Origin of the sequence: Bacteroides sp. MSK.20.82, from assembly GCF_019052485.1 — a bacterium.
Classification (GTDB): Bacteria; Bacteroidota; Bacteroidia; order Bacteroidales; family Bacteroidaceae; genus Bacteroides; species Bacteroides thetaiotaomicron.
The window spans coordinates 115,343-172,806 of sequence record NZ_JAHQUN010000010.1 but is presented as its reverse complement, the minus strand read 5'-3'; the positions used below and the strand labels follow the sequence as shown (position 1 = coordinate 172,806).

The following is a 57,464-nucleotide window of genomic DNA, read 5'->3' as shown; positions in this document are numbered from 1 at the left end:
ACTGATGCTTCAGAATGACATTCAGGAACTGCAGAACAATCCGGACTACTCGATAGACAACTCGAACAGTGTCTACATCATCTTTATGCTGATCGGGATTATCGGATACTTCACCGTGCCTACGGTAGCAGGCTGGATAGTGCAGGCAGGCGGTGCCGGAAACTTCAGCCGTAACCTGAACCGTACGGCCACCAAGACAGGCGGCCTTGCAGCCGGAGCAGGCGGTGCCGTATTGGGGAATATCGGAGGCAGGCTGAGGGGCAAATAAACCCTGCGGAGCCTCCTTCCCATGAGTCGGGCAACCCAAGATGGCGGGTCCGGTGACCTGTCGGAACGGGATGTCCCGTCATACCGGAAATATTTATTCATTCAAACCAGACATCAAAAAAAATGGAATTCAAGTCATTGACAAACATTGAGAGCAGCTTCAAGCGCATCCGCCTGATGCTGGCGGTCTTTGCCTGCTGCTGTGCGCTCGTTACCGGATATGCGCTGTGGAGCTCATACCGCTTTGCCGAGAAGCAACGCGAGAAAATCTATGTGCTTGACGGGGGCAAATCGCTGATGATGGCCCTTTCGCAGGACCTCTCACAGAACAGGCCTGCCGAGGCGCGGGAACATGTAAGGCGCTTTCACGAACTGTTTTTCTCGCTCTCACCCCAGAAGGATGCCATCGAGCACAATATCAACCGTGCCCTGCAACTGGCAGACAAGAGTGCCTATCACTACTATGTGGATTTTGCCGAAAGAGGGTATTACAACCGCCTGATTTCAGGCAACATCAACCAGGTGGTGCATGTGGACAGCGTGGTGTGCGACTTTGCCGCCTACCCTTACAAGGTGCGGACATACGCCCGGCAGCTGATTATCCGTGAAAGCAACGTGACCGAGCGCAGCCTCGTAACTTCCTGCTCGCTTCAAAACACAGGGCGTTCGGATGACAATCCCAACGGATTCATTATCGAGCAGTTTACCGTGCTGGAGAATAAGGACATAAGAAGTGCGGAACGATGAGGGGAAAACGCGGATTCTTCGGCCATGCGGACAGCCGGGTACGGCTGTTCTGCCGGCGGCTGACAGGAAAGCAGCGCATCCTTCTGGCAGGCACGGCCTCGTTCCTGCTTGTTGTCTCCTGCCTGTACTCGATTCTCTCCTGTGTATCCCGTTTCGGGGAGCCGGGCCAAAGACCGGCAATGGGACATATCCGTTCCGTCGTGTTCCGGCCGGAAAGAACAAGAAACATTCATTCAAACATCCATAAACATGAAAATGGACTTTCAGAAAATCAGGGAACGGCTCGGAGTGTCAAATGACAAGCAGCTGACTCCCGAAGAGAAGCGCCGGCGCGCAAAGTATATTGTCTATCCGTTTTTCTGCCTGCTGTGCATGGGGTTCCTCCTGCTGGTATTCAGCCCGTCGGAAAAGGAGAAGGCGGAAATGGAAAAAGGCAGGGGGTTCAACGTGGAGATGCCTTCACCGGAAGATTCGGAAATGGAGGGCAACAAGGTAAGCGCCTACGAGCAGGAAGCACTGGCAAAAAAGGAAAAATGGCGCAGGGGAACCTTCCAGGAGATGTCCGAACTGCTCAACAAGGACGGTCAGGATACTGCCGGTCTTACCGCAGGAAAAGCAAACATGGAACTTCCGCCGGAACCGGAAAAGGGGAAAGCCCCCGGCTCCATCCGTTCCTCTACAGAAGCTTACCGGAATATGAACCGTTCGCTGGGCACTGTATATACCCGGAATGAAAATCAGCCAGATGCCGATCTGCTCCGCCGTATTGAGGATCTGGAAAAAGAAAGGAAGCCGGCGGAAGAACAGGCGGAAGGCCAGACCCTGGAAGAAAAGATGGCTCTGCTGGAAAAGTCCTACGAGCTGGCTGCCCGCTACAACGGGAAAGAGCCGGATGCTTCCTCTACAACAAATGCCCCAAACAGCCGGAAAGAACGGACGGCTGTCCGGCCTGTAAAACGGGTACAGAACCGGATGGTGTCATCACTGGCCCAGCCTGCAGGCAATGAAGACATTGCTTCCGGATATGCAGGCGAGAGAAATACCGGCTTCCACACCCCGGTAGGCAAAATGCCATCTTCCGGCAGGAACACCATCGCCGCCTGTGTGCATGGCACGCAGACCGTATCTGACGGACAGGCACTTCGTATCCGCCTGCTTGAGCCGATGGCAGTGGACGATCTCCTTATCCCAAAAGGTACGGTACTGGTCGGCGGCACACGTGTCGAGGGGGAACGGATGGGAATCCTGATCGAGACGGTGGAGTACAGGGGCACGCTGTTCCCGGTGGAACTCGAAGTGTATGACGCTGACGGGCAGCAGGGAATCCTTGTACCGAACTCGATGGAGTATGATGCCGCACGTGAGATTGCTGCCGGCATGGGCACCTCTATAGGAAGCAGCATCAATATCTCAACGGATGCCGGAGCGCAGATTGCCTCGGATGTGGGCAAGGGGGTGATACAGGGTATGTCACAATATGTGGGCAAGAAGATGCGCACGGTGAAAATCACTCTGAAGGCCGGGCACCGGCTGTTGCTGCATTCTCCTGAAAAATGAAGGAGGAAAGGAAATCAACCATTTATTCACCAATCAACCAAGAAACACACATGAAGAAGATTCTGATGATGCTTGCCCTGATTGCGGGCACAGTGGCTGCATACGCGCAGCAGAGCAGCGGGGATTATTATGAAGGACTGAGCCGCAAGATCGGATTCAGCCGGATGATTCCTCCGCACGGTCTGGAAATTACATATGACAAGACCGTACATATTATTTTTCCCTCTCCCGTGAGATATGTGGACCTGGGTTCGCCCAATCTGATAGCGGGCAAGGCGGACGGTGCGGAAAATGTGATCCGTGTGAAGGCAACCCGGAAACATTTCCGGAGCGAGACAAACATGAGCGTAATTACCGAAGACGGCAACTTCTATACATTCAATGTCAAGTATGCCGACGAGCCTTTGCTGCTGAATGTGGAAATGTGCGACTTCATCCATGACGGAGAGGCCGTGAACCGTCCGAACAATGCGATGGAAATCTACTTGCAGGAACTCTCCGGGGAGTCTCCCCGTCTGGTACGGCTGATCATGAAATCCGTGTATGAACAGAACAAACGCAAGGTCAAGCACATCGGCTGCAAACGGTTCGGAGTGCAATATCTGCTTAAAGGACTTTATGCGCACGGCGAACTGATCTATTTCCATACCGAAGTGAAGAACGCCACGAACGTGCCTTTCGACGTGGACTTCGTGACCTTCAAGATCGTGGACAAGAAAATCATGAAACGTACCGCCATGCAGGAACAGGTCATCTATCCGCTTCGTGCCTTCAACTATGTGACCCGTGTGGACGGGAAGAAGAACGAGCGGACGGTGTTTGCCCTGCCCAAGTTCACCATTCCCGACGACAAGAAGCTGATAGTGGAAATGTATGAGAAGCAAGGCGGCCGGCATCAGTCCTTTGATGTGGAGAATGAGGATCTGGTACGCGCAGAAACCGTCAATGAACTGAAAGTCAGATGAACGCCATGAAAAGAAACTTCCTCTTTATTATCCTCCTGCTTGCCCTCTTTACGGGGCAGGCAGAAGCCCAACGCCGCCTGCCGGGAATGAAAGCCGTCCGCTTCACCACTGAAATGGCCGACGGATTTTACAGCCGGGCAAACCGTCACGATGCAGGCTATGCCTTCTCGCTGGCTGTATCCACCTGTACTGGGAACGGAAACCAGTGGATGTTTGGCGGTGAGATGCTGAAACGTAACATCCCTTACCGGAGTACGCATATACCCTTGTCGCAATATACGGGGGAAGGCGGTTATTACCATACGTTCTTTTCCACCCCCGGCAAGTCCTTCTTCCTGAACCTCGGCGCTTCCGCCCTGTTGGGCTATGAGACCGTGAACGAAGGAGACCGGCTGCTGGATGACGGAGCCGTTTTGCAGCAATGCGAGTCTTTCATTTATGGCGGCGCGGTAACGCTGGAAGCGGAAGGATACCTGTCCGACAGGGTTGTTCTGCTGGTACGTCTGCGTGAGCGTTTCGTGTGGGGCAGTGCCTCGGGAATCTGCCACTTCCAGTATGGAATCGGAGTAAAATACATTTTCTAACCTTAAAAGAATACATACCCATGAAAAGAAAAATCCTTGATTTTATGCTGACAGCCTGCTGTATGGCATTCTCCTTTCTTGGTCTTGTTGCTTGTGACAATGAGCTGGATATCAGACAGGAATACCCGTTTACGGTAGAAACCATGCCGGTAGCGGATGAGATTACCGATGGGGAGACTGTGGAAATCCGGCTGGAAATCAAGCCGGAAGGGAACTTTGCCGGAACTGTCTATACGCTAAGGTATTTCCAGCCGGACGGCAAGGGCAGTCTGAAGATGGAGGACGGAACGGTACTGAAGCCCAATGACCGTTATCTGCTGAACGAATGGAAATTCCGTCTTTACTATACTTCGCAAAGCGGCAAGGAATCCCAGACCATAGACCTCTATCTTGAAGATAATTGGGGGAATCTGCAACAATTGACATATGATTTTAATGGAAAGGATACGGATGAAGAAAATAACAAGGAGGCTGCATGAAAAGAATACCGGCTGTTATGATCTTTCTGTTACTTGTCTTGTACGGCAAGGCGGAAAATCCCCCGTCTGACAAAGATAAGGCGGTAGCCTGCATCAAGCGGTGGGAAGGCTGGCACCGGGGGAAAATGCCTTACATCGGTTACGGACACCGCCTGCTTCCCCACGAGACGCTGACCGAGAACCTGAGTGAGGCACAGGCAGACTCACTTTTGAGATGCGACCTTGAACGGTGTTTGAAGGTATTCCGAAAATATGGGAAAGACTCGCTTCTTTTAAGTCTGTTAGGCTTTAATGTAGGCTGTTACCGTCTGATCGGAAACGGCAAGATACCTAAAAGCAAACTGATTCAGAAACTGGACAGCGGCAACCGGGATATTTACAAGGAATATGTATCGTTCCGTTGTTATCGGGGGAAAGTCATTCCAAGCATAGAGAGAAGAAGAAAAGAGGAGTTTGAACTGTTCTATATTCCGTAGATTGCTTGCTGATAAAGGTTTGGTTGTTACGAGACGACCGAACCTTTTTTATTTGTCCGGCATGAACATATCCCTAACAGGTGTTGTATTTTAATGTAACCGAAAGACATAAAATGTGTTATTGAGCATATGGTGCATAAAAAATGCTCCTTAAACATTGTCTTTCTTGATTTTTTGCTAAGTTTGAGATGTAATGTCAAATGCATAAAACAAGTCGTCATGAATTCAGAAATAATATTGGAAATAAATGGCTACAAATGCAATCTACTAAAGTATAAATACTGTTTTTCCCGTAATATAGACCGTAAAGGAAGACCTGTAACAGGAATGTTAGGAGGAAACATATATATAGAAATGGAATCTAATGGCAGCAATTGTATTTTGGATATGATGCTTGTTGATACGGACCGGCAGCGTCCCGCTTTCTTTTCTCATGCAGAACCTTTTCCGGTTTGGGGGAAGATACTGCATAGCATAGACGATATGATGTTTCGTGAACTTGCTTTTGATGAAGCGTATCTTTATTGTTATGATGAAATTATGAATGCGACAGAAAGTAGTCCTATGCTTACCCGTTTTCTTATATCTCCAACAAGACTGGATATCAATAGAACCATTAGACTGGATAGAAGGATGGATACGACAGACGGATTCTGGTGGGAGGAATATAAGGAGGAAGAGAGTTTTCAATCTGTTGTAAAAATTAATTATGATAATCAAACTATTTATATAATAGATGCATATTGGATTGATGAAAATGGTATGAAACAGCGTTGTTTGAATGTAGAAAAGCCTGTAACTCTTTATATAAAAGTGGATAATCCTGTTGTAGGAAAACTTGTTGAACTTTCTTTTGAAGATAAAGATTCCGAATTATCTACAGTTCGGTATTCAGGTAAAATAAATAAAGAAGGAATAATTATCATTGATAAATTCAAAATGAATTAAATATGGGTAATATTGTTATTACATCCAGAACTGAAGGAGTCAAAGGAAGTGCTAATTTACAAAAGAAACCGAAAGTGAAAACAATAATGATTTCTGACTTAGATGAAGGTTCTACAAATGATGGCACTTTTAATCTAACCCAAAAAGGATTAGTTTATAACAAAACATATTCTTTAGAAGTTCTTGATTTTATATATGGCATTCCTAAAAGTAATGATGTTAGATGGGAATGTCATTATACTGATAATGGTGGAAATATTACAGTTTTATCTACATGGAAGCCAAGAGGGAAAAAGGTGGACTTTAAAGTAGATGATTTTAATATATTAGGATGCTTCGTGACTTTTTACGCTTACATACAGGAGCAATGTAATGAAGGAGTATTAAAAGTTTGGATACATTACCGGTTTAGATATTTAGATAAAAAAGAAGTTGAAAGAAATATAAATAAACGAATATCATTTCCTTATCTTATAAATCAGCAAAGTACTTCTTTATGTGGAATAGCCTCAATTGCTTATATCTTTGCAAAAAGCAATAGTACTGGATATAATAACTTTATAACCAATATGCATAAGAAAGGAATTGCCCTTATTGACCAAACGGGATATAAAGTTGAAATTGATAAAGATGAACATTTAGTAGAACTTAAACCTCAAAATAAAAAAGTAGGTTCTTTAGAATTTGCAGATTATCTGTTTTTGGCAACAATCAGGGATTTTAAAAATATATTATGGGACTACGATACTCGAAAAGATGATAGCAAAATAGAAGAAACACTGGAAGGCTGTACTGGAATTTCTTTCCCTCATATCATTTCAGGTTTGATGAAAGATGTTTTGAATTTTAACAGTATAATTGATACAACGGCCTTATTTCAAGTACTAAAAAATGGTAATGCCAAAGATATTATATCAGATTTGCAAAATAAATTAGATGAAGGATACTCTGTTTGTGTGCTTATTCACGCAGAAACAGTGATATTTGATGAAGATATAACCTCTATATGTCCTAATCACTGGGTTTGTGTTGAGGAAATTCAACAAAAAGAGAATCATGTTATCATTAAAATGTTTACTTGGGGTAAAGTAATGGAATGTACCATTGATATTGATAATTTTGAAGCGGGATACTATGGATATGTTGCCGGTAAATAGAATACGGGATATTATAAATAAAATAATACCAGTCTTAAGTATTACTCAAAAGGTAATAGGAATACTCTTGATGGTTATAAGTTTTTGTTTGTTGTTTCCTATGCTGCAAGAGAAATACTCTTACAATGATATGACAATGTCAATTATTTGTATATTCTTTTTCATTGCTTTATTAATATATTCTACAATTACAATATTCAAAGTTGTCGTACTTTTTACTCTTAAAATAAATTCACTAAAACCTGTTTTTTTAATACCTTATTGTATATTGATTTTATTATTTGTATTTTTCTGTTACACAATTAACAGTCCATATAATCACCCTTCATCTGTTGATTCATATAAGATTAGAACTGTTATTTCTACTATAGGGTTTGAAGAGTATGAAATAAACGATATACATTTATATGAATTTAAAAAAGACACAGACTTTTCATCTCTTGTACATGAAATTCCTTTAACGGAATTTAGAGTAAGGGAACGATTCTATGGATATGAAAGTTCCGACTCTTTATCTGTTATGTTTGATTGGTTAATAACGGTTAATGATACTATCGTATATAGAATAACCGAGCAAAAAACAGAAAAAAGACTTGTAGGGAAAATGTGGGAGAATTATATTACATCATACGTTCTTAATGGAGAACAATATTCTAATTGCGGAATATATATTGAAAAAAATAAAGGAAAGATTAAAAACAGGGATATGTTTAATATGTATTAGAGTTTGTTGTTAAAATGTTAGTGTAGAGAGAATATGGACTAAATACAAAACGTAGAATTTAACGATATAGTAAAAAAATACACCATAATTTTAATTATATCCATCTATGAGCCAATACAATAATATTTTTATAAGCAGAGAAGATTTTCTGGATTATAAAACAAAAGGAATTCCGTATACTGGATTTGTAATAGGAGAAGGGTATGCTTTTGTGCAATATCAGGATTATTACGAGGATACAGATGGAACAGTCATAGATATGAATGACAATATATTGCCATTCCAAATATGCATACCTAACATTGTTCAAATCCAATGCATTGATACCTCAAAGGAAATGATAAAAAAAAGCCTCAGAGGGCTATTTAGCAAAAATGGATGCGCAAGATATGTAGTGTGTGAAGGAGATACCTTAGCATATATTGCAGAAATGTTTGATGTTACCGTTGAAGAATTAAAAAGATGGAATGACCTGTCAAGTGAGTATTCTATATCCGCAGGACAAAGATTATTAATAATTGACATAACGGAAAGAAGGATTATAGATATACCACACACAGTAGATAATGGAGAAATTAAAAAAGCTGGAGCCTTGACTTCTCTTGAATTTTGGTTGGATTCACCATCCAACACTTTTCTTGAAGGCATAGGTAAAATTCTTGTCAATACAGCTTATAGTAAAATAAACTCACCATTAGTTTTTTTTACGGGGCGTACTTTAGCAGGAGCAAGTCAATTATCGGAAGAACGGTTTGGGGCTTTTTTGGATATAATATCGCTTCCTCTTTTTGGAGGGGTTAAAGCCATTGGCTTTTGTGGCAAAGTAGGAAAAGGGTTGATAAATGGATATAATCCATTTTTAAAAACGAAACAATATAAGATGTATAAACCTTCAGGCAAAGGTTGGCAAAAAGAAGCAAGCAAAAAATTCAAGCAGGCAAGAGAACATTACATAATGCATGTCGAAAGTAAAAAACTTTGGAACGATATGGGCTATGGAGTCAGTATATGGAATGAATATTCAAAAGACAATAATAATGATTGATATTGTAGGACTGGAAAGTATAGGCAAATATATTATTTGGCTATGGAGTAAATATGTAAAACGAAAACATATACCTTATATGGACCTTGAGTTTCATTATCCCAACTATCTCTTTATAGTACTGGGAAGTATTGTATGTGCCATTATATTGGGCATAGCAATTGCCTATTTTTCAATTAAATAAGGAAATGACCCCAATTGCCATATTAGATGCAGATTCCCCAAGCGAGCAGAATCAAGAACCGGGAAGTGTCTAAAACGGAAACGCCACAGGTATGATGTGATATACATCACCTTGTGACGTTTCTGTTTTAAGATGTATTTGTCTGCTGTTCTTACTTTTGAAGCAAGTATTCCCCTATTGAATGATACCGGTCTTTGATTGCGGCATTTTCATTGAATCCATTCAAACAATGGAGCAAGGCTTTCTCCAAAGTGGTGTATCTGCGGTTAAAACATTGCGGATTGTCCAGGCAATAGGCATTCAAGGCATATCTGTATGGGGCATATTCAGGATTATCCTCTTTTATGATTTTCACATGCCAAGGAAAGTGTATCCGCAGAGTGAATGACCGTGTTTCCCCTTTTGTAATCCGTTCCTCTTCCTCCAGCATTTTTTTCACGAGGGACCTGTCCAGCAACGGATATCCATATTCCCTGTAATGTTTGATATGGCAGCAATACTCCGTTGCGTATTGCTTCAATTCTTCCGGTCTTATACCATAGTGCTCCCCATAGAAAAGCAGCACTTCCCTGCCTGTTACGATAACGGGCTTTCCGTCCGCTTCATGTTTAAATACCTGCCGTTCCATCTTTTCCCTGTCTGTCAGCAAGGCAAAACCGAAACATTCCGTAAGGGTGAAACTTTCCCTGCCGGGAACGGACAGCCCAATAAGCCTTTCCAATGTGTGGCAGTAAAAGAAAATACCGTCATCGGCCATACCGGTGTCCGGTGAAAGCATAATTCTTACATCCTTGACCTGACCGCTGTCCCTTTGGACAATCCGGCAATTCGCGTAATGTGGCTCACAAGCATTCTCTTTCTTGAACCTGTGGTATTTCTCCAAAATTTCGTTCCGGATTTCCTCCTTGTCGGTCAGGGCACCTCCCAATCCGCAGTTTTCGCACCACCCGTAATAAAAAGCTTCGTCCGTGAAGTGGTCGAACCCTTTTGTGTTGGGGTTTACCATTGCCTCACACCTGACATTGGCCGATCCGCATCTGCTGCACACTATATTATTTCCCATTGTTCTTCTGCTTTACGGGCGACTCACGGCCGCCCTTGTCATACAATTCGGTTGTTATTCTCTTAATTTATCTTTACCCGGTTCATCAGCTGTCCCGAAATTTCATGCAGTTCCCGGCAGCGTTCCGGCTGCTGTTCCCTTGCAAAGGCGGTGATTCCCTGTGTCAGTTTCCATAGCGTGGCCCCGCCTGTAACTCCGTCGTCAGGATTGTTGTTCATCAGCAGTTTCTCGACCTCACGTCCCTCGTTTTTCAACAAGGCTCCTTTCTGCACCAGATTCTTCAGTTCCTTGTCGAAATCCACGTCTATCTCCGATGCTCCTTGAATTTCGATGGCCTTCTGCATGATGGTGTCTTTGCTGTACAGTCCTTTGGTCAGGTCGGAAACAGCCGATACGGTGGTCTGCGTGTCCAGTTCGTAGGTCTTTTGGGAGAGGGACAGGGATTCCGGCAGTCGGCCTCCAAGGTGTATCTGCCGCATGACGGACTCCCTGACCATCCCGTTCAGGCACGCCCCGTTGAGCAGGAACGACCGCATATCGACCGATCCGTTGCCATAGTCGGATGTGGAGAAGCGTGCTCCTGCGAAGATGATGACCGTTCCGTTCTTACGGGTGGGTATCTCTATCGGAGTGGGCAGGATTGTCTCACACCATACTTTCGTGTCGTTCATATAGGCATCGGACACGACCGCTCCCTGTCCTCCCGCCTCACGGATGAAAGCGGTCAGGATATCCACCGAGTTCAGCCGACGGTAGGAGTCCGACAATACGCCCCGGACTTCCATTCCTACCGCCCGTATCAGTACCCGTGTACGCTCGGTCCATCCCGAATGCTCGTTCAGGATGGTGGCGCACAACTGTTTCTGCCAAACATCCCCGGCAGAAAGCTCGCGCAGGTATTTGGCGGGAATGCCCATCTTCTCCGAAATCTGGCTTATGGCGTTGCCGTGCAGGTTGAAGTTCCCTTCGGGCATTGCCATCTGTACCCTTCCTTCCGCTTTGAAAGAGATAACGGGGCGTTCCTTGCTACGTTGGCTTACCCCGATGGGAGCGATGAAATCCTGCGCGATCCGTCCCTCACTGAGCAGACGGTTGATGGTGTCCATGACACCACCTTGCCTGCCTTCTATCATCCGCTGTACCTTGTTAATGACTACCTGGTTGAGGCCCTGCTGTTTCTGTACCGATACAGCTGCCGGCATTACTGTTGTTTCCATAATACTATGTTTTTAATGTTGATGAATCAGAATTTATTCTTAGAGCTTGTCTTGGTTGTTTTAGTATGTCCCATGTATTTTTCTTCTGACAAACGGATATAATCCTCTTCGCTATATCCGGTCAGCCCGAACAGTTCATAATATCCGGGGAAAGTTTTTTTTCCCGCTTCCGGTATATGCATGCTGGTTCCCTTGTGGCAGCAGATGATATGCCGGACAAAGCGGTAACACTTGCAAAGATCAGCCACGACGGTATATTCGTTGTCCGTATGAGGTTCGTAATATCCACAGGAAAGATTGATACAGGATACTTCCAGACCGTTTCTTTTCAAAGCCGCCACATCTGTATTCAGTCCCTGTGCCGGCTTGTAGCCGTACTTCCGGACATCTATAGCTGAAATGAACTCGTTGGAGCAGAGCTTCATCCCATTGATTTGTGTTACCATATCCCCGTTCCCTTTCCGGTCACACTGAATCACGAAACGGCAATCGGAAAAGAAGGACATATCGGCATGGCTGCTGCCTATGCATCCCACCTCCTCCTGTACGAAGAAGGCACATTTCACCGTCTTGCAATCCTCCAGGCATTTCAGGCAGATCCAGATGCCGTTCTTGTCATCCGCACCGATTCCGGTCATCCGTTTACGCTTGTGATCATAGCCGACAATCATCGAGTCCGCCACAAGATGGGCTGCATAAGAGCCTGTCTTGCGCCAGTGTACCTCATCCATGTGCGCCACGACACAGGGGTAGCTTTCCCGGTTGCCTTTGACCGCATAGATGTTTCCGTACCTGTCTTGCCGGAAAGGAATCTCCATCTTTTTGAGTTCCTCTATGATGAATTTAGCCATCTTCCCCTCTCTGCCAGAGGGGGAAGAAATGCCGTAAAGAGCCATTAGTTTTTCCATGATAATGATATTTTAGGAAATGAACAATTTTTCGATTTGCAGGTATCGTCTGAATTCCGGTACGGGACGCCCTTTACGAAAGAGAAAAGACGGATATTTCTTTCCTTTATATTCCACCGATAATCCTTTCAGGACTTTCCCAAATACGGTAGATACATAGTACATATCCTGACAGTTCTTGCAGAATGCCGCATCCGGGAAGATATGTATCTTCCCGCATTTGGGACATACATATTTTTTCCTGTTTGCACACCCTTCCGTGCTCCGGCAGGTGGCTATGCTCGTGTCGCCCTCCGTATTTCTCAGTTCCAGGTTACCGTCCGTCAGATGGAGGCTGTAGAACGTGTCGAGGTAAGGCACCCCTTTCTTGTGCCACCTGCAGGCGGGCACTTTCACCGTCAAAGAAACCTGTATATTATCTCCGGCCGCCCATTCCTGCCCCTCAATGGGATTCAGTACGGTGAAATCCGTTGTATGTGTATAATCGTTGTATCTGCGTCGCAACAGGATACCTGCCTCCTGCGCCTGCTTGCGGATCAGTTCGACGACGAATGCGTGTGAGGAATAGATACGATCCAGCAGGGAGGCGGCAATCGGTGTGTTTATTGATTTCCACAATGTTATCTCGTTCCATACAATGGCCCGTCCGACCACATTGCTGCTGTCATCCCTTGCCACGAGTATTTTGGCTCCTGCGAAATTGGCATAGAAATCCGCTGCATTACGGGCCTTGTCTTCATATCTCATACAGGAGTTGTGCAGGCTGGATTCGCTACCGTCAGATATGGGACTGTAGTTGCTTTCCAGATAAGCCTCCATAAAATCGTTCATACTGTCATGCAGTCTGATTGTGACCTTGCTGTCCAGTGAGATGGCGCTGCAGAAATAGTTGATTTCATCGGGCTGGTACGGTCCCAGATTTTTGAACAGCTCGATAAACGTGGACGGTTCCAGATCTGTCCGGTTCTCCGGAAACCAGGGTGCCTGCGGATTGTTCCGGTCTGGGAAATTGGGATGGCCCAAGTCTTTGTTGCATGCCGTGAACACGATCCGGATTTTCTTGAACGTGCCGGCTTCCGTCCGTTTGCGTTTGGTGGAGAAAAAATTGTAGGACCCCCGTATGACTTCTTCCACCGGTACGTTCTTTTTTACTTCCGAAAGGATATCTTTGGCTATCACACTTCCGTTTTCCGCCGCATGGGTCAGGCGGGATTTCAATTCGTTGCTAACATTCAGTTTCATAATCATTCGGTTTATTGTTTATAAATTCTGTTGTTTATATGGCAATTGTTTCTTGCCAGGCTGCATTTGGCGCAATTTCTCTTTCCGCTTTCTGAGCAGGTCAACGGACATGTTTCTGCTTGTCCGATATTCCTCCTCACTCATCCGGTGAATGGAGGGAATGCCCGTCTGGGTCAGCGTATGGTTTACCATCCAGCCGTCCATGAAGTTTTCGGGGCAGAGGCTGTCATGGTGGATGACCTCACCTATGCAGCCATGTACGAGCATGTTGCAAACGGTCATCAGGCAACAGGTACGGCTGACATCCTCTGCAACCAGATAATTACCCAGGTGGCGTACATGATATGCCAGCAGCAGCCTTCCGCTTCCGCATGTCGGGTCACAGATACGTTTTCCTGTCGCTGTCTCCCCCGAATCGGTACATAAGACCATCAGGTCGCAGATATCCGGCGGAGTGAAGAACTGTCCGTTCACCTGCCGACCGCTTTTGGAGGATATTGCCATGAAGAGGTCACCGAACGCATCAAACCATCCGCCGGATTGCAATTCCCGCTGCATGAGCCGTATCCATCCGGTAAGCATTTCCATAAAATGCCTGTTCTGCTGCCGTTTGTATTTCCAGTCCATAAGGGGCGGTGCGCCGGGAGAGAACCCGTGAATGACATAACGCAGAAAATCGTTGAAAACGGATATCGGATCGTAGCCGTTCGAATAGGCGAAATCACAGACCATTTTCTCAAGCGGACGTATCGTCTGCGGTGTGTTGTATGGTACCATATTACTCTGATTTTTTATAGATTGTTACTATATGTCTTTTATGGTCAGTCTGTATCCTGACGGGAGAAATGCCAAGGAAAGAGAGATGGGTGTCCGCTTTCAGCATGTTCCATTCCCATGCGGGAAGTTCCTTCCATTCCATACGGTATGCCCAGAGTATGAACAGACCGGGACGGAATCCGTTGAAAAGCTTTCCGTGCAGAATCCCGACCAGCCGTTCCAATTCTTCCCGCGAGTAAAGGGTGAATGCCTCATTCCGATAGACAAAGGCATCAGCCGGTTCAATATCCGGCTGACACTCGATAAGGTATCTCGTCCATTCTTTTGTGGTGTACTTTCCGTACAGAGGATCGGGTTTCGTGTATTTCCATGCCCTGACGAATGTGTGGAAGAGGACGGCACCGTTCCTGTGCCTTCCGGTATGCCCCCACATCCGGAACTGTTTGCTGCGTATGCCATCGGGAATCAGCAATTCCGGACCGGTTGTAACCCAAGGGCCTCCTTCGGTATTGTAACCGGTACACTTTTCATTTTCATGGCAAAAAGGTGTCTGTGGGAGAAGGCAGATATGAACTTCCCGGTCATCGCCCCTTTCAATGTGTGCCTGCGGATAATAGTCACCGCCACGGGTGATATAAGTGACAACGTCTCCTGCAGTCGGTAAACCGACTCTTTCCCTGTCCTCCCGCATCCTTGAAATCAGCCGGTTCACCTTCTCCACATCACATTCCTTTATGGAGCAGGCACACCCTTCATGCCTGTTGAGCAGAGTCAGACTTTCCAGGTCATAAAAATTACCGTACTTCATATTGAGATCGTTTTTGTTGATACAATTTGACCTGAAGGGCAACCATGTCGCAGAACTTCTGTCCGTTCTCCTTCTCGCTTCTGAAATAGGCAATCATGTCCCAGAGATTCCGATTGAAGTAGCCGGTCCATTTTTCGTAATAGTGACTTCCATAGACCTTTCCGAACGTTTCCTCGAAAAGTGCAGGAGTCAACCCTTCATCCCCGTGGTGGTTGTATTGCCACAGGGAGACAAGCAGCAGCTGGTTATAATCCAGTGTTTCCATATCTGTTCTTTTTTAAGTAAAACATCGGCCTACATGGGTAGGCATTTTTATTTCTTGATGTCTTTCCAGTCTGTTTTCCGGGGATTGCGGCAAGGCTTGGCGAAAGAAAATACCGCAGCGAAGCGAGGATGATTTTCTTTCAGCCAACCCAGCCCCTGAAAGGGGCCGCCTTGCACAATCAGCCCGGAAAACGGCTATCTTTACAGCAAGAAATGAAAAAGCAGACCTCGGATTCTCTGTTCTGAAGTCTGCTTTTCGGTCATTGTCAAGTTTCATGTTTTTCAGGTATGTATCTGCCATCCGTGGAACGGCTGCAATGTTACGGCAAACGACCTGTCAGGTATTCCATGATAGAGCAGACCTCCTACGATACCTATTCTTCCATCAGCATAATGCTGGGTAAAGCCGAACGAGTATGGGGCATGGTCATAGTAGAGTGAAATCTCACTGGGATAGTCAGGATTCCCTTCCCAACTCTTCAACCGTTCCAAGCACTTTTGAAGTGAGGTGTCACCAATGGATTCGGCATAGCGCTTTACGTTCTCGAAATGTTCTTCATTCAGGATTTTCATAACTTTGGTGTTTTATCTGTTAAACAATGAAAAAGCGAACTCCGGCTTTTCAGCACTGGAGTTCGCTTTTCGGTCATACTTGAATTCCATGTTGTCAAATAAAGGGTAAGTCGGTATCTTCCAGCATGGGCGCGAGCATCCGGCACATTTCGTAAGACGCTTGATTTCGGCTGTCAATCCGGCACGACTCACGTTTTGCCATGGCGATGATACATGCCTTTATTGTTTTGAAAAATGTCTGTTCCAAGGTCTTATGGAAAAACGGGAGTGTCTCTGCAAAACGTTCGGGACTGAATCCCGTATCATTCAGTGCTTGTTCCAGTGCCTTTGCCGCCTTATACTCCCGGCTTTGTTCCAACCGTTCCGGTAAACCTCCGGACTGCGCTATATGGAGCTGGCGTTCCAGTTCGGTAACGGCTGCCGAGAGCAACAGCTTGATGGCATCCGGATTTCCGATGCCGAATTTCCGGTTGTCGGTTGTGTGAAATTCGATCAGGTTTACAGAGCCGTTCTCCTGAAGATTTCTGTAGTGCGTCAGGTTCTCACCCAGCATCTTTGTTCTTTGATTATCCATAGTTTTATTCATTTTCAAGATGTGTAAAAGACTCGTCTGTTTTCAGTCAATCCAAAACGTGCCGCAATGCGGACATTTGGTACCGCATGGGAAGCTGTTTATATAATAGGTATCTCTGTGACGTTTATGGTTCATGTCTCCAAAAGTACATCCGCCTTCCCGAAACCTTTTTTCATAAAGAGCTTCCTGCTTCTGATATTCATTTATGTGACTCTTCTGCAAAGTGACTTCCAGAGGCATCATTCCGGTTTCCCAACGGGTGGAATCACACCAGCTGTTCAACAACCCGCAAATTTCATTCGCATAGGAATAATGTACCTGAGAATCCACAAAAAGATTGTCTCTGTAGAACGGAAGGGTGATGTCAGTCTGAAGACTTACATGATACCCCGCACCATTCCGGCTGTCTACAATAGCAACAATGACACCTCCATAGAATCGGATGCGCTTGAAATCATGTGAAGTATCTCCCGTAATCAGTCTGGAGAATATGGCATTGAAATAGATGCGGAGTTCGCCACCGTACGGAGCATTGACCAGAAGTTCATGGAGTTCATCGGTAAACAGCCCTTCCTTCAGTTGAAGCGCCCGTCTGATTTTACGAAGAGAGACCGTTTCGGATTCTCCGCGCCCACAGCCTCCGTACACATAGCCCTCGATTTCGACTCCAAGGGAGTAGAACATATTGGTTACAGCGGAATTGTCTATCAGTTCTTCTGCCGGATCGGTATTGTTCCGTTCGTAAAGCAGGTCTTTTATCTTCTCCTCATGTCGGATATATTCGGCGGATTTCCCGTCCGCTTCCATCTCATTCCGTATCTCCGAGAGATACCCTTGCAGGTTGTCATGTTCCTGATCGGCATACCACTCCAGGATTTGTTCTTCCAACGGACCGAGACTGTTCCGACGGATGCACTGCTCCTGCAAATCATCATGGCTGTCCAAATTCTCCCGGTAGTCCACGTAATAGAGGCTGACCGAATGAGGAACATAGTCCGTCCAGGATTGTTTTTCCTTCTTCATACCGCTTCCTCCTCTGTCTTTAATGTTGTCACATCATCCACTCCGTTGACGGGCGGCAAACAATCTATGATATATGACAGATGTCCGGCAAAGGCTTCATCCGGCCGGAAGTTTACCTCATTCCCGTATTCATTCTCTACACCATAGAGGCGCAAGTTGCCGTTCTCGATGGTAACCCTGCAAATCAGCACATCAGCCGGAGCCGGTTGTACGCTGCCTGTATTGACAGCAATGACGGGGCATTCCCCATCATTGCTGTTCCATTCATAGGAAGCTCCATGCAGTTCTATGGCTGCATACAATTCCCTGTATTCCATTTCTTTGATAGCCCTTATCCGGGCGTAAAAGTCTGTATGGTTCATATTGCGTTTTTTTGTTGGATTTCTGATACATGTGCAGGATGGAAACCCTGCCGGGAACCCATCCTGCATACTGATTCAAGCCTGCACTTCCTTCTTTTCCATTCTGATGCTCCGCAGCTTGTACAGCAGGTAATGGAACAGTTCCAGGTCGTAGATGCGGTAAAAGAACTTTTCCCCTGTTTCTTTGACCGTTCCGGCGAAAGACACAGACTCTCGGTTGGTGGGATATTGCAGAAAATCCCCGTTTGCTGACAGGGTATGTCTGTTTTGCACCACTCTTTCCAGGAATCTGCCCATATCGTCGTTTCCCTCATAGCCGGAGAAGTAGAGGAAATGATGGCGGCGCAAGCTTTGGAGAACCCTGGCTGTTTCCTGTCTTGCATCCTTGCCGGAGGATTCGTCCGTACCTTTCACCAGGTTGCAGATGAATTTCTTCTCTCCATTTTGGTCAAGGAACAGATATGGGACTATAACTGTGAAACTATGCCGTGTATGGTCAAATATTCCCATTGGTTTTTCTTTGAGGATGCCGCCTTTGAATGTGACCTTCCGGTAATGTCTGTCCATTTGCTGTTCCAAATCCTTTCTTGGTGTGTTCACGGAACGCAGCCCCGTAAAATACCGTCCGTCTATCCGGAAGCAGAACCGGTGAATGCCGGCATGATACGGCTCGCTCATGAAAAAGAAATTCCGGGTGTGCCGGATGGGTGGCTGGGTGTCCATATAGTCAAAATAGTCCTCTTCCGTAATTTCACAGAACGGGGCGCAGAGAGACTGCAGGTGGATCTGCATTTTTTTGCAGATGGCATTTCCGGGCACGGCAATGAGGCTGGGGTTATTTTCCCTTTCCCTCAATTCTTCCAGTGTTTCGTGACCATAATCACTATGTATCCCATCAGACATGACGGTCAGACAACTGCCGTCAAAGCAACGTGAATCAATGATGAATCTCAAATTGTCGTTTTTCATGGCTCAGATGTTTTGAAGGTCCAACAATCTTTTTGCGGCACCGAGAGCATTGGAGGTAAGCTGCCGTTGCCATGCCTTGTTTTTGGGTGACCAGCGGAATCCGGAGGATTTCAGTTCCTTTCGTCTGCTGTCTTCGGGAATCCTGTCAAACAGGATCTGAAGGCGGTCTTCCCCATAGTTCCATACAAGTGTTCCGCCCTCGAACGGCACTTCCTTGTTTTCCCGGCTTTGCATCGCTTTCAGCTTTTCGCGCATCCGTTCCGCCAGTTCCGGCAATTGGAAGAATTTGTTTCTCGGTGTGATGACGGGTTTCTTCACCCTTGCGTTATATTTGGAAATGAAGTCCACGGCCCTACGGACGATTTCCACTTCCCCGTGATTGGCCAGGGTGGATACCTTGTTCAGGATGCTGCTGACAAACAGGGCACGGCTATAGCCCCGGCATTGTCCGGTATCAATCCCATGGATGGTGTCGGCACTGCTCTTGATGTCGCGTTTGAGCGTCTGCCATGCCTTTTCCTGTTTCTCTTCCTCCGGTCGTGCGGCTTCCTTTTTCCGTCTGATGGTTTCAAGAACTTTTTTCCGCCAATTGCGGAATTCTTCGTAACAGTTCTGATAGCTTCTGTTCGTTTTTTCCTGCCTGTAGTAATCAAATCCGCTCCGTCCCGTCACCATCGGGTTGGCACAGTGGGAGAGGACCGAGAGCTGGGCGGACAACTTCTGCCGGTAGGCGGCGATGTATGTATCCCCTTCCTCTTCCGGCATGAGTCGCAGGTCGTTGTGCAGCTCTTCTCCGTAGATCATGATGTCCGTCTCGCCGCGAATCTCCGGATTGAAGGAACTCCAGGCGTATGCGTCGCAAGCCTGTTTCCACATATCATCCAGATAGCCCGGATGTTTGAATGCTACGGCTTGCCAGTCTTTGAAATCCCTGGAATGCAATTCATTGCGATCTTCCGGATTTCCGTACAGGTGTACATAGTTGCCCGTTCCATGATGCTCCTTTCTAAAATGGAACGGTACGGGGGGATAGTCCGTACCTTTTTTTCGGATCATCGTGACCCTGTGTGCATTCTCTATGGTAAGGTCTGCTACTTGCTCTTCGCAGACCTTTGCTGTTGTTTCATTCATAATCATTACTTTTTTAAATGTCAGCCGTAAATCATTTCTTCCAGTTCATCGTCCGTCAACAGGCGGATCTCTTCGTCCGAACAATAGTAAGCGATTTCTTCGTCCAAATCGAATGCTGCCGGATCAAGGCTTCTGATGCCATCCAGCAGTTCCTGTTCCAGTCTTTCTACGGAAACCAGATAGTTCCCATCTTTGCCTTGCACTTCCCGTGCAGGATAGCTCATTTCCCGATAAACCAACATCGTCATTTCCGGATTGGCTTCCTGCTGTCCTTTGCTTGTCGTCTTTCTGTTCATACCTTTATTTTTTTAAGTTTGACATGATCGGCTCCATGGAGCCGGATTTTCGTTTTCTTACTTGCCGGGCTGTCCTTTGTCGGGGATTGCGCAAGGCTTGGCAAAAGAAAATACCGCAGCGAAGCGAGGATGATTTTCTTTTAGCCAACCAGCCCCTGAAAGGGGCCGCCTTGCGCAATCAACCCGACAAATGGCTATATTTGCAGGTAAGAAATTGAAAGGACGGCAGGATATTGTGAATTATAGATTACAAAAAAAGCCATCCCTAGGGGGACAGCTTAATGACTGAATTTGTATACTTATTGTGCAAGACGCTCCTTCACGTTGTTCATTGCTTCTTTCAGGCTGCTGTTCATGACCCGTGCATAATGCTGTGTCATACGTGTGGAGGCATGGCCGAGCATGACGGAAACATCTTGAAGAGGCACATTGTTGGCAAGCGTGACCGTAGTCCCGAAAGTGTGACGGGCAACGTGCGTGGTCAGATTCTTCTTAATGCCGCAGAAATCGGCTATTTCCTTGAGGTAGCTGTTCATCTTCTGATTACACATGACGGGCAAACAGCATCCTTTCTTAATGCAGGTCGGATGTTCCTTGTATTTCTCCAATATGGCCAGGGGTACGGGCAGCAATGGAATATTGCTGATGGAAGAGGCCTTCCTACGGTGTTCCAATTTGACCCTTCCTTTTCTTATCCACCAGTCTCCGAGATTGTCCTGTACCAGATTCTCTTTGTTCAGACTGGCAACATCGGAGAATGCCAGACCGGTGAAACACGCGAAGACAAAGACATCCCTGACCAGTTCAAGCCGTGGAATGGTGAATTTCTTTTTCATTACGGTCTGCAACTCGTCGTAGGTCAGGAATACCGGATCGGTCTCGTCCTGCTCCATCTTGTAACCGTAAAAGGGATTCTTGCGCATCCATTCCTTTGCCAATGCCATATTGGTAAATTTCTTGAAGCATTTCATATAACGGACTATCGTGTTCCGGCACAGTCCCGCCTCCGTTTTCAGATAGATGTCAAACGCACGGATGAACTCCGGTGTCAGCTCATGGAAAGTGACATCCTCCTTTCCGTAATAAGAGGGGATGAGCAGCTGTAATTTCTTCACCACGTTCTTATACCGGTTGATTGTGACGGGAGAGTAGTCTATACCCGCCAATGTTTCCATTTCCTTGATGCCTTCCCTCATGGTGCCGAGCAGTGTACGCATTTCGGTGTCTTTCCCGAAAACACGTTTAAGAATCAGTTTTGGGGTAATCAGGGCCTGTTCCAATACCAGTTCCTTGTGTTTTTCCAAGGCGCGTGCGTGCAGTTCGGCAATATAGGCGTTCAGTGCCACTGATGCCCTGTCCCTGCCTTTACTGCATCCTTTGGCGGCGTTCCATAAGTTCAGGGGTACGCTTCTTTGGATACGTACATCGTCATAGTCTCCATTGATGGTTATCCGCATCAATACCGGTGCCTCACCGTTTTTCAACAATTTCGTTTTAAGCACGAAAAACAGAATGTTCATTGTTCCTTGTTTCATCACTTTTGTTTTTTGAGGTGTTACATTCAATTGTTTCGTCAAAACCGGATGGCATGAGGACGTGGAGCGAAATGTTAAATTCGGTGGCTTTTTTGAGGGACTTGTGGAAAAGCCATAAAAATCCCATTTTTCTCAGGTTCGAATTGCCTTTTGTATCCCGGGTTCGATTCCTTTTTTTTATCCCGATGGGAAATACCGAATTTTTAAATTTCTTTCACTTTTTCGACTTCATCCGGTCATGTGTGCAAAATTACTTTTTCACACCGGAGATTGAAATTGTCAAACAGCTGAAAAACAATGAAGTATGGTGCATATTTATGGCTTTTTCAAAAGCCTTAAAAAAAGCCACTGAATTGGCAAAGTCCAACTTCACAAATATGTAGCGGAATGCGTAGTGAGGGTAAAAAAAGAACCCTTGAACTATCTCTAATTCAAGGGTTTTCATGTGTGAAAAGCATTTATGTACTTTCTTTGGTGGTGCCACCAGGAATCGAACCGGGGACACAAGGATTTTCAGTCCTTTGCTCTACCAACTGAGCTATGGCACCTTTCTCGTTTGCGGGTGCAAAGATAAGTATATTTTTTAATACTGCAATAACTTAGAGAGAATTTTTCGTCTACTTAGGGAGAAAGAAAAAAAACTTTTCTTTCTAGGTAGAATAAATATGCAAATGTAGTATCATTTATTCGGTATATTTTATACTTTTACGAGTCAAAACGATCAGGGCACTACAAACAATAGAATATATTATTATGGCATTACAGTTTGTTACAGTTGTTTTATTAGCTGGATTCATTTATCTACTGATTAAGTATCAGTCGGTTAAGAAGAAAATGATATTGGAAACATCTGTAATGCTGCATGAATCCAAAGAGTTGACTTCCATACTACAGAATATAAACGTTTACTATCTGTTGATTGACAGAGACCTCATCGTCCACAATACCAATTATTATACACTGAATCATTTGACTCCTGCGCAGGGAGAAGAAAAAAGAGTCGGAGATTTATTGCATTGCAGAAATGCGATAGTAGCCGGAGAATGCGGGAAACATGAACAGTGTAAGTTGTGCTGTATACGTACATCTATAAGCAAGGCTTTTTATGAGAAGAGAAGCTTTAAGAAACTGGATGCCTCTATGCAACTTTTAAGTGAGGATGAAAAGACGGTTATTCCCTGTGATGTTTCTGTTTCGGGCACTTATCTGAAAATAAATGGTGAAGAACGTATGGTGCTGACAGTCTATGATGTGACGGAACTTCGAAATATGCAGCGCCTGCTGGATGTAGAAAGAGAAAATGCGATTTCTGCCGACAAACTTAAGTCTGCCTTTATCGCTAATATGAGTCACGAAGTCCGTACTCCGTTGAATGCCATTATCGGATTCTCTGGGTTGATGGCTACGGCTACCAGCGAGGAGGAAAAGAAGATGTATACCGATATTATCTCTGAAAATAATGAGCGGTTATTGCGACTGGTAAATGATATCTTCGATCTTTCGCAAATAGATGCAGGCGTGTTGAACTTTGTATATTCGGAGTTTGATGCCAATGATCTGCTGAGGGAGCTGGAAGGACTTTTCGGAATGAGGCTGAATGAGAATCCTTTGGTGACACTGGTCTGTGAAGCACATCTGGAACCGATTATGATGCATTCGGAGAAGCAGCGTATTATTCAGGTATTGACGAACTTGCTTCATAATGCGATGAAATTTACTAAAACAGGTGAAATCCGTTTCGGATGTCGTATGGAAGGCACGGATGAAGTCTATTTTTATGTATCGGATACCGGTATCGGCATTCCGAAGGAGGAGCAGGAAAAGATATTCTCCCGTTTTACGAAGCTTGATCGGGAGATGCAGGGAACAGGGCTTGGACTGACACTTTCGCAAACAATTGTTCATAATCTTGGGGGAAGATTCGGTGTAGAATCGGAAGTCGGTAAGGGTAGTACTTTTTTGTTCATCTTGCCTTTGGTTACGAAGAAAGAAATAACAAATGATAAGATATGAATAATCCCACCTTGAATCAGGAAATATTCAAGGTGGGATTATTTATGTAAACAATATGTTTAGCTTTTAAGATTTAGGTGCACCCGCATCTTTAATTCCGGAATCTGGCGATCCGTTGCTTGCTGCGGTATTTCCACCGGAAGGAGCTGGATTGCTTGTCGGAGTAGAACCGGAGGTTGTAGAGCCTGCGCTTGCCGGACCGGAAGTTGGGGTACTTGCTGGTCTGGCAGTAGCGGAACTGACCGGACTTGCAGACGATGTCGAAGCAGAAGCCGGACGAGCGGCATTTGCACTGTTGGCAGTAACACCGACAGTAACAGCCTGAGGCTGAACTTCCCAATGGAACGGCTCGAAATTAGAGTTTGGATCTACCCAAGACGGTTTCTTGGATGCGTAGATGATAAACGGAGCAACGACTACGATCAATGCACCGATGATCAATACGGAGAACCAAACGGTATTGCTACCGGTAGAAATCTGGCTGGGCGGGATAAAGCTCAGAATGAATGCGAGCAATGAACCACAGAAGCCAAGACCACCAATGAACCACATTAAACCGTTACCGGATTTACCGATACGGAACGGACGATTCAATTTCTTCATCTTATAACGCAGTGCGATAGCTCCGGAGAACATCAACAGATACATAATCAGATAAAGAATCACTGTCAGCTGTGACAGAATCTGATAGAAACTCTGTACGGAAGGCATAACGACGAACAACAAACTCAGTACAGTCACAGCGATACCCTGCACGAACAAGATATTCTTCTGTACACCCAGTTTGTTTGTTTTCTGGAAGAACGGAGGCATATAACCTGCTTTACCTACGGCAAAGATACCTTTTGACGGACCTGCAACCCATGTCAGCACACCTGCCAACACTCCGAATGCAAGAGCGATAGCGATGATCGGTGACAACCAGGAAGCGTGAATGTATCTGAAATAGTTATCGAAACCGACGAGCAGACTCTGAGTTAAGTTAATATCCTTAGCAGGGATGATAACGCCCAATGCGAAGGTTCCCAATACGAAGATAAGAACAGTGATCAGCGCACCGATAAATACGGCTTTCGGATAGTTCTTGGAAGGGTTCTCTACGTCTTTTACGTGGATACCGCCCATTTCCATACCGGCATAAAACAGGAAGATACTGGCAGCAAGGACGACGTTATCGAAGTTGGTAAAGTCAGGGAAGAAGCTGCTGTGGAAATCCATATTGGATTGTCCTCCAGTTGCCAGATAGATAATACCTAATATAATCAGCAAAGCGGCCGGAATAATCGTACCCACCATACCACCGATTTTGGCTACCTTACCAACCCAGCTCATACCTTTCAGAGAAATGAATGTAGCCAGCCAGTAGATGATAAGAACTACGACGAGGGTGTAATACTTGTTGTTTGCCAGCGACATATCATGTACGTCGTTCATTCCGATGAAGGCGATGGATACGGCACCGAATGTCAATACGGTAGGATACCAGATCGTACTTTCGATCCATTGTACCCAGATGGCGAGGAATCCCAGTTTCTTGCCGTAGGCTTCGCCTACCCACCGGAACACACCACCTTGCTTATCCTGAAACATAGCTGCCAGTTCAGCTGCTACGAGCGATGTCGGGATAAGGAAGACAATCGCCGCGAAAAGATAGTAGAAGGCCGAACTCATTCCGTATACGGCCTCGGCTGGTAGCCCACGCAATGATACTACTGCCGTAACGTTCATGATAGCCAGGGTAAACACGCCCAGCTTCACTGCATTTTTAATATTTGCCATAAGTTAAGGTTTTAAGTGAAAAATATTTTAAAGTCAGTGTTATAACAACATTTTGCGTGAGATGTTTCCGCAATCTCTTTCAAAGTTCGTTAATTAACATCACCGGATGGCTCAATTGTAAACCTCCGGACGCCTGTTCCGAAACAATCGCTTTCTCAGATTGTTTCTAAGCATTATAAGTTACATAAGAATCATTTTATTATAAATTAAGTAGTTATGAAATCAGCGCTTTCCGATTTTATTCTGGGGAAAAAGGGGATTTATGGCATTCTCCACATTATTATATTGTTAATGTCCCTTTTTCTGGTTATTAGTATTTCGATCGATACGTTTAAGGGGATTCCTTTTTATACACAGTCCTCGTACATGAAGATCCAGTTGTGGATTTGCATCTGGTTCCTGTTCGATTTTGTACTGGAGTTTTTTCTGGCAAAGCATAAGTGGCGTTATATACGGACGCACTTTATCTTTTTGCTGGTGGCGATCCCTTATCAGAACATCATTGCGTATTACGGGTGGACCTTTTCTCCCGAAGTCACTTACCTGCTCCGGTTTATTCCTTTGCTGAGAGGGGGATACGCATTGGCCATCGTAGTGGGCTGGCTCACCTATAACCGGGCTTCCAGCCTGTTCGTCTCCTATCTGACGATGTTGCTGGCAACGGTCTATTTCGCCAGCCTTGCCTTCTTTGTCCTTGAACATAAAGTGAATCCGTTGGTCACGGATTATGGAGACGCTTTGTGGTGGGCATTTATGGATGTGACTACCGTCGGGTCGAATATAATCGCGATGACGACCACCGGAAGAGTACTCTCCGTACTGCTGGCAGCTTTGGGAATGATGATGTTCCCGATCTTTACAGTCTATATTACGAATCTGATTCAGCAGTCTAATCAAAAGAAAAAGCAGTATTATGCGGAAGAGGAAGAAAAGACGGCGTCTGCATAGGGGACATAATCCTTTTTTATAAGGTCAGACTCATATCCGTATCGATTTGTATTGGGATGATACACAGTGCGATATGAGTCTCTATATTCTCAACGTGTTCTCATACCTTTGAGAAAATATTCTCACCACAATGAGAAAAAATACTCATGCCTTTGAGAAAATATTCTCATACCTTTGAGAAATTTTTCTCAAAGGTATGAGAATATTAGTGTTCAAGTACATTGTTTTTTTGAATAGAGTACTTAAGGAAAATAGAAGTAAGATATTGATAGTAGAAAAGGTTACTATCCCTTTGAAGGATAGCAACCTTTTGTTTTTCTCATAGAGCGGATAAACTAGTCGACTACGATCAAGTGATTGTCACTGAATACATTCAGTCCCAGTTTATTCATGACATATTGGATAGCCAATTGTGCTTTTACCGAATTGCCTGCACCATCCAAAGGAGGAGCGAATGCGGCAATACCGAACTGCCCGGGCAATACGCCCATTACACCACCGCCTACACCGGTTTTAGCCGGAATGCCGGAGGTATACATCCAGTCTCCTGTATGCTCGTAGAAACCTACGGCAGCGATCATTGCAGTGATCTTGGGAGCGAGGCTGGCATCGAATACTTCTTTCTTTGTCACCGGATTCACACCACCGTTGGCGATTGTTCCGGCTGCCACAGAAAGCTGCAAGGCCGTTACTCCCAATGAGCATTGGCGGGTATACAGGTCCAGCGCCATATCCGGATCATCATAAATACGGTTGTAGTTCTTCAGCAACCACGCAATGGAGCGGTTGTTGAAGTTCGTATCCGATTCGGATTTGTACAATTCATCAATCAGCTGGGGAGCGCTGCCGCATAAATCGGTCACGTTCTCTACGATGGCATCCCACTTCTTGGCAGAGTCGCCGATAGGTTGTACCATACTGCAGGCGGAGATGGCACCGGCGTTTACCAACGGGGTAGACGGATGGTCATTTTCCAGCAGGATAGCAATGATTGAATTGAAAGGCAGGCCCGTTGCGTCAGCTCCGATCTTGTCTAATATTTCTTTGGCACCATATTGGCGCAGTGCAAGGATAGCCGTATGTACTTTGGATACGGATTCGATGCCGAAGCGGTAGTCAGTATCTCCCACATGGATGGTCTGCCCGTTGAGCAGGCAGACACTGATTCCAAAGAGATCTTTGTTGACATTGGCCAGATAAGGGATATAGTCGGCATTCTTACCGCCTGTATTCGTTTTCACCTGATCGTATGCCTCCTGTACCACTTCTTTCAATTGAGCGAGTGTTACTTTTTTGTCCATAGATCAATTTATTTTTTAACGGTTTTATGACGACGACCACCGTGATTGAACATCTTGGCTTCTACCGGAAGATTCTTTTCCTGAGCCATGCGGGTAGGAGTCGGGAAATCAAGTTTTTCCAGTTCGGCAATTGCGTTCTTGATATCACCCAGCAACATATCTGCCATGTCGCGGCTGAATCCCTGGCGGACAACCACACGCATTACTACATAATCTTCCAGCTTGGAAGGCAATGTATAAGCCGGAACCATCCAGCCGTGCTGAGACAGTTTGTCCTGCAGATCGTACAATGTCCACTTGGCACTCTTTGCATATTCCGGTTTCAGATACCAGATGAACAATGGGTTCACTACATTTTCGGAGTAGTTGACGAACGGAGCCATCTTGGCGATTTCACCGTGGATGTATTTGGCAATCTGCAAAGAATTATATTGTACTTCCTTGTAACCTTGGAATCCCAAACGGATGAATTGATAGTATTGTCCCAGAATCTGAGCGGCAGGACGAGAGAAGTTCAAGCCGACCTGAGTAATGTTGGCACCCAGATAGTTGACGCTGAATGACATTTCTTCGGGCAGGTATTCTTTGCCTTTCCAGCAAACCCAGCCAAGTCCCGGATATACCAGACCGAACTTATGACCAGATACACTGATAGAAAGTACCCATTTCAGACGGAAATCCCACTTCGTGTCCGGATAGAGGAACGGAAGAATGAAACCACCACTGGCGGCATCTACGTGGATAGGAATGTCATAACCGGTTTTGGCGTTGTAAGCGTCGAGAGCTTTGTCCAGTGCTTCAACGTCATCGTTCAGTCCTGTCCATGTAACACCTTGGATAGGTACAACACAGATCGTGTTTTCATCACACATCTTCAGCGCTTCTTCGGGGTCGAGAGTGGTCTTTTCAAGAGTCAAAGGCACTTCGCGCATTTCGATCTGCCACAGTTGCGCGAACTTTTCCCATACAACCTGGAAACCTGTTGAGATAACGAAGTTAGGTTTGTCAAACGGTTTACCTTGAGCTTGTCTTTTCTTACGCCAGCGCAACCATGCAGCTACACCGCCCAGCATACAAGCTTCGGAAGAACCGATTGCCAACGCACCGGTTTTCCATGTATCTTTTTCCGGAGAGTTCCACAAGTTGGCGACGATGTTGATACATTTGCCATTCATTACGGCGATACGAGGATATTCGGTTTCATCAATATAGTTGATGTTGATTGCCTCGTTCATCAGCTTGGTAGCGTAATCGTCCATATAAGTGGTTACGAAAGTAGCTAAGTTCAAGCGTGGCTGAGTCTGGGCAAAAGTTTCATCTTTAACCATTTGGTAAGCGACTTCAGGGGTGGTTGGACCATCAGGAATTCTTTCTACCGGAGAGGGTTGTAACATTCTGTCTGAACCGAATACGTCGGTTTTTGCATCACCTTTTCTGAAATTTAAATCTTCCATACTAATTTGTTTTTTTAAAGGTTTAGGGCGATGGGGATTTTCCCCGTCGAATTTCCCTCAACAACAGCAGATGGTTTTGAAAGTTTTCGGCTTTTACATTATTTGGCGTTTATTAAGGGGCGGCTTTGGGGCAGGCGTAAGGTGGGGGGAACGGAAATAAAAAAGGCAAGAAGGGGTTGTTTCCCTCTTGCCTTTGGCTATTCGCTGACAACTGGCAGCTTATAGTTATCTGATACCTATTGAATTGTGTTGTTAAGGTTTAGCGGAAGTCCTTCAGTTCTTCCTGCAGTTTTTGGCGGGTGAAGAATATGCGGCTCTTTATCGTACCTAACGGCAGGTTCAGCTTTTCTGCGATTTCGCGGTACTTGAAGCCGGAAACGTGCATGGCGAAAGGCACTCTGTATTCTTTGGGTAATGAGTTGACTACACGGTGCATCTCTTTCAGGTCATAGGCTTTTTCGGTACTTTCAAACCCTGTGTCCTGCGGTAAATTCAGGTGGTAAAGGTTGTCCGTCCGGTCAACGAATGTCTGGTCACGAACTACTTTGCGGTAGTTGTTGATAAAGATATTGCGCATGATGGTATACATCCATCCTTTAAAATTTGTGTCAGGCATATATTTATCTTCATTGTCTAATGCTTTTAATGATGTTTCCTGCAACAAATCGTTTGCTTCTTCGCGGTCGGTTGTCAGCTTATAAGCGAAACGGAGTAATTCGTCTTGTACTCCTACTAAATCTTTTCTGAAGCTTACACTTTTCATATACGTTGCTTTTTAAATTGTGAATATTCGTTGTTAAATTTCGATGATGCAAGTTTACGGGATTTTTTTAAGTACGGCGGGGGTGAAACTGACGGAATTTAGCCTAAAAACTGTTTGCGGATAGTTTTTAGGCCATAATCTGATAGTTTTTGGGTGTTTTTCACCCGTTTTTTGAATATTCACTGTTGCCTCATTTGAACTTTATAAGGTAATCATTGTTTTCATCAGACCTAAACTTTTAACGAACCGGTATATGAAAATACAAACTGGAAGGGGAACAATACCTCTTATCACTTTAATAGCTATTTGGTCTATCTCGGCATTGACCTCTTTGCCGGGGCTGGCTGTTTCGCCTATATTGGGCGACCTTACCAAAATCTTTCCGAAAGCGACCGACCTGGATATTCAGATGTTGACTTCGCTGCCATCGTTGCTGATTATCCCTTTTATCCTTTTGGGTGGTAAGCTCACGGAAAAGGTTGATTTTGTCCGTATCCTGAAAATCGGACTCTGGCTCTTTGCAGCAAGCGGTATCTTGTATCTGATCTCCAACAAAATGTGGCAATTAATCGTCGTGAGTGCCCTGCTGGGCATCGGCTCCGGACTGATTATTCCGCTGTCCACGGGATTAATCTCAAAATACTTTGTGGGTACTTACCGGGTGAAACAATTCGGATTGAGTTCTGCCATTACCAATTTTACATTGGTGATAGCTACTGCCGTGACCGGATATCTGGCGGAAGTCAGCTGGCATTTGCCGTTTTTGGTCTATCTGCTCCCTTTGATTTCTATTCTGCTGGTCGGTCACTTAAAAGAGAGCCGGTCTGACGCCGCCGTCGAACCTTCTTCTCAAAGTACCGCGCCATCCGGACAAACGGCTGCCGCAGATACCGGAGGAAGTAAATATGGAATCCATATCAGGCATCTGCTTCAGATCATGCTTTTCTACGGAGTGACGACTTTTATTGTGCTGGCAGTCATATTCAACCTTTCTTTCCTGATGGAGAAACACCATTTCTCCAGTGGCAATTCGGGACTGATGATCTCGCTTTTCTTTTTAGCGATTATGGCTCCGGGTTTCTGTCTGGACAAGATAGTGGATGAACTGAAAGAGCGTACCAAAGCATACAGCCTCCTGTCTATGGCTGTGGGGCTGGCGCTGATCTGGATTGCCCCGATCGAATGGCTGATTATTCCGGGATGTATCCTGGTCGGTTTGGGATATGGCATTATTCAGCCTATGCTGTATGATAAAACGACACATACGGCACTGCCTCAAAAGGCGACAATGGCATTGGCTTTTGTAATGATGATGAATTATCTCGCCATCTTGCTTTATCCTTTTATTATAGATTTTCTCCAAAATCTGTTTCATACCCAGTCGCAAGAGTTTCCTTTTGTCTTCAACTTGTTGATAACTATTGTCACATTCTTTTGGGCTTACCTGCGCCGCGATACCTTTTTGTTTAACGATCAACTGAAATAAAAAAAGATGAAGAATAAGAAACTGGAAGCCAATCTGAGTATGGCTGTATCAAAAATATTCAGCGGTTTGAATATGAATGCCCTGAAGTATCTGCTTCCCCTATGGATGAGCCCGTTGACAGGTGCGACACTTCGTTGCACCTTTGCCGCCGCTGCATTTTGGGTGATCGGATGGTTCATGCCGCCGGAAAAGTCATCCGCCAAAGACAAATGGCTGCTTTTCCTGTTAGGGGCATTCGGACTGTACGGCTTTATGTTTCTTTATCTGGCGGGATTGAGTAAAACGACTCCTGTATCCAGTTCCATATTTACCAGTCTGCAGCCTATCTGGGTGTTTCTGATTATGATTTTCTTTTATAAGGAGAAGGCGACATGGAAGAAAATTCTTGGAATCTCAATCGGACTGGTCGGTGCACTGGTCTGCATCCTGACCCAACAGAGCGATGATTTGGCCTCCGATGCTTTCGTGGGGAATATGCTTTGCCTGATCAGTTCCATCGTTTATGCTGTCTATCTGATTCTGAGTCAGCGTATCCTTTCATCTATCGGGGCGATGACTATGTTGAGATATACATTCTCCGGTGCGGCGGTTTCTGCTATTATTGTGACATTTATTACAGGATTCGATGCGCCGGTGTTCTCTATGCCGTTCCATTGGACACCTTTCCTGATATTGATGTTTGTACTCATATTTCCGACAACGATCAGCTATATGTTGCTTCCGGTCGGTCTGAAGTATCTGAAAACAACAGTCGTCGCGATCTACGGTTATCTGATTCTGATTGTTGCGACCATTGCTTCTCTGGCTCTCGGACAGGACCGTTTTAGCTGGACGCAGACGTGTGCCATCATTTTTATTTGTATCGGCGTTTATCTGGTTGAGGTAGCCGAAAGCAAAGACAAGTCGCCGGACCCCTTGAAGAAATAATCATATATAATGTATGATATGAAAAAAAGCGGGCGCCCTTCTCAGGGTGCCCGCTCGCTTATGTCGTCATCATGTTTTATAGAGAGGAGCTGATTGCTTGCGCAATGGATTTAAATTCTTCATCCGATAATTTCAGTTTCGGATTGGAGAACAACATATCCGATTCCTTCTGAATAGGAATTAAGTGGATATGGGCATGCGGTACTTCCAGGCCGATAACCGCTTCGCCTACCTTTTTACAAGGGAAGGCTTTTTCGATGGCACGGGCTATCTTCTTTGCGAATACGTGCATTGCTGCGAGGTCTTCGTCACTTAAATCGAAGATGTAGTCTACTTCCTGTTTGGGGACTACCAGCGTATGTCCCTTTACCAATGGATTGATATCAAGAAAAGCAAAAAAACGATCGTTTTCCGCTATCTTGTAGCAAGGAATTTCGCCTGCGATGATTCTACTGAATATTGTTGCCATAATCTTTGATAGATAAAAGAAGGCAAGCCTCACACGGAGACCTGCCTTTCTGTTAAATTGATATGTTTACTACTTCTAATGCAATTTTACCCTGCGGTACGGTAATTTCTGCAATATCACCTACTTTCTTGCCAAGCAGACCTTGTGCAATCGGGGTGTTTACGGAAATCTTGCCTTCTTTCAGGTTAGCTTCGCTTTCGGAAACGATGGTATAAGTCATCTTCATGCCATTTTTGACGTTCTTCAGCTCCACTTTGTTCAGAATCTGTACAGAGTCTGTCTTTAGTTTGGACTCGTCGATGATCTTGGCATCTGCAATGACCGTTTTCAATTTGTTGATGCGCATTTCAAGCATCCCCTGTGCTTCTTTGGCTGCATCATATTCTGCATTTTCCGACAAGTCGCCTTTATCCCTTGCTTCGGCTATAGCCGCAGAGATTTTGGGGCGTTCCACTGTTTCCAGTTCCTTTAATTCTGCCATTAACTTTTTGTAACCTTCTTCTGACATATAAGCCATGATGTTTTTCCTCCTTTTATTTAAAATGGTCATATAAACAAAAAAGAATTCCAACATGGCACATGTTGGAACCCTCTCTTCAATTATTTCTCTGCAAAGATAGACTTTTAAGTGATATCTGTCAAGTGAAAAATGATGCTATGTAACATATTTAAATGAAATATGCTAAATTATAACAACTTAGAGTAATGACTTGACGGATGCTTCGAGGTCTTTGATGTCTTCGCCGCGGAGCTTCAGTTCGTTGTTCCGGTTGATCAGGAAGATGGATGGAACCTGGCGAACATTATATACAGCTACGTTGGTCGAGTAGACACCGTTGCCGTCACGTACGCAAACCCAGGGCAGGTTGCCTGCTGCGGTTTTCCAGTAGTGCTCGTCTGCGTCGAGAGATACCTGATAGATTTCCAGCCCATCCTTTGCGTATTTATTATATAGTTCGCGAAGCATCATATTGTGAGGCGCTCCTGCCGGTGACTGGAATACGGAGAAATCCAGCAGCACTACTTTCCCTTTCAGGTCGGTCAGTTTGCGGGTATTTCCTTTCACGTCACGCAGGGCGATGTCGATAATACCGGTCTCGATGATCTTGTCCTGTGGAATTTCCAGAGACTTGCTCTGTGGCTGACGGGTATTTTTCATCCCTTTGATTACGATATTATATAGATTTTTTGAACGTACAGCATCCGGATATGTATTGTTGAGGCTGGTAGCGACAGCTGCAAAACATTTTACATCGTCCTTGTTGTTCAGCGGATCGAAGATCAGATAGTCATTCAGCTTTTGGAACAGGGCGAAGTAAGCGGCTGCCGTGTTGGGAGCTGCGAATATATAATTCACTTTGACGTCCTCCTTATAGTTCTTCAGCAGTGTTGCGAGGTTCTCTTCAAACGTATCGTGTCCCAGTTTGTTGGCACGCAGCGCATTCAGTTGCTCGTCCACATTCTTTTGAAGATTGATTTGTTTCAGCGTCAGTTCCTTTATCTTACTGCTGTTTTCAGATCCTTCTACCGTGTAGGCGGTAGAGAAATCAACGTATGGAGCGTTGATCTGTAGCGTTTCGATAGAATCCACAGAAAAGTTGATGACTTTGTTGTCTACCCGCAAGCGATAAAACTCGGGTGATTCGGGGCGGGGTTGTTTAAACTTGAATGTACCTTCTCCTTTCAATTTAACCGAATCAAGCGGAACAATACCTTCCAGACCGGAAGCTTCGAGATAAAGCATTTTCCCGTCGGCCCCTGATATGTCTCCGTTCACTTCAAACTCAGGACCGGAACTACAAGCTGTAATGGTAAGTGCGGCAAGCGCTACAAAAGTTATCTTTTTCATATCTCGTGTGTTTTTTAAGAGTTGCAAATATACGTCTTTTCAAGATTACTCAAAGCTTTTTGCCTGCTTCTTCACCTCTATTTTGCAAAAAAAACATATAGCGTCTAACTTTTTAGCTCATTTCCACCTGATTACAACGAGAAATGTATATCTTTGCAGGAATTTTGAAAGAAAAGTATAGATAAAACAATTTTTATGATTAACCCAATTGTTAAGACGATCGAGTTACCTGATGGAAGAACCATCACACTCGAGACGGGAAAGTTGGCAAAACAGGCAGACGGTTCTGTAATGCTACGCATGGGAAACACCATGTTATTAGCTACTGTTTGTGCCGCTAAAGATGCAGTTCCCGGAACAGATTTCATGCCTTTGCAGGTAGAGTATAAAGAAAAATTTGCGGCATTCGGCCGTTTTCCTGGTGGCTTCACCAAGAGAGAAGGTAGAGCTTCCGATTATGAGATTTTGACTTCTCGTCTCGTTGACCGCGCTCTCCGCCCACTATTCCCTGATAATTATCACGCAGAAGTATATGTAAATATCATCCTTTTCTCTGCTGACGGTGTAGATATGCCGGATGCACTGGCCGGATTGGCAGCTTCTGCAGCACTCGCTGTTTCAGATATTCCTTTCAACGGACCGATCTCGGAAGTACGTGTAGCACGTATCGACGGTCAGTTTGTAATCAATCCTACTTTTGACCAACTGGAAAAAGCTGATATGGACCTGATGGTTGCCGCTACTTATGATAACATCATGATGGTAGAAGGCGAAATGCACGAAGTATCTGAAGCTGAACTGCTGGAAGCAATGAAGGTAGCTCACGAAGCTATCAAAGTGCATTGCAAGGCTCAGATGGAGCTGACTGAAGAAGTAGGCAAGACAGTGAAACGTGAATATAACCATGAAGTAAACGATGAAGAATTGCGTAAGGCAGTTCGTGAGGCTTGTTATGACAAGGCTTATGCAGTAGCTGCTTCCGGAAATAACAACAAGCACGAACGTTTCGATGCTTTTGATGCTATCCGCGAAGAGTTCAAGGCTCAGTTCTCTGAAGAAGAACTTGAAGAAAAAGCTCCGCTGATCGACCGTTACTATCATGATGTAGAAAAAGAAGCGATGCGTCGTTCAATTCTTGACGAAGGCAAGCGCCTGGATGGTCGTAAGACTACTGAAATCCGCCCGATTTGGTGTGAGGTTGGTCCTCTGCCCGGTCCTCACGGATCTGCTATTTTCACTCGTGGTGAAACTCAGTCTCTGACTTCTGTCACTCTGGGTACGAAGCTCGACGAAAAGATTATCGACAATGTATTGGAACACGGAAAAGAACGTTTCCTGCTGCACTATAACTTCCCTCCTTTCTCTACAGGCGAAGCAAAAGCTCAACGTGGAGTAGGCCGTCGTGAAATCGGTCACGGTCACTTGGCTTGGCGTGCCTTGAAAGGACAGATTCCTGCTGACTATCCGTACGTAGTACGTGTTGTTTCGGAAATCCTCGAATCTAACGGTTCTTCTTCTATGGCTACCGTATGTGCCGGAACACTGGCATTGATGGATGCCGGTGTGAAGATCAAGAAGCCGGTATCGGGTATTGCTATGGGACTGATCAAGAATCCGGGCGAAGAAAAATATGCTGTATTGTCTGACATCCTCGGTGACGAAGACCACCTCGGAGATATGGACTTCAAGGTAACCGGAACAAGAGACGGTATCACTGCTACTCAGATGGATATCAAGGTAGACGGTCTGTCTTACGAAATTCTGGAACGTGCTTTGAACCAGGCTAAAGAAGGACGTATGCACATCCTTGACAAGATCACCGAGACAATCGCTGAACCGCGTGCTGACCTGAAAGACCATGCTCCTCGCATTGAAACAATGACTATTCCTAAAGAATTTATCGGAGCTGTAATCGGCCCTGGTGGAAAAATCATTCAAGGTATGCAGGAAGAGACCGGTGCTGTTATCACTATCGAAGAAACAGACGGTATGGGACGCATCGAAGTTTCCGGAACCAACAAGAAATGTATTGATGATGCAATGCGCATGATCAAAGCAATCGTTGCTGTTCCTGAAGTAGGCGAAGTATATAAAGGTAAAGTTCGCTCTATCATGCCTTACGGTGCATTCATTGAATTCCTGCCGGGTAAAGACGGTTTGCTGCACATTTCCGAGATCGACTGGAAACGTCTGGAAACAGTGGAAGAAGCCGGAATCAAGGAAGGTGATGAGATCGAAGTGAAACTGATCGACATCGATCCGAAGACAGGAAAATTCAAACTTTCAAGAAAAGTATTGATGCCAAGACCGGAAAAGAAGTAAAAAAGCAGATAGCTTTTAGATAATGTGATAGCCCGATTACTCAGTATTCGGGCTATTTTTTTGTCTATTATTTTGCTTTTCTGCGAAAATATGTGTTCTTTTGTACGAACTAATGAAAATAGCCTGTAAATCTTATGCGTGATGCACCAAACGAACAACATATCTTCTATTCAACTTTTTTCTGAATTCTTTCATGAGAATCAAGAGAAGTTTTTGTCGTTTGCCTATTCTTATATAAGAGACAGGCAGGAGGCGGAAGATATATTGATGGAGTCAATGATTACTCTGTGGGAAAACAGGGATAAGTGGGAAGAAGATTCCAATCTGCACGGTCTGCTGCTGACTATCATCAAAAACAAAGCGCTCAACTATCTGGCACATCTGCAGGTGCGTCTTCGGGCCGAAGAAGAGATAAATAGCCATAGCCAGCGGGAACTGGACCTGAGAATCTCTACACTGGAAGCCTGCGAACCGGATGCGATCTTTGATTCGGAAATACAGCATATCGTACAGAAAGCATTGAAACGTATGCCGAACCAAAGCCGGCAGATTTTTATATTGAGCCGTTATCAAAATACTCCGAACAAAAAGATAGCGGAACAACTCGGCATTTCCGTCAAAAGTGTGGAGTTCCACATCACCAAAGCATTGAAAATTCTGCGTACCGAACTGAAAGATTACCTGGTTTCTATTCTTTTTTAAAAATAATCGCATTTTTCGTTAGGGTTGTTCAAGGCTGACCTGTTTTATATATAGAAGGGAGAGAAAAAGCCTTTCTATGAATATAAATAGGAAAAGACAATATCTATGAACCAGGATTTACTACATAACTATTTTAAGGGCGAGACTTCTGTCGACGAAGAAAAACGCATTCTTAACTGGGTGGACGAATCGGAAGAAAACCGGAAGACATTGCAGAAAGAACGTATGCTGTTTGACATCGCCCTTTTTACTGACTCTAAGAGAAAAATGAGAGAGAAAGCAGGCGCGGGCGCTCGCATCATTCCCATGTTAAGGTGGAGTGCCCGTATAGCTGCTGCTGTAATTGTAGCTGTCAGTTGTGGATTTCTGATTAATGAATATCGGTATGATAAATTGGCACAGTTGCAGACGGTCACTGTTCCTGCCGGTCAACGGGCACAGATTACGCTGGCGGACGGAACCAAAGTCTGGCTGAATTCTGAATCGACGCTGAGCTATAGATCTGACTTCGGGCGCCGCGACAGAGATGTGGAACTGGACGGAGAGGCTTATTTCGAAGTAGCGAAGAATAAGGAGATACCTTTCTACGTAAATACGGAGACCAATCAGGTCAGAGTGGTAGGCACTCATTTCAACGTCTGCGCTTATAAAGGAAGCAATGAATTTGAGACTACCTTGGTAGAGGGCATCGTTGATATTTACGCTTATGACAATGAACGTCCGCTGACCCGCCTGACTAAGAATGAATTCTTCGGTTCCTATCAGGGGAAATATAAAAAAGCCGTTCTGCCTTCTTATGATTATCTGCGCTGGCGGGAAGGTCTGTATTGCTTCGACGATTCTCCTTTCAGTTGCATCCTCACCAAGCTGGAGAAATATTATAATGTGAAGATCACCGTAGAGAATCCGAAAGTGCTGAATTATCGCTGTACGGGCAAGTTCAAGGAACAGGACGGCGTTGAACACATTCTCAAGGTTATCCAGAAAGATCACCCGTTTACTTATTCGATCAGTGAAGAAGGAGACAGCATCCGGATAGAATAAAGCCAGAATAAAAATTAAGATGAATAACTGAGCTCAATGATATACACCTTAAATTAGTACTAACCCTTTAAAAGCATAATGATTATGAATAACAGTCAATAAGTATACCCCTTACCGAAAAAGAATCGGAAAGTACCCCCATACTTCCCGATTCGAAACAGTCAAAAATCGACCTTAATCAATTTATTAACTTAACACGTTGCAAAGATATGAGAAAAATTTCTTTGAAAGGGCTTTTTTGCCCAAAAAGTTTAGAATCTAAGCAAATAATACTGACTATGAAGATCACATTATTCCTTCTTCTGTTCGTAACATTCCAGGCTTATTGTGAGAATGGATACTCTCAGAGTGCTAAAATAAGCATTCCGCGTTCGACTCTGAAAGTAAGCGAATTGCTTACCCAGATTGAGTCTCAGACCGACTATTTGTTTGTCTACAATAAAAAAAGTGTCGATACCAAGCGGGTAGTTAATGTAGATGCTACCAATCAGCCGGTATCCGAAATACTCGATAAGGCTTTTGAAGGAACAGGTATCCATTATGTGGTGGAAGGCAATAATATCGTGCTGACCAAGAACATAACGGAACATGCATCCACACAGCAACAGAAACAAATTACGGTGAAAGGTGTCGTGACCGACATGAGAGGCGAGCCTATCATTGGCGCCAGTGTCGTGGAAAAAGGTACGACGAATGGTACAATCACCGATTTGGACGGTAACTTTACTTTGAAAGTGCCAAGCGACGCTATCATTAATATCACCTATGTAGGTTACCAACCGCAGAGCCTCTCTGTCAGCGGACAAACCACTTTCAAGATCAAGATGGAAGAAGAGTCGATGGCACTGGAGCAGGTAGTGGTAACTGCTATGGGTATCAAGAAAAAAGCCGCCTCGCTGACTTATTCTACCCAACAGCTCGGAGGTGACGAACTGACCCGTGCCAAAGACCCCAACATGATTGCCGCCCTTGCCGGAAAATCGGCAGGTGTGCAGATCAGCAAGAGTGCTTCCGGTCTGGGAGGTTCGGCCAAAGTATCTATCCGTGGTATCCGTTCGGCCAACGAAGACGGAAATAACCAGCCGTTGTATGTGATTGACGGTGTGCCTATGCTCAATAGCACCACAGAATCCGTATCTACTGTTATGGGTGGTAAGAATGACGGTGTCAACCGTGACGCGGGTGACGGTATCTCCAATCTGAATCCGGATGATATTGAAAGCATGAGTATTCTGAAAGGTGCCTCTGCTGCTGCATTGTACGGTTCGCAGGCAGCCAACGGTGTGATTCTTATTACGACTAAAAAAGGTAAAGCGGGAGTTCAGAGAATTACTTACTCATCCGGTCTGACGGTTGATCATGCGATCAGTTTGCCGGAATTTCAAAATAGTTATGGAGCGAAAGCCGGTTCAAGCTGGGGAGAAAAGGAAAATGTGAAGGACTATGATAATGCCGGAAACTGGTTCAGCAATGGAGTGACCGCTATCAACTCGGTTTCTGTGATGACCGGTAATGAGAAATTGCAGACTTACTTCTCTTATGCCAACACGACCGCCAAAGGTATTGTCGACTCCAACAAGTTGCGTAAGCACAATCTGACTTTGCGTGAGAGTGCTTCCCTTTTCAATGACCGTCTGAAACTGGACGCCAATGCTAACCTGATGGTGCAGACTATTAAAAACTCTCCTACTTCCGGAGGTATCTACCTTAATCCGTTGGTGGACGTTTATGGTTTCCCGCGCGGACAGGACCTGAGCGAATATGCCACTAATTTCGAAAAGTTCGACGAGAATCGTAATATGCCCGTACAGAGCTGGTTTACCACTCCGAGCGAATGGACACAAAACCCATATTGGGTAAAGAACCGTATCTTGAACAACAATAAGCGCTACCGTGCATTGGCCTCCCTGACTGCCAATCTGAAAGCAACCGACTGGCTCAACCTGCAAGCTCGTGGGAATGTGGATTACGTCAGCGATAAGTTTTACCAGAAAATGTATGCGAGCACTTCTCCTGCCATTGTAGGAAATAACGGCCGCTATGTGTATGCCGACACACAGAACTTCCTGATTTATGGTGACGTGATGGCTATGTTCAACAAGCATTTCGGTGATTTCTCTGTGAATGCCGCTTTGGGTGGTAGTATTAATGTGCAGACCGAGAATTCATTGACATTGGATTCCAAGACAGCTTCTTTGTACAAACCCAACTTGTTCACTGTTCCCAATATTGTAATGAACACCAGTGCTTCTGCCGAGCAGGTGATTGACCGCAGACGTACGATTCAATCCGTATTCGCAACAGCACAGGTAGGATGGAAAGACGCATTGTTCCTCGACTTGACAGCACGTAATGACTGGTCGTCCACGTTGTCACATACCAATAGTGTGGACAAAGGATTCTTCTATCCTTCTGTAGGACTCTCCTGGGTGATCAACGAAAGCTTTAAATTACCGCAATGGATTTCTTTCGGAAAGATTCGCGGATCATGGGCGCAGGTAGGTAACGACTTACCGATTGGTATTACCGATTTGTCCGATATCATCGGGGCCGGAGGAAAGTTGCAGGCAGTAGACGTATATAACAGAGGTGACCTGAAACCGGAAATCAGTAACTCTATTGAATTTGGTCTGGAATGGAGACTGTTCAACAGCCGTGTTGATTTTGATTTTACTTACTACAAGACAGATACTAAGAATCAGTTGCTGAAAGTTCCGACCAGTGCGGGTGAAGATTATGCATACCGTTATATCAATGCAGGTAAGATTCGCAACAAAGGATTTGAAATCACATTGGGAGCTACTCCGGTGCTGACCGAAGATTTCCGTTGGAAAACGACTTTCAATTATTCACAAAACCGTAATAAGGTAGTCGAACTGGCTCCGAATTATACTTCCTTCGTATATGGTGACCCGGGTTTCTCTATGGCATATATGATGCAGATTAAAGAAGGCGGCTCTTTGGGAGACATCTATGGAAATACGTTCGCACGTGACGAACAAGGTAAGATTAAGGTATCCGATGAAGGCAAACCTATTTCAGAGTCAGGTAATAAAACATATCTGGGAAATTGCAATCCGGACTTCCTGTTGAGTTGGGCTAATACCTTCACTTATAAAGGTTTCTCTCTGTATTTCCTGATCGATATGCGCAAAGGCGGTGATGTCATGTCTCTGACACAAGCTACATTGGACGGCAGAGGCGTAACGAAGGCTACGGCTGAAGCACGTGACAGAGGTTATGTGGAAGTTGACGGAACAAGATTTGAGAATGTAGAAGGTTTCTATTCAGTAGTAGGTGACCGTAACGGTATCTCCGAGCGTTATATGTACAGTGCGACCAATATTCGTTTACGCGAATTATCTCTGAGCTATTCGTTCCCGTCTACTTTGCTGGCCAAGACTAAGGTATTCACCGGTATCGATGTATCATTGGTGGGACGTAACCTGTTCTTCTTCTACAAAGATGCTCCTTTCGATCCGGATGCTATCTTGTCTGTAGGTAACACTAATCAGGGAGTTGATGTATTCGGTATGCCGACAACCCGTAACATTGGTTTCAACGTTAAATTTACATTCTAACTTTAAAGCAAGCGAATTATGAAAAAAAATCTATATATAGCGAATCTGTTAGTAGCCGGACTGATGACATTTACCGGATGTACGGATGGTTTTGAATCAGATAATGCCAATAAAGCCGGATATACGCCTGAACTTCAGGAATATGATCTTCAGAAATATGTGCTGAACCTCGGAGTCATGCAACAGGGTATTTACTTCAACTACGATTGGGGAAAAGGTACCGACTGGACTTTCCAGACTATACAGAATCTGGGTCATGATATGTTTGCCGGATATTTTCACGATATGAACAACAGTTTCAATGACAAGAACTCTGTATATGCTTTGAATGACGGCTGGACAGGCTCGGCATGGACATATACTTATGGATATATAATGACCGCCGCTCAGAAATCGGAGAAGATCAATCAGGAACAGAAAGGTTTGCTGGGAGTGACCAAAATCCTGAAAGTCGAGTTGATGCACCGTATAGCTGATACTTATGGCCCTATTGTCTACACTAAATTCGGACAGGAAGAGGGTGATAATGTCGATAGTCAGGAAGCCGCTTACCGTCAGTTCTTCAAAGATTTGGACGAAGGAGTCAAACTGATCAACGAATATAAGAAAGCCAATGCCGCTCTCGAACCTTTTGCTGCTGCCGATATTCTGATGCCCGCAGGCAAACGTACACTGTCACAGTGGATGAAGTTTGCAAACTCTCTCCGCTTGCGGCTTGCAATCCGTGTATCGATGAGTGCCCCTGATCTGGCGAGAGCAGAAGTTGCCAAAGCGATGGATGCAACTGCCGGTGGCGTGTTGGAGAGTGCGGATGAAACAGTTGCCGTTTCTACCGAAAGCGGTTATAAGAATCCGCTGGGCACAGTCAATGAAGGCTGGGGAGAAGTATTCATGGGTGCTACGATGGAGTCTGTTTTGGTAGGATATAATGATCCGCGACTGATTAAGTATTACTCGAAAGCGGAAGGTGGTGATATAAAAGACGAAAAGGGTAATTTGATTATTGCCGAAAGAAATAAGATTGCCGGTACTTATAAAGGTGTTCCCCAAGGAACAGGAGTTACTGTAAAAGACGAGAACCGTTACCGTCTGCATTCCAAGAGTACGATTACCAAACAGACCGATGCTATCTTGATGACTGCTGCCGAAGTATGGTTCCTTCGTGCTGAGGCTGCCTTGCGTGGATTTACTTCCGAAAATGTGAAAGACTGCTACGAGAAAGGTATTACGGTTTCCTGTCAGCAATGGGGAGTGAATGTAGGCGATTATCTCACAAGTGATGCTACTCCTTCCGATTATGTCGATGCCTTCGAAGCAAAATATGATGTGAAAGCGCTGATTAAAGTGACTCCGAAGTGGGATGGAGGTGCTTCTCCGGAAGAGCAACTGGAAAGAATCCTTACACAGAAGTGGATTGCTTGTTATCCTGAAGGCTATGAAGCTTGGACAGAACAACGCCGTACAGGTTATCCGCAGTTGTTCAAAGTCTTTGTGAACAATAGTGGTGGAGCTATCGATACCAACATACGTATTCGTCGCTTGCCATATCCGTCAGACATTCAAAAAAACAATCCTACTCAATATTCTGCTTTGAAGAAAGCTTTGGGAGGTGAAGATAACGGTGGAACTCGCCTTTGGTGGGATACTGGTAGAAATTTCTAGAGGTTTATAAATATTAGGTGTAACTTTTTTTAATTCAAACTTGTTTTCTCCGTGTATTAGGCAAAAAGTAGAGGAGAAAGATTGTGGGGGAGTGAAGTCAAGGGGGGCTTCGCTCCTCTTTTCTTTAATAAGTTTTTATGGGAGTTATAGAAAAAGCATTATAGTCATGGTTATATTCTTCAGTTTATTATTTTCTCCCATCATCAGATTCTTGAAAACTGCAAAGGAATGAACTAAACAGTAATACACAATAGTAACTCCATTCTCCTCCTTCAGGAAGGAGGAGTGGTCGAAGACCGAGGTGGTAGGAAAAATAATGTTTATACCTATTTCTTTGTAAATGACAGGATTATGTATTCACCTACCACCTCCCCCTACGGGTACTCCTCCTTCCCGAAGGAGGAGAATTGAAGATAGAACCGACTATCATTTAGCTCAAAACCGTGCGGAAATGAGCTATACAGTTTGGACATGAACATAAACTCTATAACATTACCGATAGAACTCTATGTGGTTAGATCTCAATGACTTATAGTTTCCTGTCATTTCTTGTAATGGAAACTGTCGTTTCCCAATGAGGGAACGGGCGTTCCTTTTAATGGAAACGATCGTTCCTTTTAAAGGGAACTGGCGTTTCCTCCGAGGAAACCAACGCTTGCCCCGTATGATACTGATACTTGAATTATATGGACTAACAATTTAGCGTATAACTGATTCGAATATGAAGCTTTCCGCTGTTTGGAGTTGATGTCTTTATTTTAAAAGGGACGACCCCTTCCTTATGAAAAAGAAAGAGGCCGTGGGGATAAAAAAAGACTGGTGGGGTATTTATATATAGATTAGGATTTATTGTTTTTGCTTAGATGTTGGGTGAATATCTCTTCTGACTGATATTCTTCTGCTATCTGTTTTATTCTTTCATCAGTTTGATCTAATATGTAATTTAGTTCTGTTTCGTCGAAACAATCTCCTAAGTGTATGGGAGTATGTAGTAAATCTGAATTCTGATTTGTTTCTGTTGCTAATTGTTGTCTATGAACTGTGACTTCAATTTCTCCCTTTTCATCTGTAGTGAAAAGTAAGTTGTATTTTTCTATCAGGGCAATGAATTCTTTTAAGAACTTGTATTCTGTTTCGGTCAATACTTTTATCATATTTGTTCGTTTGGTGTTTATTTTATACTTGGCAAAGTTCTAATTTCTTTTTGAACTTTAGAATGAAAGTAATATGATTTTTATTCCATTTGCTAAGTTGGAATATTCCTTTTATTCATATTACCACATCTATTCGTTTTTTTCGTATATTTGCTTCGAACGAAACTTTTCATTTGTATATTTGTTGGATTTTAAAAAGAAAAAAGAATCATGGAAGCAGAAGAATTAACTGTTGGGAGAGTTCATCATGGACATAACATACGTCGTTTTCGTATAGAAAAGAATATGAATCAGGAGGTTTTAAGCCAATTAGTACATTTGTCACAATCAGCAGTATCTAAATATGAGCAGATGAGAGTGATTGATGATGAAATGTTACACCGCTTTTCACGGGCATTGGGAGTCCCTTTCGAGTATCTGAAGAGTTTGGAAGAGGATGCGCAGACGGTGGTGTTTGAAAATAATACGGTGAATAATAATGATCAGGCTTCTGCTAATATTGGTGGCTATGTGGAGGAAAATAATAGAGTGAATAATTATAATCCTATCGAAAAAATCACTGAACTCTACGAACGTCTGCTGAAAGAAAAGGATGAAAAGTACGCAGCACTGGAACGTCGTTTGCAAAATATAGAGCAGAGCTTGCAGAAATAAAGAACAAATATAATGAAAGGAATCGTGATATGATGAAACAAATACCCTATGGATTGACGGACTTTGCCCGAATTCAAAAGGACAATTATTACTATGTAGATAAGACCATGTTCATCGAGAGAATCGAGATGCAACCGGCTTATCTTTTTCTGATTCGTCCTCGTCGGTTTGGAAAGAGCTTGACTTTGGCTATGTTGGAGGCTTATTACGATGTAGTATATGCTAATGACTTTGATGAGCTATTCGGGCATCTTTATATAGGTCAACATCCAACCCCGAAGCATAATTGTTATCTCATTATGCGGTTCAACTTTTCGGAAGTAAGTTCTAATGTCAATGAAGTAGAGCGATCATTTAAATTGCATTGCTGTAGTAAGCTTAGGGATTTTGTGTTCAAATATGAAGATCTTTTGGGAAAAGAAATTTGGGATGTTCTCGATGAAGAGATACAGCAAGATCCGGGTGCTTTTTTATCAGCTATCAATTCTTATGCTTCCCGTAAAGGAAATCTCCCTATTTATCTCCTTATTGATGAATATGATAATTTTACGAATACGATTCTTTCGACCTATGGTACAGAGTATTATCAAAAGGCGACTCATGGTGAAGGCTTTGTTCGTGGATTCTTTAATGTGATAAAGGCTGCTACCACCGGTACGGGGTCCGCTCTTCAGCGTATGTTTATCACAGGAGTGAGTCCTGTCACGATGGATGACGTCACCAGTGGTTTTAATATCGGAACCAATATTACGACTGATCCTTGGTTTAATGATTTAGTAGGTTTCAGTGAAGCGGAACTGCGTGAAATGCTTACTTATTATAAAGAACAGGGAGTGCTCATGCAAACGGTAGATGAGACAATTGTCATGATGAAACCCAACTATGACAATTACTGCTTTAGTGAGGAAAAATTGGCCCAATGTATGTTCAACTCGGATATGGCGCTTTATTTTATGAAATCTTTTGTTCTTCATCATGTAAAGCCTAAAGAAATAGTTGACCCCAACATTCGTACTGACTTTAATAAATTAGCTTACTTGATTCGACTTGACCACGGATTGGGGGAGAACTTCTCTGTTATTAAAGAAATAGCCGAGCAGGGAGAAATAACTACGGACATTGCTACACACTTTTCCGCATTGGAAATGACGGATGTACGCAATTTCAAGTCTTTGTTATTCTATTTCGGACTTCTTTCTATTAAAGGAGTCGATATGGTGGGAAGACCCATTCTGCATGTCCCGAATCTGGTGGTCAGAGAACAGCTTTTTAGCTTTTTGATCCGAGGATATATCAAACATGATATTTTCAAGATTGATATGAACCGGATGACGATGTTATTTGAGAACATGGCTTTCAGAGGAGACTGGAAACCGTTGTTTAATTTTATAGCAGAGGCTATCCGTGAGCAAAGCCGTATTCGCGAATATATAGAGGGCGAAGCACATATTAAAGGCTTTTTGTTGGCTTATTTAGGTATGTACCGTTATTATCAACTGTATCCGGAATACGAACTGAATAAAGGTTTTGCCGACTTCCTTTTCAAACCTAGTCCGTCGGTTCCTGTAATGCCGCCATTAACTTATCTGCTCGAAGTGAAGTATGCAAAGGCTGGCACTTCGGAGAAAGAAATAAGGGCACTTGCCGATGAGGCGCGGGAGCAGTTACTTCGTTACAGTCAGGATGAATTGGTAGCGGAGGCTAAAGCGAAAGGCGGACTAAAACTAATTACGATAGTGTGGTGTAGTTGGGAACTTGTGCTACTGGAAGAAGTACTTTAGATTCCTACTGCCTTTATCCCCTTCAAGTAGTTCCAGCATTAGTTTCAAGCGAATGAAACTTTCAGTGAGAGCAAACGTTTGCTCTCACTCTGCTACCACAGTTGCTCCCATTGCTGTAACCCTCATGAATAAAGGGATATAGATAAACTGTTAGAGCATGAGAGCAAAACTGCTATCAAATCACTGTGGAGGCTATATAATGTATCTGCCCGAATCATTTATACTGTACACGAAGAAACAGTAACAATTGAGGTGATTGCCGTGCGGAGCTAAGAGCCTTACAGGTAAAAATAGGAATGGCTAAGTTAGTTATTTATAGATTTGTACAGGAAGTTCCCCTCTTAATGCCCCTAAAGCATTAAATGCTAATGACTCCATTTCCCCTTCACCGGGATAGACATGTATAGGGGCTAAGAAAGAGATTCTTTTCTTCAGTCTTGAAATGATATAGTCCGAGTAAGCAATACCTCCTGTCAGCAGAATGGCATCTACTTTCCCGTAGAGTACGGTGGCGGCTCCGCCAATGGCTTTCGCAACATTATATATCATGGCATCCAGTATCAGTTCAGCTTTTTTGTCACCTTCTTCTATGGCTTTGATAATGGCGGGAACATCGGTAGTGCCCAGATGGGCCGTCAGTCCGGCACGTCCGGAGATACGCTTCTTTAATTCATCTTTCGTGAACTGTCCGCTATAACAAATATCGATCAACTGACCGGCAGGAAGGGTGCCAGCCCTTTCCGGCGAGAAAGGCCCTTCGCCGTCTAAAGCATTATTGGCGTCAATGGCTTTGCCATGCTGATGAACGGCTATAGAGATACCGCCACCTAAGTGACAGATTATCAAGTCCAGTTCTTCATATTTCGTTCCCTGCTCTTTTGCGAAGCGGCGGGCGATTGCTTTCTGATTCAAGGCGTGCCAGATGGTGATCTTAGGCATCAGCGGAGAACCCGAAATACGCGCTACATCTTCCAGTTCATCCACCACTCCCGGGTCTGCGATGAAAGCCGGGCAATCAGGAAGGGAAGCGGCCAGTTCGGCTGCAATCAGTCCACCTAAGTTGCAGGCATGGGTACGCATGGCGTGCAAAGTATCTTGCTTCATGGCTTCGTTGACTGCGTAGACTCCTCCCGGAATGGGTTTGACGAGGCCGCCGCGTCCGATGACAGCATCGAATGCAAAGGGTATTCCATTTGCCTCTAATTCCTGAAGAACCAGATTCTTACGAAATTCAAACTGGTCTATCACCTGCGGATAAACGGATAATTCTTCGACCGTATGCTTGATGTTACGGACGAGCAACGGAGTTTCGTTCTCGTAGACTGCTATCTTCGTAGAAGTGGAGCCGGGGTTGATGACCAGAATCTTCATATCTTTGGAGTTATAAGGTTTGAATTATGATTAACGGTTCAGGTTGAGCTTCTCTCTGCATTCGCAGCCGGCCACTTGCAGGCAGGCCATTGCGATGCTGTAATATTTCGATAAGCCGGAATCACTGCGGGAAGGGAGCACTACCGGGCAGATAGGTCCTTGCAACAATCCCGCCATATCCGCGTTGGCAAACAGGGAGACGGACTTGTAGAACGTATTTCCCGATTCTATATTGGGGAAAATCAGCACATCCGCCTGTCCGTTGATAGGCGAAACAATTCCTTTGATGTCCCCGCTTGCCTGCTCACAGGCAGTGCGTACATCCAGCGGACCGTCGATGATTACATTTCCGAACTCTCCCGCTTCGGCAAGCTCTACGATATTTACATAATCCAGCGAATGCGGGAATTTGGCACTTACTTTCTCGGTGCAGTGTATCAGTGCGATGCGAGGCTGCTCGATACCGAAATGGCGGCAAGTGCAGATGGCATACCAGATCATTTCAATGCGTTGTTGCAGCGTGGGGCGTGGAATCACTGCGGCATCGGAGAAGAACAGCAGTTTATGGTAAGTCGGAATCTCCATCACTGCCAAGTGCGTGAGGATTTTTCCTTTGGGGAGCAGTCCTTTCTCTTTGTCGAGGATGGCGCGTAGCAGATTGTCCGTGTTGATGATACCTTTCATTAAAATATCCGCTTCCCCTTCACGCACGATGCGGACAGCTTCGCGTGCCGCTTCGTCCGAATCTTCGATGTGAATGGTCTTCACATAGTCGGGATATTGCTTCAAGGCAGGATATTTTTCCAGAATAGCCGAATCCCCGATCATGAGAAACTCGGCAATTCCTTCTTCCAAAGCACGGGTAATAGCGTATTCTGTATTGGGATCATTGGCGCAGACTACGGCAATTCGCTTCCTGCGATTCTGTTCTTTAAGATGGGCTGTTAGCTGGGCAAAGTTCTGAATAGGTTCCATAACGTTAGATTTTTAGCAAATATCAGAAAAATCATTGAGAAAATAATACTTGAAACCCGAAAACTTGCGCCTGTTATGTAACATTTTGTTATATTTCAGTTGTTTTAATGTGTAGGTATACACCGAACCGTTTTTTCCTGTATTTTTGCAAATGAATCCCCCTTAAACTTTAAAACAAAATGAAGCAGTTCAGAAATCTATTATTTATTAGCACATTACTCCTTTGTTGGGTACTCGTTTCCTGCAAAACGACAAGAGCTTCTTCCTCCGGCTGGTCGCTGGTATGGGAAGAGAATTTTAATCAGAAGAAAGGCTTTGACCCGCAGGTCTGGAGCAAGATTCCGCGAGGGAGGTCCGACTGGAATAATTATATGACGGACTTTGATTCCTGCTTTGCCATGCGCAAAGGCAAGCTGGTGTTAAGAGGCATTGCCAATCAGACGCTGCCCAATGATACGGCACCTTATCTGACAGGAGGCGTTTATACCAAAGGTAAAAAGGCATTCCTTGACGGACGTATCGAAATATGCGCCAAACTGAATGCCGCAAAAGGAGCATGGCCGGCTATCTGGCTGCTGCCCGAAAATGCCAAATGGCCGTCGGGAGGCGAAATAGATGTGATGGAGCGTCTGAATGACGACTCTATCGCTTATCAGACAGTTCACTCTCATTATACGTACACTTTGGGCATCAAGGATCATCCCAAGTCACACTCCACAGGAGTCATCCACCCCGATCGCTATAACGTTTTCGCTGTAGAAATGTATCCGGACAGTCTATCGTTCTATGTCAACGACATACATACGTTTACTTATCCCCGCATACAGACGCAGAAGGAAGGACAATTCCCGTTCGACCAGCCGTTTTATCTGCTGATCGATATGCAGTTGGGCGGTTCGTGGGTCGGAGCAGTCGATCCCAAAGACCTTCCGGTAGAAATGGAAGTGGACTGGGTGCGTTTTTATCAGCGAAAGTCACTCAAATAAAACATTAAATATGAATATTCAACTTCCTTCTTTTTTACAGAAAGGTGACAAAGTAGTGATTGTGTCACCTTCCAGCAAGATAGACAAAGAGTTTCTGAAACGTGCGAAGAAACGGCTTGAATCATGGGGATTGAAAGTCTCTGTGGGGAAATATGCCGGTGGTTCTTCCGGACGTTATGCCGGAACGATCCGGCAACGTCTGCAAGACTTGCAGAGTGCGATGGATGATCCGAAAGTGAAAGCTATTCTTTGTAGCAGAGGAGGATACGGGGCCGTGCATCTGGTGGACAAGATTGACTTCACCGCCTTTCGTGAACATCCGAAGTGGTTGCTGGGATTCAGCGACATCACTGCCTTGCATAATTTATTTCAGAAGAATGGATATGCCTCCCTGCATTCGCTGATGGCGCGTCATCTGACCGTGGAACCGGAGGAAGACCCTTGCGTGGCCTATCTGAAAGATATTCTCTTCGGCAATCTGCCCGTTTATACTTGCGAAAAGCATAAGCTGAACAGGCAAGGTATGGCCGAAGGTATCCTGCGTGGCGGAAATATGGCGGTAGCTTACGGGCTGCGCGGCACTCCTTATGATATTCCTGCCGAAGGAACTATCCTGTTTCTCGAAGATGTCAGTGAACGTCCTCATGCGATTGAGCGCATGATGTACAATCTGAAACTGGGCGGTGTGCTTGAAAAACTCTCCGGACTCATTATCGGTCAATTTACCGAGTATGAAGAAGACTGTTCGTTGGGTAAGGAGCTATATCCCGCTCTGGCCGATTTGGTGAAAGAATATGACTATCCGGTTTGTTTTAATTTTCCGGTAGGGCATGTGACGCATAATTTGCCGCTTATCAATGGCGCGAAAGTGGAATTGACTGTTGGAAAGAAAAATGTGGAGTTAAAGTTTATTTGTTAATAATCCATTCTATCTGAACGATACTGTGGTGAAAATGACTAATTTTGAGGCTTCATATAGATAAAAGGACGATGAAAAAGAAATCTATGATAGTATTGACGAGTGCCTTTGTATTATTATCTGCTTTTTCTTGTGGAGGAGGCAGCAAGGCAACTGGTACGAATGAACAAAGTGAAAAAGTGGTGGTAAATGTACCTCAGTTTGATGCGGACAGTGCCTATTTGTATGTAAAGAATCAGGTAGATTTTGGTCCCCGTGTCCCCAATACGAAGGAGCACGTAGCTTGTGGCAATTATCTGGTCGGAAAGCTGGAGGCTTTCGGTGCGAAGGTAACGAATCAGTATGCCGATCTGATTGCCTATGACGGCACACTGTTGAAGGCGCGGAACATCATCGGCTCTTACAAGCCGGAAAGTAAGAAGAGAATAGCGTTGTTTGCACATTGGGATACCCGTCCGTGGGCGGATAATGATGCTGACGAAAAGAATCACCATACCCCTATTCTGGGAGCCAACGACGGAGCAAGCGGAGTGGGAGCTTTGCTGGAAATCGCCCGGTTGGTCAATCAGCAACAGCCGGAACTGGGCATTGATATCATCTTTCTGGATGCGGAAGACTACGGAACTCCTCAATTCTACGAGGGAAAGCACAAGGAAGAGGCTTGGTGTCTCGGCTCGCAGTATTGGTCACGCAATCCTCATGTGCAAGGGTATAATGCCCGTTTTGGTATCTTGCTCGATATGGTGGGTGGTGAGAACAGCGTATTTCTGAAAGAAGGATATTCCGAAGAGTTTGCTCCGGATATCAACAAGAAAGTATGGAAAGCGGCTAAAAAAGCAGGTTATGGGAAAACCTTCATCGATGAGAGAGGCGATACCATCACCGACGACCATCTGTTTATTAACCGTCTGGCTCGTATCAAGACAATCGATATTATTCCCAATGATCCGGAAACAGGCTTCCCTCCGACTTGGCATACCATTCATGATAATATGGACCATATCGACAAGAATACGCTGAAAGCCGTCGGACAGACAGTGCTGGAAGTGATTTATAATGAAAAGTAAATAGTTAACTAGTAAACCGTAAATAACTTCATGTCAATTAATGAATTACAAGACGAAGTGATTGCTGAATTCAGCGACTTCGATGACTGGATGGACCGCTACCAGCTGCTCATTGACTTAGGTAATGAACAGGAACCGCTCGATGAAAAGTATAAGACCGAACAGAATCTGATCGAAGGCTGTCAGAGCCGTGTATGGCTTCAGGCGGACGATGTGGATGGAAAAATCGTGTTTAATGCGGAAAGTGACGCTTTGATTGTGAAAGGAATCATTGCTTTATTGATCAAAGTCCTTTCGGGGCATACACCCGATGAAATACTGAATGCTGATCTTTATTTTATCGATAAGATAGGTTTGAGAGATCATTTGTCTCCTACCCGTAGCAATGGATTGCTGTCGATGGTAAAGCAGATACGTATGTATGCGCTGGCATTTAAGGCAAAAGAAGGGAAATAAAGATAAAAAGGTAATATAGAATGAACGGTGGATATCCTGCGGACCAGGTATCTACCGTTCATTTTCTTTTTCCTCCTCCTGATATTCCAGTATATCTGCCGGCTGGCAGTCCAGTACTTTGCAGATAGCCTCCAGCGTAGAGAAACGGATTGCCTTAGCTTTTCCGGTTTTTAATATAGAAAGGTTGGCGGGGGTGATATCTATTTTCTCCGCCAGCTCGCCCAGAGATATTTTTCTGCGCGCCATCATGATGTCAAGGTTTACTATAATTGCCATAATTTTATTTTCTCGGTTTGGGTTAAATGGTCAGTTCCTGTTCTTCTTTCATTTTCAGTCCGATAGCGAATGTTTCGGCTACAATCAGGCAGCCGAGTCCCAATAATAAATCAGTCGTCTGTAGCGCCAGGGGAGCGATGATATAATGTTCAAGCGCGAATACTTCTTTCAGTCCCCAGTAGTTGACGACCTGCGGAATCAGGTAAAACACGAAGGACATAATCAGCAGACTACCCAGCCAGCGCAGGCGGCGGACATTCTTCCATTCGAATATCTGCGATTTGTTGATGCTCAGAATCAGCATGACAAAGATAATAAGTGCGGAGATGGTGAGCAGTGCATTCATCAGCGAACAGGAACTGCTGATAATCAGGTAACTGTAATTCACTTCTTTTCCGGTGCGTACCGCCATTTGCGTATACATGACGGGCACTTTCTCATTGTTTTGGGCATTGATGATCGTATCCGGTTTGATCATGGCGATCGTAGGTACGACATCCACAAAACGGAAATCGCCTGCAAGCATAGGTCTGTCACATGCTTTCGATTCCTTGTGCTGTTCTTTGGCCAGACTCATTCCGGCTTTCATTCCTGTTCCGAACTGGTATCCTGTGGTATACAGAGAAAGTCCCAGAACAATGAATACCAATATGCTGAGAATATTCAAACGTCTTTTCATCGCTGTTATTTTTTAGTCCGTGATATTTGTTTCTTCTTTCCAGGGATAATGGACGGTCGTACGACGCATCGCCCAGATAACTCCTGCCAGTATCAAAACTGCTACAAAAATAGCAATTAGATAGGAGGTAGTGTCCATCAGATCGCTCATATTTTCAGCTTCCGGATATTTCGTGCTGAGAAATACGGATAACGAATTATTCAGTATATGCATCAGTATGCAGGGGATGAGGCTGGCAGTCTTGTAATACGTCCATGCAAACAGGATACCGATCAGGAATGCCGGAAGTATCTGGGCAGGATTGATATGGAAAACACCGAATAAAAGGGCTGAAAGCAGAATTGCCTTTGTCGGGCTGTACTGCTGTAGCAATGCTTTGGTGATGGCTCCGCGAAATAGCAGTTCTTCGAGTACGGGACCTATGACGGCTATGGCGAGAATGCCTCCCCAGCCGGACTGGAGGATATCGAAGGATTGTTCCATGATGTTGGGAATCCACTTCATCAGTTCTGCCAATGCGGATACAACGAAGCCACAGGTGAGGACAGCCAATGCACTGAAGAACAGATACGAGGACGAAACGGGCGACCAGGTTATTTTTTTTGTGCTGATGTATCCGGCTTTCCATAAATAGATACCCATCATCAGCTGACCGGCCAGTTGCGCCGGAATCATAAGCATGGTGATAAGCGCGTCTTTGTCTAAGTTTCCGGTAGTGGCTACCAGATAAATCACACAGGGGATCATGACTAAAATGGGAGCAATGATCTGTGCGATGAGCAGATTCAGTAATATCAGTTTAATAGCAGTTCTCATATTCGTTTTATTCTTAGTATTCTTGGATAGGATACAAAGATAATCGTTTGTTATTTACTGGCAATGAAGCTGCACAGAAACATGGCTATCATTGAGATGGATACTACCAGCATCGATATACTCATTAATGACTTTTTCATAAAGTGTTATTTTTTAATAGATGATTAAATAGGAAATGTTTGTTTATCGATGATTATTTATCGTTTATCGATATGCAAATGTAGAGGTAAGTTTTGAGTTGGCAAAGGAAAAAGAGATTTTATTTATCGAAAAACAATAAAAAAGATATGTTTTTCGATATTATCGGACTCGTTTCAGCCGAAAAGAGGCTTATTAATGTGGTCAATTTAGAGAAAAAGGGGGATCATTTCTCCTGTTTGGCGGCGAGGAGAATGGCTTCAGTTTCTTCCGCATCCTTGTGAAGCTGTGCGATTAGTTCGTCGATACTATCGTATTTTAGTTCGGGGCGTGTCCGCTTCACGAAAGTAAGCCGGATAAATTTGTCGTAAATGTCGGAGTGGAAGTGAAGGATATTCACTTCGATTGTGCGGTTGGGACCATTGCCGATGGTAGGGCGGATACCTATATTCAGCATTCCCATATAGGTCTTCCCGTCGAATGTGACCCATACGGCATAGACTCCGTCTGCAGGAATCAGTTTGTCGGGATCATCCACGCTTAAATTGGCAGTCGGAAAACCGATCTTCCGGCCTACCTGATAGCCGCCTACTACCGTTCCGTCCAGAAAGTATTCATAGCCCAGACAGCGGGCAGCTACGTCTACATCTCCCTGATGCAGCAACTTGCGGATTAAAGAAGAACTGACCGGAGCACTTTGGATGGTATCTATCTGTATATCATCTGTGTAAGCCTGTGCACGGATGACCTCAATGCCGATTGCCTGCCCGTAGCGTACATAATCGTCAAACCCTTCGCTGCGGTTGTGACCGAAACGGTGATCGTATCCTATCACCAGATACTTTACCTGAAAACGTTCTTTCAGTATTTGAGTCATGAATTCTTTGGCGGTCAGACGGGAGATGTCGGGTGTAAAATCGAGCATCAGGCAATAATCTACTCCCGTGCCTGCGAGCAGGTTTGTTTTTTCTTCGGGAGTAGTTAAAAGTTCCGGATGGTAAGCGGCGTTCATCACTTTGCGCGGATGAACGGGGAATGTGACTAATGCAGAACGCAGACCTTTGGCTGCCGCTATCTCCTTCACCTGTTGAATCAGATAGCGATGTCCCATGTGTACTCCGTCGAAGAAACCGATGGTAGCTACGCATGGTTCGGGAATCATAGCCGATGTGTCATTTATAATCTGCATACTTACACTCTCATTTTTTTCTGAAAAGATGGCTCCAGTCTTCACCGGCTTTCGGTGTGTAGGTCGAGATACCCAGTTCCTGAGCTACTTTACAGTTAATTTCGGAATCGTCAATAAAAAAAGTCTCTTTCGGGTCAATACCCGCATCTTCGGTCACCGCCTTGAATATTTCCGGTTCGGGCTTGGCCATTTTCATTTCATAAGAGAGATACGTCTTCTCAAAATAGTCCTCTACTTTGAACGTACGGTAGGGGAAGGCATTCTTGCATACCCATTTCCAGTGGATGTCATTGGTGTTGCTGAGCAGATAGACTACGTATTTCTCGCGTAGTTTGAGCAGCAAGTCGAGCTTGTAGGTCGGGATGTCTACCAGAAAGCTGTTCCAGGCTGCGTCGATCTGCTTGTCGCTTACCATCTTTCCCATCATCTCCCGAATGCCGTCACGGAATTCGGCAGGAGTGATCAGTCCTTTCTCCTGCTGCAAAAATATTCCGTCCAGCTGGTGGGTGCAGAACTTTTCTTCTATGTTCTGGAACCCGATCTTTTTAAAGTTCTCAATACAACGTTCGCGGTCGAGATTTATCAGTACACCGCCTAAATCAATAAGTAAGTTTTTAATTCCTTTACTTTTCATTATTTTCTCATTTGTGAATACTACGTTGAACAAGGCGAATAAGTTCTCCAACCCATAACACCGTGGACGAAACGCCTATAATCAGAAGCCACGTCTGCCAGTCGAGCGGCTCTGTGCGGAATACAGCTCCACCGAACTGTACGATCAGAAATTGTCCGACCAGAATGGCCAGAACGATCAACTCCATGCCATAC

Annotated in this window: 60 protein-coding genes and 1 tRNA gene (2 of these 61 running past the window's edge); 29 read left to right on the top strand and 32 right to left on the bottom strand. The window is 44.7% G+C overall.

Features of this window, described 5'->3' with window-relative positions; translation table 11 throughout:
- The 12 genes from traJ to KTR07_RS11875 all read left to right on the top strand — a co-directional run.
- Positions 1–268 carry the 3' end of a conjugative transposon protein TraJ gene (gene traJ, locus KTR07_RS11930; protein WP_005802642.1) on the top strand. The gene continues 746 nt to the left of window position 1, outside the view, so only the last 268 of its 1,014 coding nucleotides appear in the window; the start codon falls outside the window, past its left edge; the stop codon is at positions 266–268.
- A 122-nt stretch (positions 269–390) separates the two neighbouring features.
- On the top strand, positions 391–1,014 hold the full coding sequence (gene traK, locus KTR07_RS11925) for a conjugative transposon protein TraK (RefSeq protein WP_004288760.1): 624 nt from the start codon (positions 391–393) through the stop codon (positions 1,012–1,014).
- Positions 1,011–1,313 carry a hypothetical protein gene (locus tag KTR07_RS11920; protein ID WP_151853374.1) on the top strand — a complete coding sequence of 101 codons (303 nt, stop codon included), beginning with the start codon at positions 1,011–1,013 and terminating at the stop codon, positions 1,311–1,313. Before traK ends, KTR07_RS11920 begins: the two co-directional genes overlap by 4 nt.
- Entirely contained in the window at positions 1,264–2,571 is a 1,308-nt protein-coding gene (gene traM / locus KTR07_RS11915; protein ID WP_151853375.1) for a conjugative transposon protein TraM, read from the top strand. The genes KTR07_RS11920 and traM overlap by 50 nt, the downstream gene beginning before the upstream one ends.
- A 50-nt stretch (positions 2,572–2,621) precedes the next feature.
- Positions 2,622–3,536, top strand: a complete 915-nt coding sequence (traN, locus tag KTR07_RS11910) for a conjugative transposon protein TraN (protein WP_151853376.1) — start codon at positions 2,622–2,624, stop codon at positions 3,534–3,536.
- A complete protein-coding gene (locus KTR07_RS11905; protein WP_011964857.1) occupies positions 3,533–4,120 on the top strand; it encodes a conjugal transfer protein TraO in 588 nt (195 codons plus the stop codon). The genes traN and KTR07_RS11905 overlap by 4 nt, the downstream gene beginning before the upstream one ends.
- A gap of 20 nt (positions 4,121–4,140) precedes the next feature.
- Positions 4,141–4,599, top strand: a complete 459-nt coding sequence (locus tag KTR07_RS11900; RefSeq protein ID WP_004288765.1) for a DUF3872 domain-containing protein — start codon at positions 4,141–4,143, stop codon at positions 4,597–4,599.
- The gene (locus tag KTR07_RS11895) at positions 4,596–5,075 is read left to right on the top strand and encodes a glycoside hydrolase family protein (protein ID WP_005858664.1); all 480 of its coding nucleotides are present in this window, start codon (positions 4,596–4,598) and stop codon (positions 5,073–5,075) included. The genes KTR07_RS11900 and KTR07_RS11895 overlap by 4 nt, the downstream gene beginning before the upstream one ends.
- Positions 5,076–5,294: 219 nt before the next feature.
- Positions 5,295–6,023 (top strand): type VI secretion system tube protein TssD, encoded by a 729-nt coding sequence (gene tssD, locus KTR07_RS11890; RefSeq protein ID WP_234163615.1) that lies wholly within the window; start codon positions 5,295–5,297, stop codon positions 6,021–6,023.
- Positions 6,024–6,025: 2 nt separating this feature from the next.
- Positions 6,026–7,180 (top strand): hypothetical protein, encoded by a 1,155-nt coding sequence (locus KTR07_RS11885; RefSeq protein WP_117596904.1) that lies wholly within the window; start codon positions 6,026–6,028, stop codon positions 7,178–7,180.
- Entirely contained in the window at positions 7,158–7,904 is a 747-nt protein-coding gene (locus tag KTR07_RS11880) for a hypothetical protein (RefSeq protein ID WP_036644692.1), read from the top strand. The genes KTR07_RS11885 and KTR07_RS11880 overlap by 23 nt, the downstream gene beginning before the upstream one ends.
- Before the next feature lie 106 nt (positions 7,905–8,010).
- The gene (locus KTR07_RS11875) at positions 8,011–8,949 is read left to right on the top strand and encodes a LysM domain-containing protein (protein WP_117596906.1); all 939 of its coding nucleotides are present in this window, start codon (positions 8,011–8,013) and stop codon (positions 8,947–8,949) included.
- Between the two features lie 335 nt (positions 8,950–9,284).
- Here the strand turns inward: KTR07_RS11875 and KTR07_RS11870 are convergent, their stop codons facing one another.
- The 14 genes from KTR07_RS11870 to KTR07_RS11805 form a co-directional block, all read right to left on the bottom strand.
- Positions 9,285–10,139 carry a hypothetical protein gene (locus KTR07_RS11870; protein ID WP_117596921.1) on the bottom strand — a complete coding sequence of 285 codons (855 nt, stop codon included), beginning with the start codon at positions 10,137–10,139 and terminating at the stop codon, positions 9,285–9,287.
- Positions 10,140–10,258: 119 nt separating this feature from the next.
- Positions 10,259–11,413, bottom strand: coding sequence for a hypothetical protein (locus tag KTR07_RS11865; protein ID WP_044269136.1), 1,155 nt, complete (start codon positions 11,411–11,413; stop codon positions 10,259–10,261).
- Between the two features lie 26 nt (positions 11,414–11,439).
- Entirely contained in the window at positions 11,440–12,321 is an 882-nt protein-coding gene (locus tag KTR07_RS11860) for a hypothetical protein (protein ID WP_007838810.1), read from the bottom strand.
- A gap of 12 nt (positions 12,322–12,333) precedes the next feature.
- The gene (locus KTR07_RS11855) at positions 12,334–13,569 is read right to left on the bottom strand and encodes a hypothetical protein (protein ID WP_005858677.1); all 1,236 of its coding nucleotides are present in this window, start codon (positions 13,567–13,569) and stop codon (positions 12,334–12,336) included.
- Positions 13,570–13,581: 12 nt separating this feature from the next.
- Positions 13,582–14,340, bottom strand: a complete 759-nt coding sequence (locus KTR07_RS11850) for an N-6 DNA methylase (RefSeq protein ID WP_151853323.1) — start codon at positions 14,338–14,340, stop codon at positions 13,582–13,584.
- A gap of 1 nt (position 14,341) precedes the next feature.
- On the bottom strand, positions 14,342–15,148 hold the full coding sequence (locus KTR07_RS11845; RefSeq protein WP_217315411.1) for a DUF4121 family protein: 807 nt from the start codon (positions 15,146–15,148) through the stop codon (positions 14,342–14,344).
- Positions 15,135–15,413, bottom strand: a complete 279-nt coding sequence (locus KTR07_RS11840) for a hypothetical protein (protein ID WP_151853324.1) — start codon at positions 15,411–15,413, stop codon at positions 15,135–15,137. Before KTR07_RS11840 ends, KTR07_RS11845 begins: the two co-directional genes overlap by 14 nt.
- A 281-nt stretch (positions 15,414–15,694) precedes the next feature.
- The gene (locus KTR07_RS11835; protein WP_007838816.1) at positions 15,695–15,985 is read right to left on the bottom strand and encodes a DUF4120 family protein; all 291 of its coding nucleotides are present in this window, start codon (positions 15,983–15,985) and stop codon (positions 15,695–15,697) included.
- A 94-nt stretch (positions 15,986–16,079) separates the two neighbouring features.
- Entirely contained in the window at positions 16,080–16,559 is a 480-nt protein-coding gene (locus KTR07_RS11830; protein ID WP_011964850.1) for a hypothetical protein, read from the bottom strand.
- 42 nt (positions 16,560–16,601) lie between these two features.
- Entirely contained in the window at positions 16,602–17,582 is a 981-nt protein-coding gene (locus tag KTR07_RS11825; protein WP_007838819.1) for a hypothetical protein, read from the bottom strand.
- Entirely contained in the window at positions 17,579–17,944 is a 366-nt protein-coding gene (locus KTR07_RS11820) for a hypothetical protein (RefSeq protein WP_234163609.1), read from the bottom strand. Before KTR07_RS11820 ends, KTR07_RS11825 begins: the two co-directional genes overlap by 4 nt.
- 75 nt (positions 17,945–18,019) lie before the next feature.
- The gene (locus KTR07_RS11815) at positions 18,020–18,913 is read right to left on the bottom strand and encodes a hypothetical protein (RefSeq protein ID WP_153880889.1); all 894 of its coding nucleotides are present in this window, start codon (positions 18,911–18,913) and stop codon (positions 18,020–18,022) included.
- Between the two features lie 3 nt (positions 18,914–18,916).
- The gene (locus KTR07_RS11810) at positions 18,917–20,044 is read right to left on the bottom strand and encodes a hypothetical protein (protein WP_192914051.1); all 1,128 of its coding nucleotides are present in this window, start codon (positions 20,042–20,044) and stop codon (positions 18,917–18,919) included.
- Positions 20,045–20,064: 20 nt separating this feature from the next.
- A complete protein-coding gene (locus KTR07_RS11805) occupies positions 20,065–20,340 on the bottom strand; it encodes a hypothetical protein (protein WP_007838828.1) in 276 nt (91 codons plus the stop codon).
- A 35-nt stretch (positions 20,341–20,375) separates the two neighbouring features.
- Here KTR07_RS11805 and KTR07_RS11800 point away from each other — a divergent pair, with 35 nt between their 5' ends.
- Entirely contained in the window at positions 20,376–20,558 is a 183-nt protein-coding gene (locus tag KTR07_RS11800) for a hypothetical protein (RefSeq protein WP_254306462.1), read from the top strand.
- 81 nt (positions 20,559–20,639) lie between these two features.
- On the opposite strand, the gene KTR07_RS11795 is transcribed toward KTR07_RS11800, so the two are convergent.
- On the bottom strand, positions 20,640–21,875 hold the full coding sequence (locus KTR07_RS11795; RefSeq protein WP_033572552.1) for a site-specific integrase: 1,236 nt from the start codon (positions 21,873–21,875) through the stop codon (positions 20,640–20,642).
- A gap of 472 nt (positions 21,876–22,347) precedes the next feature.
- Positions 22,348–22,423 (bottom strand) — tRNA-Phe (locus KTR07_RS11790).
- A 205-nt stretch (positions 22,424–22,628) separates the two neighbouring features.
- Here KTR07_RS11790 and KTR07_RS11785 point away from each other — a divergent pair.
- Entirely contained in the window at positions 22,629–23,888 is a 1,260-nt protein-coding gene (locus tag KTR07_RS11785; protein ID WP_011108361.1) for a HAMP domain-containing sensor histidine kinase, read from the top strand.
- Positions 23,889–23,954: 66 nt separating this feature from the next.
- Here the strand turns inward: KTR07_RS11785 and gadC are convergent, their stop codons facing one another.
- Positions 23,955–25,667, bottom strand: coding sequence for a putative glutamine/gamma-aminobutyrate antiporter GadC (gadC, locus tag KTR07_RS11780; RefSeq protein WP_011108360.1), 1,713 nt, complete (start codon positions 25,665–25,667; stop codon positions 23,955–23,957).
- Between the two features lie 216 nt (positions 25,668–25,883).
- Here gadC and KTR07_RS11775 point away from each other — a divergent pair, with 216 nt between their 5' ends.
- A complete protein-coding gene (locus KTR07_RS11775) occupies positions 25,884–26,615 on the top strand; it encodes a potassium channel family protein (protein ID WP_011108359.1) in 732 nt (243 codons plus the stop codon).
- A gap of 335 nt (positions 26,616–26,950) precedes the next feature.
- Here KTR07_RS11775 and glsA read toward each other — a convergent pair whose 3' ends face one another.
- The gene (gene glsA / locus KTR07_RS11770) at positions 26,951–27,916 is read right to left on the bottom strand and encodes a glutaminase A (RefSeq protein WP_008765205.1); all 966 of its coding nucleotides are present in this window, start codon (positions 27,914–27,916) and stop codon (positions 26,951–26,953) included.
- Between the two features lie 8 nt (positions 27,917–27,924).
- The gene (locus KTR07_RS11765; protein ID WP_011108358.1) at positions 27,925–29,370 is read right to left on the bottom strand and encodes a glutamate decarboxylase; all 1,446 of its coding nucleotides are present in this window, start codon (positions 29,368–29,370) and stop codon (positions 27,925–27,927) included.
- 30 nt (positions 29,371–29,400) lie between these two features.
- On the opposite strand from KTR07_RS11765, the gene KTR07_RS28735 reads away from it, so the two are divergent.
- Positions 29,401–29,595 (top strand): hypothetical protein, encoded by a 195-nt coding sequence (locus KTR07_RS28735; protein ID WP_081013496.1) that lies wholly within the window; start codon positions 29,401–29,403, stop codon positions 29,593–29,595.
- Positions 29,596–29,629: 34 nt separating this feature from the next.
- On the opposite strand, the gene KTR07_RS11760 is transcribed toward KTR07_RS28735, so the two are convergent.
- Positions 29,630–30,133, bottom strand: coding sequence for an RNA polymerase sigma factor (locus tag KTR07_RS11760; RefSeq protein ID WP_011108357.1), 504 nt, complete (start codon positions 30,131–30,133; stop codon positions 29,630–29,632).
- Positions 30,134–30,386: 253 nt separating this feature from the next.
- Between KTR07_RS11760 and KTR07_RS11755 the strand changes: the two genes are divergently transcribed.
- Both KTR07_RS11755 and KTR07_RS11750 read left to right on the top strand, forming a co-directional pair.
- Positions 30,387–31,619 (top strand): MFS transporter, encoded by a 1,233-nt coding sequence (locus tag KTR07_RS11755; protein ID WP_011108356.1) that lies wholly within the window; start codon positions 30,387–30,389, stop codon positions 31,617–31,619.
- 6 nt (positions 31,620–31,625) lie between these two features.
- Complete coding sequence (locus tag KTR07_RS11750; RefSeq protein WP_008765200.1) at positions 31,626–32,546, top strand: DMT family transporter; 921 nt, start codon at positions 31,626–31,628, stop codon at positions 32,544–32,546.
- 76 nt (positions 32,547–32,622) lie between these two features.
- On the opposite strand, the gene KTR07_RS11745 is transcribed toward KTR07_RS11750, so the two are convergent.
- The 3 genes from KTR07_RS11745 to KTR07_RS11735 form a co-directional block, all read right to left on the bottom strand.
- Positions 32,623–33,015: an HIT family protein gene (locus KTR07_RS11745; RefSeq protein ID WP_008763564.1), complete on the bottom strand. Its 393-nt coding sequence runs from the start codon at positions 33,013–33,015 to the stop codon at positions 32,623–32,625.
- 52 nt (positions 33,016–33,067) lie between these two features.
- Entirely contained in the window at positions 33,068–33,532 is a 465-nt protein-coding gene (greA, locus tag KTR07_RS11740; protein ID WP_008765198.1) for a transcription elongation factor GreA, read from the bottom strand.
- Between the two features lie 180 nt (positions 33,533–33,712).
- On the bottom strand, positions 33,713–34,864 hold the full coding sequence (locus tag KTR07_RS11735) for a TlpA disulfide reductase family protein (RefSeq protein WP_008763566.1): 1,152 nt from the start codon (positions 34,862–34,864) through the stop codon (positions 33,713–33,715).
- 195 nt (positions 34,865–35,059) lie between these two features.
- Between KTR07_RS11735 and pnp the strand changes: the two genes are divergently transcribed.
- From pnp to KTR07_RS11710, 5 genes are all read left to right on the top strand, one after another.
- Positions 35,060–37,186: a polyribonucleotide nucleotidyltransferase gene (pnp, locus tag KTR07_RS11730; RefSeq protein WP_117981408.1), complete on the top strand. Its 2,127-nt coding sequence runs from the start codon at positions 35,060–35,062 to the stop codon at positions 37,184–37,186.
- Between the two features lie 141 nt (positions 37,187–37,327).
- Positions 37,328–37,888, top strand: a complete 561-nt coding sequence (locus tag KTR07_RS11725) for an RNA polymerase sigma-70 factor (protein ID WP_016269926.1) — start codon at positions 37,328–37,330, stop codon at positions 37,886–37,888.
- A 105-nt stretch (positions 37,889–37,993) separates the two neighbouring features.
- On the top strand, positions 37,994–38,932 hold the full coding sequence (locus tag KTR07_RS11720; RefSeq protein ID WP_070750545.1) for a FecR family protein: 939 nt from the start codon (positions 37,994–37,996) through the stop codon (positions 38,930–38,932).
- A gap of 209 nt (positions 38,933–39,141) precedes the next feature.
- Entirely contained in the window at positions 39,142–42,513 is a 3,372-nt protein-coding gene (locus KTR07_RS11715) for a TonB-dependent receptor (RefSeq protein WP_181981945.1), read from the top strand.
- Between the two features lie 18 nt (positions 42,514–42,531).
- The gene (locus KTR07_RS11710) at positions 42,532–44,175 is read left to right on the top strand and encodes a SusD/RagB family nutrient-binding outer membrane lipoprotein (RefSeq protein WP_070750549.1); all 1,644 of its coding nucleotides are present in this window, start codon (positions 42,532–42,534) and stop codon (positions 44,173–44,175) included.
- 839 nt (positions 44,176–45,014) lie between these two features.
- Here the strand turns inward: KTR07_RS11710 and KTR07_RS11705 are convergent.
- Positions 45,015–45,329 carry a hypothetical protein gene (locus tag KTR07_RS11705; RefSeq protein WP_008763571.1) on the bottom strand — a complete coding sequence of 105 codons (315 nt, stop codon included), beginning with the start codon at positions 45,327–45,329 and terminating at the stop codon, positions 45,015–45,017.
- Between the two features lie 210 nt (positions 45,330–45,539).
- Between KTR07_RS11705 and KTR07_RS11700 the strand changes: the two genes are divergently transcribed.
- Both KTR07_RS11700 and KTR07_RS11695 read left to right on the top strand, forming a co-directional pair.
- On the top strand, positions 45,540–45,983 hold the full coding sequence (locus KTR07_RS11700; protein ID WP_008765191.1) for a helix-turn-helix domain-containing protein: 444 nt from the start codon (positions 45,540–45,542) through the stop codon (positions 45,981–45,983).
- Positions 45,984–46,012: 29 nt separating this feature from the next.
- Positions 46,013–47,764, top strand: a complete 1,752-nt coding sequence (locus tag KTR07_RS11695) for an ATP-binding protein (protein ID WP_070750551.1) — start codon at positions 46,013–46,015, stop codon at positions 47,762–47,764.
- Positions 47,765–48,073: 309 nt separating this feature from the next.
- On the opposite strand, the gene buk is transcribed toward KTR07_RS11695, so the two are convergent.
- On the bottom strand, positions 48,074–49,135 hold the full coding sequence (buk, locus tag KTR07_RS11690) for a butyrate kinase (protein ID WP_008763573.1): 1,062 nt from the start codon (positions 49,133–49,135) through the stop codon (positions 48,074–48,076).
- A gap of 30 nt (positions 49,136–49,165) precedes the next feature.
- A complete protein-coding gene (locus tag KTR07_RS11685; RefSeq protein WP_070750552.1) occupies positions 49,166–50,110 on the bottom strand; it encodes a phosphate acyltransferase in 945 nt (314 codons plus the stop codon).
- Between the two features lie 179 nt (positions 50,111–50,289).
- Between KTR07_RS11685 and KTR07_RS11680 the strand changes: the two genes are divergently transcribed.
- The 4 genes from KTR07_RS11680 to KTR07_RS11665 all read left to right on the top strand — a co-directional run bounded on the left by KTR07_RS11680 (position 50,290) and on the right by KTR07_RS11665 (position 53,538).
- Positions 50,290–51,096 carry a glycoside hydrolase family 16 protein gene (locus tag KTR07_RS11680; RefSeq protein ID WP_070750553.1) on the top strand — a complete coding sequence of 269 codons (807 nt, stop codon included), beginning with the start codon at positions 50,290–50,292 and terminating at the stop codon, positions 51,094–51,096.
- Positions 51,097–51,106: 10 nt separating this feature from the next.
- Entirely contained in the window at positions 51,107–52,015 is a 909-nt protein-coding gene (locus KTR07_RS11675; protein ID WP_070750554.1) for an LD-carboxypeptidase, read from the top strand.
- A gap of 71 nt (positions 52,016–52,086) precedes the next feature.
- On the top strand, positions 52,087–53,082 hold the full coding sequence (locus KTR07_RS11670) for a M28 family peptidase (RefSeq protein WP_070750555.1): 996 nt from the start codon (positions 52,087–52,089) through the stop codon (positions 53,080–53,082).
- 30 nt (positions 53,083–53,112) lie between these two features.
- Positions 53,113–53,538, top strand: a complete 426-nt coding sequence (locus KTR07_RS11665) for a SufE family protein (protein WP_008763578.1) — start codon at positions 53,113–53,115, stop codon at positions 53,536–53,538.
- Between the two features lie 51 nt (positions 53,539–53,589).
- Here KTR07_RS11665 and KTR07_RS11660 read toward each other — a convergent pair whose 3' ends face one another.
- The 6 genes from KTR07_RS11660 to KTR07_RS11635 form a co-directional block, all read right to left on the bottom strand.
- Complete coding sequence (locus KTR07_RS11660) at positions 53,590–53,814, bottom strand: helix-turn-helix transcriptional regulator (RefSeq protein WP_008763579.1); 225 nt, start codon at positions 53,812–53,814, stop codon at positions 53,590–53,592.
- Between the two features lie 22 nt (positions 53,815–53,836).
- Positions 53,837–54,493, bottom strand: coding sequence for a DUF2975 domain-containing protein (locus KTR07_RS11655; protein ID WP_008763580.1), 657 nt, complete (start codon positions 54,491–54,493; stop codon positions 53,837–53,839).
- Between the two features lie 12 nt (positions 54,494–54,505).
- Positions 54,506–55,309 (bottom strand): CPBP family intramembrane glutamic endopeptidase, encoded by an 804-nt coding sequence (locus KTR07_RS11650; RefSeq protein ID WP_113748120.1) that lies wholly within the window; start codon positions 55,307–55,309, stop codon positions 54,506–54,508.
- Positions 55,310–55,673: 364 nt separating this feature from the next.
- Positions 55,674–56,636 carry a bifunctional riboflavin kinase/FAD synthetase gene (locus KTR07_RS11645; protein WP_117981410.1) on the bottom strand — a complete coding sequence of 321 codons (963 nt, stop codon included), beginning with the start codon at positions 56,634–56,636 and terminating at the stop codon, positions 55,674–55,676.
- Positions 56,637–56,646: 10 nt separating this feature from the next.
- Complete coding sequence (locus tag KTR07_RS11640) at positions 56,647–57,270, bottom strand: HAD family phosphatase (protein ID WP_008763583.1); 624 nt, start codon at positions 57,268–57,270, stop codon at positions 56,647–56,649.
- Positions 57,271–57,277: 7 nt separating this feature from the next.
- A protein-coding gene (locus tag KTR07_RS11635; RefSeq protein WP_062695751.1) for a calcium-translocating P-type ATPase, PMCA-type crosses the window boundary here: on the bottom strand, positions 57,278–57,464 show its end. The gene runs 2,504 nt beyond the window's last position; 187 of the gene's 2,691 nt are visible here — the last part of the coding sequence; the start codon falls outside the window, past its right edge; its stop codon occupies positions 57,278–57,280.

Bases quoted from the DNA above. Each gene is read 5' to 3' on its own strand.
- KTR07_RS11920 (WP_151853374.1), top strand. From the start codon at position 1,011: ATGAGGGGAAAACGCGGATTCTTCGGCCATGCGGACAGCCGGGTACGG.
- KTR07_RS28735 (WP_081013496.1), top strand. From the start codon at position 29,401: ATGGGGATTTTCCCCGTCGAATTTCCCTCAACAACAGCAGATGGTTTT.
- KTR07_RS11700 (WP_008765191.1), top strand. From the start codon at position 45,540: ATGGAAGCAGAAGAATTAACTGTTGGGAGAGTTCATCATGGACATAAC.
- traK (WP_004288760.1), top strand. From the start codon at position 391: ATGGAATTCAAGTCATTGACAAACATTGAGAGCAGCTTCAAGCGCATC.
- KTR07_RS11705 (WP_008763571.1), bottom strand. From the start codon at position 45,329: ATGATAAAAGTATTGACCGAAACAGAATACAAGTTCTTAAAAGAATTC.
- KTR07_RS11660 (WP_008763579.1), bottom strand. From the start codon at position 53,814: ATGGCAATTATAGTAAACCTTGACATCATGATGGCGCGCAGAAAAATA.
- KTR07_RS11795 (WP_033572552.1), bottom strand. From the start codon at position 21,875: ATGAAACAAGGAACAATGAACATTCTGTTTTTCGTGCTTAAAACGAAA.
- KTR07_RS11695 (WP_070750551.1), top strand. From the start codon at position 46,013: ATGATGAAACAAATACCCTATGGATTGACGGACTTTGCCCGAATTCAA.
- KTR07_RS11755 (WP_011108356.1), top strand. From the start codon at position 30,387: ATGAAAATACAAACTGGAAGGGGAACAATACCTCTTATCACTTTAATA.
- KTR07_RS11655 (WP_008763580.1), bottom strand. From the start codon at position 54,493: ATGAAAAGACGTTTGAATATTCTCAGCATATTGGTATTCATTGTTCTG.
- KTR07_RS11870 (WP_117596921.1), bottom strand. From the start codon at position 10,139: ATGGTAAACCCCAACACAAAAGGGTTCGACCACTTCACGGACGAAGCT.
- KTR07_RS11725 (WP_016269926.1), top strand. From the start codon at position 37,328: ATGCACCAAACGAACAACATATCTTCTATTCAACTTTTTTCTGAATTC.
- KTR07_RS11825 (WP_007838819.1), bottom strand. From the start codon at position 17,582: ATGAAGAAGGAAAAACAATCCTGGACGGACTATGTTCCTCATTCGGTC.
- KTR07_RS11735 (WP_008763566.1), bottom strand. From the start codon at position 34,864: ATGAAAAAGATAACTTTTGTAGCGCTTGCCGCACTTACCATTACAGCT.
- KTR07_RS11745 (WP_008763564.1), bottom strand. From the start codon at position 33,015: ATGGCAACAATATTCAGTAGAATCATCGCAGGCGAAATTCCTTGCTAC.
- glsA (WP_008765205.1), bottom strand. From the start codon at position 27,916: ATGGACAAAAAAGTAACACTCGCTCAATTGAAAGAAGTGGTACAGGAG.
- KTR07_RS11850 (WP_151853323.1), bottom strand. From the start codon at position 14,340: ATGGTACCATACAACACACCGCAGACGATACGTCCGCTTGAGAAAATG.
- KTR07_RS11830 (WP_011964850.1), bottom strand. From the start codon at position 16,559: ATGGATAATCAAAGAACAAAGATGCTGGGTGAGAACCTGACGCACTAC.
- traN (WP_151853376.1), top strand. From the start codon at position 2,622: ATGAAGAAGATTCTGATGATGCTTGCCCTGATTGCGGGCACAGTGGCT.
- tssD (WP_234163615.1), top strand. From the start codon at position 5,295: ATGAATTCAGAAATAATATTGGAAATAAATGGCTACAAATGCAATCTA.
- KTR07_RS11885 (WP_117596904.1), top strand. From the start codon at position 6,026: ATGGGTAATATTGTTATTACATCCAGAACTGAAGGAGTCAAAGGAAGT.
- KTR07_RS11680 (WP_070750553.1), top strand. From the start codon at position 50,290: ATGAAGCAGTTCAGAAATCTATTATTTATTAGCACATTACTCCTTTGT.
- KTR07_RS11805 (WP_007838828.1), bottom strand. From the start codon at position 20,340: ATGAACAGAAAGACGACAAGCAAAGGACAGCAGGAAGCCAATCCGGAA.
- KTR07_RS11750 (WP_008765200.1), top strand. From the start codon at position 31,626: ATGAAGAATAAGAAACTGGAAGCCAATCTGAGTATGGCTGTATCAAAA.
- KTR07_RS11665 (WP_008763578.1), top strand. From the start codon at position 53,113: ATGTCAATTAATGAATTACAAGACGAAGTGATTGCTGAATTCAGCGAC.
- KTR07_RS11685 (WP_070750552.1), bottom strand. From the start codon at position 50,110: ATGGAACCTATTCAGAACTTTGCCCAGCTAACAGCCCATCTTAAAGAA.
- buk (WP_008763573.1), bottom strand. From the start codon at position 49,135: ATGAAGATTCTGGTCATCAACCCCGGCTCCACTTCTACGAAGATAGCA.
- KTR07_RS11785 (WP_011108361.1), top strand. From the start codon at position 22,629: ATGGCATTACAGTTTGTTACAGTTGTTTTATTAGCTGGATTCATTTAT.
- KTR07_RS11760 (WP_011108357.1), bottom strand. From the start codon at position 30,133: ATGAAAAGTGTAAGCTTCAGAAAAGATTTAGTAGGAGTACAAGACGAA.
- KTR07_RS11895 (WP_005858664.1), top strand. From the start codon at position 4,596: ATGAAAAGAATACCGGCTGTTATGATCTTTCTGTTACTTGTCTTGTAC.
- greA (WP_008765198.1), bottom strand. From the start codon at position 33,532: ATGGCTTATATGTCAGAAGAAGGTTACAAAAAGTTAATGGCAGAATTA.
- KTR07_RS11670 (WP_070750555.1), top strand. From the start codon at position 52,087: ATGAAAAAGAAATCTATGATAGTATTGACGAGTGCCTTTGTATTATTA.
- KTR07_RS11810 (WP_192914051.1), bottom strand. From the start codon at position 20,044: ATGAATGAAACAACAGCAAAGGTCTGCGAAGAGCAAGTAGCAGACCTT.
- KTR07_RS11765 (WP_011108358.1), bottom strand. From the start codon at position 29,370: ATGGAAGATTTAAATTTCAGAAAAGGTGATGCAAAAACCGACGTATTC.
- KTR07_RS11840 (WP_151853324.1), bottom strand. From the start codon at position 15,413: ATGGAAACACTGGATTATAACCAGCTGCTGCTTGTCTCCCTGTGGCAA.
- KTR07_RS11820 (WP_234163609.1), bottom strand. From the start codon at position 17,944: ATGAACCATACAGACTTTTACGCCCGGATAAGGGCTATCAAAGAAATG.
- KTR07_RS11710 (WP_070750549.1), top strand. From the start codon at position 42,532: ATGAAAAAAAATCTATATATAGCGAATCTGTTAGTAGCCGGACTGATG.
- gadC (WP_011108360.1), bottom strand. From the start codon at position 25,667: ATGGCAAATATTAAAAATGCAGTGAAGCTGGGCGTGTTTACCCTGGCT.
- KTR07_RS11715 (WP_181981945.1), top strand. From the start codon at position 39,142: ATGAGAAAAATTTCTTTGAAAGGGCTTTTTTGCCCAAAAAGTTTAGAA.
- traM (WP_151853375.1), top strand. From the start codon at position 1,264: ATGAAAATGGACTTTCAGAAAATCAGGGAACGGCTCGGAGTGTCAAAT.
- KTR07_RS11675 (WP_070750554.1), top strand. From the start codon at position 51,107: ATGAATATTCAACTTCCTTCTTTTTTACAGAAAGGTGACAAAGTAGTG.
- KTR07_RS11845 (WP_217315411.1), bottom strand. From the start codon at position 15,148: ATGAAGTACGGTAATTTTTATGACCTGGAAAGTCTGACTCTGCTCAAC.
- KTR07_RS11835 (WP_007838816.1), bottom strand. From the start codon at position 15,985: ATGAAAATCCTGAATGAAGAACATTTCGAGAACGTAAAGCGCTATGCC.
- KTR07_RS11905 (WP_011964857.1), top strand. From the start codon at position 3,533: ATGAACGCCATGAAAAGAAACTTCCTCTTTATTATCCTCCTGCTTGCC.
- KTR07_RS11775 (WP_011108359.1), top strand. From the start codon at position 25,884: ATGAAATCAGCGCTTTCCGATTTTATTCTGGGGAAAAAGGGGATTTAT.
- KTR07_RS11645 (WP_117981410.1), bottom strand. From the start codon at position 56,636: ATGCAGATTATAAATGACACATCGGCTATGATTCCCGAACCATGCGTA.
- KTR07_RS11720 (WP_070750545.1), top strand. From the start codon at position 37,994: ATGAACCAGGATTTACTACATAACTATTTTAAGGGCGAGACTTCTGTC.
- KTR07_RS11900 (WP_004288765.1), top strand. From the start codon at position 4,141: ATGAAAAGAAAAATCCTTGATTTTATGCTGACAGCCTGCTGTATGGCA.
- KTR07_RS11855 (WP_005858677.1), bottom strand. From the start codon at position 13,569: ATGATTATGAAACTGAATGTTAGCAACGAATTGAAATCCCGCCTGACC.
- KTR07_RS11875 (WP_117596906.1), top strand. From the start codon at position 8,011: ATGAGCCAATACAATAATATTTTTATAAGCAGAGAAGATTTTCTGGAT.
- KTR07_RS11880 (WP_036644692.1), top strand. From the start codon at position 7,158: ATGGATATGTTGCCGGTAAATAGAATACGGGATATTATAAATAAAATA.
- pnp (WP_117981408.1), top strand. From the start codon at position 35,060: ATGATTAACCCAATTGTTAAGACGATCGAGTTACCTGATGGAAGAACC.
- KTR07_RS11815 (WP_153880889.1), bottom strand. From the start codon at position 18,913: ATGAAAAACGACAATTTGAGATTCATCATTGATTCACGTTGCTTTGAC.
- KTR07_RS11640 (WP_008763583.1), bottom strand. From the start codon at position 57,270: ATGAAAAGTAAAGGAATTAAAAACTTACTTATTGATTTAGGCGGTGTA.
- KTR07_RS11860 (WP_007838810.1), bottom strand. From the start codon at position 12,321: ATGGAAAAACTAATGGCTCTTTACGGCATTTCTTCCCCCTCTGGCAGA.
- KTR07_RS11865 (WP_044269136.1), bottom strand. From the start codon at position 11,413: ATGGAAACAACAGTAATGCCGGCAGCTGTATCGGTACAGAAACAGCAG.
- KTR07_RS11800 (WP_254306462.1), top strand. From the start codon at position 20,376: ATGGAGCCGGATTTTCGTTTTCTTACTTGCCGGGCTGTCCTTTGTCGG.
- KTR07_RS11650 (WP_113748120.1), bottom strand. From the start codon at position 55,309: ATGAGAACTGCTATTAAACTGATATTACTGAATCTGCTCATCGCACAG.